This is a genomic window from Shewanella cutis, from assembly GCF_022410515.1.
GTDB lineage: Bacteria > Pseudomonadota > Gammaproteobacteria > Enterobacterales > Shewanellaceae > Shewanella > Shewanella cutis.
This window is the reverse complement of sequence record NZ_JACSDI010000016.1, coordinates 1-57,671: the sequence shown is the minus strand read 5'-3', so window position 1 is coordinate 57,671 and position 57,671 is coordinate 1. Positions and strand designations below refer to the sequence as shown.

48 protein-coding genes are annotated in these 57,671 nt (G+C 45.2%); 37 read left to right on the top strand and 11 right to left on the bottom strand.

All coding sequences use genetic code 11. The annotated features are described in order from the left end of the window. The first annotated feature begins 370 nt into the window (after window positions 1-370). The 4 genes from thrA (at window position 371) to H9J30_RS16890 (ending at window position 8,642) form a co-directional block, all read left to right on the top strand. On the top strand, window positions 371-2,839 hold the full coding sequence (gene thrA, locus H9J30_RS16905; protein ID WP_240132077.1) for a bifunctional aspartate kinase/homoserine dehydrogenase I: 2,469 nt from the start codon (window positions 371-373) through the stop codon (window positions 2,837-2,839). After that, the gene (gene thrB, locus H9J30_RS16900) at window positions 2,836-3,774 is read left to right on the top strand and encodes a homoserine kinase (RefSeq protein WP_240132076.1); all 939 of its coding nucleotides are present in this window, start codon (window positions 2,836-2,838) and stop codon (window positions 3,772-3,774) included. Before thrA ends, thrB begins: the two co-directional genes overlap by 4 nt. Window positions 3,775-3,840: 66 nt before the next feature. After that, window positions 3,841-5,124, top strand: coding sequence for a threonine synthase (gene thrC, locus H9J30_RS16895; protein ID WP_240132075.1), 1,284 nt, complete (start codon window positions 3,841-3,843; stop codon window positions 5,122-5,124). 233 nt (window positions 5,125-5,357) lie between these two features. Further along, window positions 5,358-8,642: a S41 family peptidase gene (locus H9J30_RS16890; protein ID WP_240132074.1), complete on the top strand. Its 3,285-nt coding sequence runs from the start codon at window positions 5,358-5,360 to the stop codon at window positions 8,640-8,642. 206 nt (window positions 8,643-8,848) lie between these two features. Here the strand turns inward: H9J30_RS16890 and H9J30_RS16885 are convergent, their stop codons facing one another. The 5 genes from H9J30_RS16885 to H9J30_RS16865 all read right to left on the bottom strand — a co-directional run bounded on the left by H9J30_RS16885 (window position 8,849) and on the right by H9J30_RS16865 (window position 12,268). Continuing rightward, the gene (locus tag H9J30_RS16885) at window positions 8,849-9,136 is read right to left on the bottom strand and encodes a hypothetical protein (RefSeq protein ID WP_240132073.1); all 288 of its coding nucleotides are present in this window, start codon (window positions 9,134-9,136) and stop codon (window positions 8,849-8,851) included. 178 nt (window positions 9,137-9,314) lie between these two features. Then, window positions 9,315-9,752: an OsmC family protein gene (locus tag H9J30_RS16880; RefSeq protein WP_240132072.1), complete on the bottom strand. Its 438-nt coding sequence runs from the start codon at window positions 9,750-9,752 to the stop codon at window positions 9,315-9,317. A gap of 113 nt (window positions 9,753-9,865) precedes the next feature. Beyond that, window positions 9,866-10,219 (bottom strand): DUF3325 domain-containing protein, encoded by a 354-nt coding sequence (locus H9J30_RS16875; protein WP_240132071.1) that lies wholly within the window; start codon window positions 10,217-10,219, stop codon window positions 9,866-9,868. Further along, window positions 10,216-11,898 carry a PepSY-associated TM helix domain-containing protein gene (locus H9J30_RS16870; RefSeq protein ID WP_240132070.1) on the bottom strand — a complete coding sequence of 561 codons (1,683 nt, stop codon included), beginning with the start codon at window positions 11,896-11,898 and terminating at the stop codon, window positions 10,216-10,218. Before H9J30_RS16870 ends, H9J30_RS16875 begins: the two co-directional genes overlap by 4 nt. A gap of 1 nt (window position 11,899) precedes the next feature. Beyond that, complete coding sequence (locus H9J30_RS16865; protein WP_240132069.1) at window positions 11,900-12,268, bottom strand: DUF3649 domain-containing protein; 369 nt, start codon at window positions 12,266-12,268, stop codon at window positions 11,900-11,902. 379 nt (window positions 12,269-12,647) lie between these two features. Between H9J30_RS16865 and H9J30_RS16860 the strand changes: the two genes are divergently transcribed. From H9J30_RS16860 to H9J30_RS16850, 3 genes are all read left to right on the top strand, one after another. Continuing rightward, the gene (locus H9J30_RS16860; protein ID WP_240132068.1) at window positions 12,648-14,216 is read left to right on the top strand and encodes a methyl-accepting chemotaxis protein; all 1,569 of its coding nucleotides are present in this window, start codon (window positions 12,648-12,650) and stop codon (window positions 14,214-14,216) included. A gap of 232 nt (window positions 14,217-14,448) precedes the next feature. Continuing rightward, entirely contained in the window at window positions 14,449-14,805 is a 357-nt protein-coding gene (gene hpf / locus H9J30_RS16855) for a ribosome hibernation-promoting factor, HPF/YfiA family (protein ID WP_011073262.1), read from the top strand. A gap of 85 nt (window positions 14,806-14,890) precedes the next feature. Next, window positions 14,891-15,085, top strand: a complete 195-nt coding sequence (locus H9J30_RS16850) for a cysteine hydrolase family protein (protein ID WP_240132067.1) — start codon at window positions 14,891-14,893, stop codon at window positions 15,083-15,085. A gap of 112 nt (window positions 15,086-15,197) precedes the next feature. Here the strand turns inward: H9J30_RS16850 and H9J30_RS16845 are convergent, their stop codons facing one another. Beyond that, window positions 15,198-15,920, bottom strand: coding sequence for a YebC/PmpR family DNA-binding transcriptional regulator (locus tag H9J30_RS16845; RefSeq protein WP_240132066.1), 723 nt, complete (start codon window positions 15,918-15,920; stop codon window positions 15,198-15,200). A 388-nt stretch (window positions 15,921-16,308) separates the two neighbouring features. Between H9J30_RS16845 and H9J30_RS16840 the strand changes: the two genes are divergently transcribed. The 5 genes from H9J30_RS16840 (at window position 16,309) to H9J30_RS16820 (ending at window position 25,682) form a co-directional block, all read left to right on the top strand. After that, on the top strand, window positions 16,309-17,877 hold the full coding sequence (locus tag H9J30_RS16840; protein ID WP_240132065.1) for a methyl-accepting chemotaxis protein: 1,569 nt from the start codon (window positions 16,309-16,311) through the stop codon (window positions 17,875-17,877). 452 nt (window positions 17,878-18,329) lie between these two features. Next, the gene (locus H9J30_RS16835; RefSeq protein ID WP_240132064.1) at window positions 18,330-19,901 is read left to right on the top strand and encodes an LVIVD repeat-containing protein; all 1,572 of its coding nucleotides are present in this window, start codon (window positions 18,330-18,332) and stop codon (window positions 19,899-19,901) included. Between the two features lie 344 nt (window positions 19,902-20,245). Then, on the top strand, window positions 20,246-21,484 hold the full coding sequence (gene kynU, locus H9J30_RS16830) for a kynureninase (RefSeq protein WP_240132063.1): 1,239 nt from the start codon (window positions 20,246-20,248) through the stop codon (window positions 21,482-21,484). A gap of 156 nt (window positions 21,485-21,640) precedes the next feature. Continuing rightward, window positions 21,641-23,071, top strand: coding sequence for a sodium-dependent transporter (locus H9J30_RS16825; protein ID WP_240132062.1), 1,431 nt, complete (start codon window positions 21,641-21,643; stop codon window positions 23,069-23,071). Window positions 23,072-23,327: 256 nt separating this feature from the next. Then, window positions 23,328-25,682 (top strand): TonB-dependent receptor, encoded by a 2,355-nt coding sequence (locus H9J30_RS16820; RefSeq protein ID WP_240132061.1) that lies wholly within the window; start codon window positions 23,328-23,330, stop codon window positions 25,680-25,682. Window positions 25,683-25,809: 127 nt separating this feature from the next. Here H9J30_RS16820 and H9J30_RS16815 read toward each other — a convergent pair whose 3' ends face one another. Then, a complete protein-coding gene (locus H9J30_RS16815) occupies window positions 25,810-26,772 on the bottom strand; it encodes a LysR family transcriptional regulator (RefSeq protein ID WP_240132060.1) in 963 nt (320 codons plus the stop codon). Between the two features lie 169 nt (window positions 26,773-26,941). Here H9J30_RS16815 and H9J30_RS16810 point away from each other — a divergent pair, with 169 nt between their 5' ends. The 10 genes from H9J30_RS16810 (at window position 26,942) to H9J30_RS16765 (ending at window position 37,427) form a co-directional block, all read left to right on the top strand. Next, window positions 26,942-28,402, top strand: coding sequence for an alginate export family protein (locus H9J30_RS16810; RefSeq protein WP_240132059.1), 1,461 nt, complete (start codon window positions 26,942-26,944; stop codon window positions 28,400-28,402). A 198-nt stretch (window positions 28,403-28,600) separates the two neighbouring features. Next, window positions 28,601-30,127, top strand: coding sequence for a 2-hydroxymuconic semialdehyde dehydrogenase (locus tag H9J30_RS16805; protein ID WP_240132058.1), 1,527 nt, complete (start codon window positions 28,601-28,603; stop codon window positions 30,125-30,127). 25 nt (window positions 30,128-30,152) lie between these two features. Further along, on the top strand, window positions 30,153-30,989 hold the full coding sequence (locus H9J30_RS16800; RefSeq protein WP_240132057.1) for a 2-keto-4-pentenoate hydratase: 837 nt from the start codon (window positions 30,153-30,155) through the stop codon (window positions 30,987-30,989). A gap of 34 nt (window positions 30,990-31,023) precedes the next feature. Further along, window positions 31,024-32,007, top strand: a complete 984-nt coding sequence (locus H9J30_RS16795) for an acetaldehyde dehydrogenase (acetylating) (RefSeq protein ID WP_240132099.1) — start codon at window positions 31,024-31,026, stop codon at window positions 32,005-32,007. Window positions 32,008-32,011: 4 nt separating this feature from the next. Then, on the top strand, window positions 32,012-33,043 hold the full coding sequence (dmpG, locus tag H9J30_RS16790) for a 4-hydroxy-2-oxovalerate aldolase (protein ID WP_427915923.1): 1,032 nt from the start codon (window positions 32,012-32,014) through the stop codon (window positions 33,041-33,043). Continuing rightward, on the top strand, window positions 33,043-33,855 hold the full coding sequence (locus H9J30_RS16785) for a 2-keto-4-pentenoate hydratase (protein ID WP_240132056.1): 813 nt from the start codon (window positions 33,043-33,045) through the stop codon (window positions 33,853-33,855). The genes dmpG and H9J30_RS16785 overlap by 1 nt, the downstream gene beginning before the upstream one ends. Beyond that, entirely contained in the window at window positions 33,852-34,340 is a 489-nt protein-coding gene (locus H9J30_RS16780) for a RidA family protein (protein ID WP_240132055.1), read from the top strand. The genes H9J30_RS16785 and H9J30_RS16780 overlap by 4 nt, the downstream gene beginning before the upstream one ends. Beyond that, complete coding sequence (locus H9J30_RS16775; RefSeq protein WP_240132054.1) at window positions 34,330-34,872, top strand: 3-hydroxyanthranilate 3,4-dioxygenase; 543 nt, start codon at window positions 34,330-34,332, stop codon at window positions 34,870-34,872. The genes H9J30_RS16780 and H9J30_RS16775 overlap by 11 nt, the downstream gene beginning before the upstream one ends. Before the next feature lie 25 nt (window positions 34,873-34,897). After that, window positions 34,898-35,887: an amidohydrolase family protein gene (locus H9J30_RS16770; protein WP_240132053.1), complete on the top strand. Its 990-nt coding sequence runs from the start codon at window positions 34,898-34,900 to the stop codon at window positions 35,885-35,887. Window positions 35,888-37,202: 1,315 nt separating this feature from the next. Beyond that, window positions 37,203-37,427 carry a TIGR02922 family protein gene (locus H9J30_RS16765; RefSeq protein ID WP_011073260.1) on the top strand — a complete coding sequence of 75 codons (225 nt, stop codon included), beginning with the start codon at window positions 37,203-37,205 and terminating at the stop codon, window positions 37,425-37,427. Between the two features lie 153 nt (window positions 37,428-37,580). On the opposite strand, the gene H9J30_RS16760 is transcribed toward H9J30_RS16765, so the two are convergent. Then, window positions 37,581-38,162, bottom strand: a complete 582-nt coding sequence (locus tag H9J30_RS16760) for a TetR/AcrR family transcriptional regulator (RefSeq protein WP_240132052.1) — start codon at window positions 38,160-38,162, stop codon at window positions 37,581-37,583. A gap of 129 nt (window positions 38,163-38,291) precedes the next feature. On the opposite strand from H9J30_RS16760, the gene H9J30_RS16755 reads away from it, so the two are divergent. After that, window positions 38,292-39,359 carry an alkene reductase gene (locus H9J30_RS16755; protein ID WP_240132051.1) on the top strand — a complete coding sequence of 356 codons (1,068 nt, stop codon included), beginning with the start codon at window positions 38,292-38,294 and terminating at the stop codon, window positions 39,357-39,359. Between the two features lie 75 nt (window positions 39,360-39,434). Here H9J30_RS16755 and H9J30_RS16750 read toward each other — a convergent pair whose 3' ends face one another. Further along, a complete protein-coding gene (locus tag H9J30_RS16750) occupies window positions 39,435-41,867 on the bottom strand; it encodes a Lon protease family protein (protein ID WP_240132050.1) in 2,433 nt (810 codons plus the stop codon). A 539-nt stretch (window positions 41,868-42,406) separates the two neighbouring features. On the opposite strand from H9J30_RS16750, the gene H9J30_RS16745 reads away from it, so the two are divergent. Both H9J30_RS16745 and H9J30_RS16740 read left to right on the top strand, forming a co-directional pair. After that, on the top strand, window positions 42,407-45,064 hold the full coding sequence (locus tag H9J30_RS16745; RefSeq protein ID WP_240132049.1) for a bifunctional diguanylate cyclase/phosphodiesterase: 2,658 nt from the start codon (window positions 42,407-42,409) through the stop codon (window positions 45,062-45,064). A 107-nt stretch (window positions 45,065-45,171) separates the two neighbouring features. Next, window positions 45,172-46,401, top strand: coding sequence for a DEAD/DEAH box helicase (locus tag H9J30_RS16740; RefSeq protein ID WP_240132048.1), 1,230 nt, complete (start codon window positions 45,172-45,174; stop codon window positions 46,399-46,401). A 132-nt stretch (window positions 46,402-46,533) separates the two neighbouring features. On the opposite strand, the gene H9J30_RS16735 is transcribed toward H9J30_RS16740, so the two are convergent. Then, window positions 46,534-47,043, bottom strand: coding sequence for a hypothetical protein (locus H9J30_RS16735; RefSeq protein ID WP_240132047.1), 510 nt, complete (start codon window positions 47,041-47,043; stop codon window positions 46,534-46,536). Between the two features lie 201 nt (window positions 47,044-47,244). Between H9J30_RS16735 and H9J30_RS16730 the strand changes: the two genes are divergently transcribed. From H9J30_RS16730 to H9J30_RS16675, 12 genes are all read left to right on the top strand, one after another. Continuing rightward, window positions 47,245-48,198 (top strand): YbgA family protein, encoded by a 954-nt coding sequence (locus tag H9J30_RS16730; protein ID WP_240132046.1) that lies wholly within the window; start codon window positions 47,245-47,247, stop codon window positions 48,196-48,198. A 120-nt stretch (window positions 48,199-48,318) separates the two neighbouring features. Next, complete coding sequence (locus tag H9J30_RS16725; protein WP_240132045.1) at window positions 48,319-49,356, top strand: MerR family transcriptional regulator; 1,038 nt, start codon at window positions 48,319-48,321, stop codon at window positions 49,354-49,356. Then, on the top strand, window positions 49,346-50,884 hold the full coding sequence (phrB, locus tag H9J30_RS16720; RefSeq protein ID WP_240132044.1) for a deoxyribodipyrimidine photo-lyase: 1,539 nt from the start codon (window positions 49,346-49,348) through the stop codon (window positions 50,882-50,884). Before H9J30_RS16725 ends, phrB begins: the two co-directional genes overlap by 11 nt. A gap of 38 nt (window positions 50,885-50,922) precedes the next feature. Continuing rightward, window positions 50,923-51,369 (top strand): nuclear transport factor 2 family protein, encoded by a 447-nt coding sequence (locus H9J30_RS16715; protein WP_240132043.1) that lies wholly within the window; start codon window positions 50,923-50,925, stop codon window positions 51,367-51,369. Further along, the gene (locus tag H9J30_RS16710; protein WP_240132042.1) at window positions 51,369-52,169 is read left to right on the top strand and encodes an SDR family NAD(P)-dependent oxidoreductase; all 801 of its coding nucleotides are present in this window, start codon (window positions 51,369-51,371) and stop codon (window positions 52,167-52,169) included. The genes H9J30_RS16715 and H9J30_RS16710 overlap by 1 nt, the downstream gene beginning before the upstream one ends. Continuing rightward, a complete protein-coding gene (locus H9J30_RS16705) occupies window positions 52,166-53,416 on the top strand; it encodes an NAD(P)/FAD-dependent oxidoreductase (RefSeq protein ID WP_240132041.1) in 1,251 nt (416 codons plus the stop codon). The genes H9J30_RS16710 and H9J30_RS16705 overlap by 4 nt, the downstream gene beginning before the upstream one ends. After that, the gene (locus H9J30_RS16700) at window positions 53,413-54,204 is read left to right on the top strand and encodes a DUF1365 domain-containing protein (RefSeq protein WP_240132040.1); all 792 of its coding nucleotides are present in this window, start codon (window positions 53,413-53,415) and stop codon (window positions 54,202-54,204) included. The genes H9J30_RS16705 and H9J30_RS16700 overlap by 4 nt, the downstream gene beginning before the upstream one ends. A 1-nt stretch (window position 54,205) precedes the next feature. Then, a complete protein-coding gene (locus H9J30_RS16695) occupies window positions 54,206-55,462 on the top strand; it encodes an SAM-dependent methyltransferase (RefSeq protein ID WP_240132039.1) in 1,257 nt (418 codons plus the stop codon). A gap of 12 nt (window positions 55,463-55,474) precedes the next feature. Beyond that, window positions 55,475-56,056 carry a DUF2878 domain-containing protein gene (locus H9J30_RS16690; protein ID WP_275679656.1) on the top strand — a complete coding sequence of 194 codons (582 nt, stop codon included), beginning with the start codon at window positions 55,475-55,477 and terminating at the stop codon, window positions 56,054-56,056. Between the two features lie 19 nt (window positions 56,057-56,075). Then, window positions 56,076-56,624 (top strand): chalcone isomerase family protein, encoded by a 549-nt coding sequence (locus tag H9J30_RS16685; RefSeq protein WP_240132037.1) that lies wholly within the window; start codon window positions 56,076-56,078, stop codon window positions 56,622-56,624. Further along, window positions 56,612-57,163, top strand: coding sequence for a DUF3833 domain-containing protein (locus H9J30_RS16680; protein ID WP_240132036.1), 552 nt, complete (start codon window positions 56,612-56,614; stop codon window positions 57,161-57,163). The genes H9J30_RS16685 and H9J30_RS16680 overlap by 13 nt, the downstream gene beginning before the upstream one ends. 91 nt (window positions 57,164-57,254) lie before the next feature. Continuing rightward, window positions 57,255-57,467, top strand: a complete 213-nt coding sequence (locus H9J30_RS16675; protein ID WP_345796193.1) for a hypothetical protein — start codon at window positions 57,255-57,257, stop codon at window positions 57,465-57,467. 58 nt (window positions 57,468-57,525) lie between these two features. Here the strand turns inward: H9J30_RS16675 and H9J30_RS16670 are convergent. After that, window positions 57,526-57,671, bottom strand: a 146-nt coding sequence (locus H9J30_RS16670) for a DUF3634 family protein (RefSeq protein ID WP_240132097.1), incomplete at its 5' end; no start/stop codon positions are given.

The window sequence follows — 57,671 nt, the reverse complement described above, 5'->3', positions numbered from 1 at the left end:
TTACGTTTACGTTAACAGTTTTCTATTGATGAAATCGCATTTTTACCCTAGGAAAACTTGATAATAATGAATGTTAAGGTGCCAATTTATGGCTGTGAAAGATTTGTTTATAAATAATCCAGTTTGGGGGTTGACAAGTCTGGGGGAAAAAAGCAATTCTGTTTTACATCACATTGACATGGATTAGCCCAAACGTATGCATAGCCTAGGTTTCGTAGTAATTACCATTATTACAACCACCACTACAACCAGAGTGGGGGCGGGCTGATACACCCTAAAGAATTTAACGACGAGCCCGCTTCCCACAAAGAAGCGGGCTTTTTTGTTTCTAGCTCTTATTTCTAAGTCGGGCGCGGTACAGGAGATCAAGATGAAAGTAATGAAATTTGGTGGTACCTCGCTGGCAAATTGGCAGCGATTTTCAATGGCGGCTGATATCGTCGCTAAAGCGGCAACAATGGAGCCGGTTGCAACTGTGCTCTCTGCGCCTGCAACAGTGACTAATGCCCTGCTAGAAATGGTGAGTTTGGCGGTAAAAGGCGAAGATTATTCGCCTGTCATTCAACATGTTGAGCGGGTGTTTACCTCTCTGTATCAAGATGCGGTGAGTTCAGGTCTATCGAGTGCTCAAAGTGAGCTGCTTTTTGCAGGTCTTGGCGCGCAGCTTGCTCGTTGGCAAGATAGATTACGCGGTATCACGTTGCTGCAAGAATGCCCTGACGGTATATGCGCCGAAATCGTGGTGGCGGGGGAGCGATTGTCTGCTGCCCTAATGGAACAAGTTATGCTGGCCAAAGGTATTGCCTCGGCGCAGCTTGACCCACGTAAACTGTTTTTAGGCCGTGGTCGTCCGCTCGAGTCAGTGGTGGATATTGCTGTCAGTAAGCCGCGATTTAAGAACCTTGCGCTCGATGAAAAGCGTGTTTGGGTGATGCCCGGCTTTACCGCCGCCGATGAAGACGGCAAGGTCGTGACCTTAGGCCGAAACGGCTCAGACTATTCTGCTGCTGTGCTGGCCGCTTGTTTAGATGCCTCAAGTTGTGAGATTTGGACGGATGTCGATGGAGTTTACAATACCGATCCTCGCGTCGTAGCCGACGCTAAGTTGTTGTCGCAGCTCAGTTATCAAGAGGCGATGGAACTATCGTATTTTGGTGCTAAGGTACTGCACCCTAAAACCATAGCACCGATTGCCCAGTTCCATATCCCCTGTTATATCAAAAACAGCTTTAACCCCGATGCGCCAGGGACTTTGGTCTCAAACCTTGCCGATACAAGTGGGTTGCAGGTTAAAGCCATTTCAAACCTCGATAATCAAACCATGTTTGATGTGTCAGGCCCGGGTATGAAGGGCATGGTCGGTATGGCGAGCCGTACACTGGCGGCGATTTCCCGTAGTGGCGTTTCTGTGTCTCTTATTACGCAAAGTTCTTGCGAATACAGCATCAGCTTTTGTGTGGCGACCTGTGATGCGGCCAAAGTGAAGTCGGCGCTAGAGCAGGAATTTGAGTTAGAAATCAAAAGTGAGCTACTCGAGCCAATCGAAATGCGCCATGACTTGGCAATCGTCTCATTGATCGGTGATGGAATGCGTACCCATAAAGGTGTGGCGGCGCGCTTCTTCCAAGCGTTAGCACAGGCGAGTGTGAATATTATCGCGATTGCCCAAGGCTCTTCTGAACGTTCTATTTCAACTGTGATTGAGCAGCGTAAGACCAAACATGCGATAGCTGCCTGTCACCAGGGATTTTTCGATGTGCAGCAGTATTTGGATGTGTTTTTAGTTGGTTGCGGCAATGTGGGTGCAGGCTTACTCGAGCAGATCAAGCAACAGGTGAGCGTGTTAAAAGAGCAGCATATTAGTATCCGTGTCTGCGGTATCGTGAATTCAAGCAAGATGTTACTCGATAGTGCGGGAATCGATTTGAATAATTGGCAAAACCTGCTTGCCGACAGTCAGCAGGCAAGCGATATACCTGCATTACTGGCGTGGGTGAAAGAGCAGCAATTGTTAAACCCTGTACTGGTGGATTGTACTTCAAGCGATCAAGTATCGAACCAGTATTTAGAGGTGATGAACGCGGGCATGCACGTGGTGACGCCGAATAAAAAGGCTAACACTCGCGATTACGCCTATTACCAAGCTCTGCGTCAAACAGCATTGAAACAGCGTCGTCAGTTCCTGTATGAGACCAACGTGGGCGCCGGATTACCCGTTATCGATAACTTGAAAAAACTGTTATTCGCCGGTGATAAATTGCACAAGTTTAATGGCATTTTGTCAGGCTCTTTATCTTTTATCTTTGGCAAGCTTGATGAGGGGATGTCACTTTCTGAGGCGACTAAACTGGCGCGGGAAAAATGCTTTACTGAGCCCGATCCCCGTGATGATTTAAGTGGCATGGATGTGGCACGTAAGGTGTTGATTTTAGCCCGTGAAGTAGGGTTGAAACTTGAGTTAAGTGATATTGTTGTCGACTCCGTGTTGCCTGAAGGTTTTGATGATTCTGGCGATGTGGAAAGTTTTATGGCGCACTTGCCTGAGGCGGACGCTGCGATTGCGGCGCGAGTGGCTGAGGCAAAAGCGCAGGGTAAAGTGCTGCGTTATGTGGGGCAGATTGAAGAAGGTGCGTGCCATGTGCGCATAGCCGAAGTCGATGCCACCGATCCACTTTATAGCGTAAAAGGCGGTGAGAACGCCTTGGCATTTTATAGCCGTTATTATCAGCCCATTCCCTTTGTGCTGCGTGGATATGGTGCGGGCACAGAAGTGACAGCGGCTGGTGCCTTTGCTGATGTATTAAGAACCTTAAATTGGACTCGTGAGGTGAGTGTATGAGTTTGACCGTTTACGCTCCCGCCTCTATGGGTAATGTGGGTGTGGGTTTTGATTTATTGGGCGCAGCATTGGCGCCCATCGATGGCAGTTTACTCGGCGATAGAGTGACCATTGCGGCGGCGGATGCGGGAGTGAGCCTTACTCAAGTGGGGGCTTGGGCGCATAAGTTACCCAACAATCCGGAGGAGAATATCGTTCATCAATGTGCGGTGTTTTTCTTAAAAGCCCTTGGGAAAGAAAACCAAGGTGTGGCATTAACCCTAGAGAAAAACTTGCCCGTTGGCAGTGGCTTAGGCTCGAGCGCCAGTTCTGTGGTTGCAGCCCTGTATGCGTTGAACGAATATTTTGGTCGCCCCTACGATAAGCAAGCACTGCTTGAGCTGATGGGGGAGTTTGAGGGCAAGATCAGCGGCAGTGTGCATTACGATAACGTTGCACCCTGTTATTTGGGTGGCATGCAGCTAATGCTCAATGTGCCCGGTGCTATCTGCGAGGCGATCCCCAGTTTTAAACAATGGTATTGGGTGGTGGCGTATCCTGGGATTTCACTCTCAACGGCCATGATGCGTAAACTCATGCCAGAACAATACGATAAGTCTGTGGTCATCGATTTTGGCCGTTATTTAAGTGCTTTTGTACATGCCTCTTATCAGCAAAATGCCCAGCTTGCGATTCAAGTATTAAAGGATGTGCTAGCCGAACCTTACCGCGCAGCGGCGATTCCGGGTTATGACAATGCCAGAGCAGCACTCGCCGAATTAGGCATGTTAACCACAGGTATTTCCGGTAGCGGGCCAACCCTGTTTTCGGTGACCGACGATCTCGCCACCGCCAATGCTGCCAAAGCATGGTTAGAGGCTCATTATCTGACCGAGGCGGGCGGCTTTGCCCATGTTTGCCGCCTCGATGAGCAAGGTACGCGCAGGGTTGATTAATTTTTCTTACTTTTAAAAGCATTAAGTCCAAGTCTAAAGGCTTGGTACTGATAAGGTCGAGTGAGCATGGAACTATATAATTTAAAACACCCTTCGCAGAAAGTGAGCTTTAAGGAAGCGGTGCAATTAGGACTCGGTAAAGACAGAGGGCTGTTTTTCCCAACTCAAATCCCGGTGTTGCATGATATTGAGGCGCTTTTAGCGATGCCTTTTGTCGAGCGTAGTAAAAAAGTACTCGGTGCTTGGCTTGCCTCAGAGCTTGGGCAAGACGTGGTAGATCAACTGGTTGAGCGTGCCTTTAACTTTGATTTACCCTTAGTGGCGGTTGATGAGCAGCGCTCGTGCCTTGAACTCTTCCATGGGCCCACCTTAGCATTTAAGGATTTTGGGGCGCGTTTTATGGCGCAATGCATCAATGTCTTTGCTCAAGACTCGCGCTTAACCATTTTAACGGCAACATCAGGGGATACTGGGGCTGCGGTGGCCGATGCCTTTTACGGCCTAGATAAAGTCAATGTTGTGGTGCTTTATCCTAAGGGCAAAATCAGTGAATTACAGGAAAAAATGTTCACTACTTTAGGCAAGAACATCCACACAGTCGCGGTGGCGTCAGACTTCGATGCATGCCAGCATTTGGTCAAACAGGCTTTTGAAGATAGCGATGTACGAGATGGTTTGCATTTAAACTCGGCAAACTCAATCAATATCAGCCGCTTACTTGCACAGATTTGTTATTACTTTGAAGCGGTTGCTCAGTCGAAACAGCGCCATGAAGCCGATCCTGTAATTGCGGTGCCCAGTGGTAATTTTGGTAATCTCACCGCAGGCTTGTTTGCCAAAGCCATGGGCTTACCGGTTAAACGTTTTATTGCTGCTACTAATGCGAATGACACTGTGCCACGCTATTTAGAGAGCGGTGATTGGCAACCTAATCCCACTCAAGCCACTATGTCCAATGCGATGGATGTCAGTGAGCCAAGTAACTGGCCGCGCGTCGAGGCCATTTGCGAGGAACTCGGTTGGCCATTGGCGGACCTAGTGGGGATTCGCCTATCGGAAGCGCAAACTTCGGAGGCGCTGGCAGATCTTTATGCTAAAGGTTATGTGTCTGAGCCCCATGCAGCAATTGCGGCTAAGTCGTTAACTCTGAATTTAGTGCCTGACGAAGTGGGGATCTTTTTAGGCACAGCCCATCCCGCTAAGTTTAAGGATGTGGTTGATAGGGAGCTTGCCCTTAACTTACCTCTGCCGTCAGAATTAAAAGCGGTAGCACATAAACCGATATTATCTGCAGAATTAACAGCCGACTTTGCCCAACTAAAAGCTCATTTATTTGCGGTGTTAACCTAAACTTGTTAACGCCTTAAAGATTATCTGGTTGTAATACTAAAGGAGTCGCTTGGCTCCTTTTGGCCAAATCGCAATGACACATTTGCTAAAACTTCTCTTATCTTAAGTTACTGCTCTCTCTATCAATTTCTGTTAGTTTGTTGAATTATTTTGTCAGACTTTGGGCTATTGTTGGTAAATTATGCCCACTTGAAAGTCCATTGCTAACAATAACAATAGGATAGAGACTACACATGAAACTTCGTCACTCAGTTGCCTGCTGCATGCTCGCCCTCGGCACTTTGTCTGCAGCTCAAGTGTTCGCAGCACAATCGACTAGCAATCAAGGTTATTACCGCGCTCCGGCTTTACATGACCAGACCTTAGTGTTTACGGCTGAAGGGGATCTTTGGACGCAAACCCTTGGCCAAAAGGCGGCAACGCGGTTGACCACTTTACCTGCTGAAGAACTCGGCGCGGCGATTTCTGCCGATGGCAAATGGGTGGCCTATGTGGCGAATTACGAAGGGGCGAGTGAGGTTTATGTTATTCCCGTGACTGGCGGTGTCGCAAAACGAGTGAGTTTTGAGAATAGCCGAGTGCGAGTGCAAGGGTGGACCTCTAAGGGAGAAGTGCTTTATTCCACCGACGCGGGTTTTGGTCCCGCGAATAATTGGATGTTGCGTCTTGTTAATCCCGAGAGTTTAACCACAACCGATCTGCCCTTGGCCGATGCGGTAGAAGGGGTGGTCGATGCTAATAATCAGTATGTCTATTTTACCCGTTTCGGCCTGCAGGTGACGGGCGATAATGCAAAGGTATATCGCGGCGGCGCTAAGGGTGAATTATGGCGCTTTAAACTGGGTGGTAAAGACGAGGCGCAGTTACTCAGTGGACAGCACCAAGGCTCGGTCCGCCAGCCGATGCTATGGCAGGACCGACTCTATTTTATTAGCGATAGCGATGGTAACGACAATCTCTGGTCAATGGCCCTAGATGGCAGTGATGCTCAACAGCTAACCCAATATAAAGAGTGGCAAATGCGCGGGGCGCGCATGGATCAAGGTAAAGTGGTCTTTCAACTCGGGGCGGATATTCATATTTTTGATATCGCCTCTGCTAAAGATTCTTTATTAAACATTGAATTAATTTCAGATTTTGCCCAGCGCCGCGAACATTGGGTAAAAGATCCTATGGATTATGCCACCTCCGCTAACCTTGCCCCCGCTGGCGATAAAGTCGTTATTACCGCCCGTAGCCATGTGGCGATTGCGGGGATTGATGGTTCACGTTTAGTGCAAGTGGCGCTTCCTGGTACTTACAGAGTACGAAATGCCATCCTGAGTCAGGATGGTAAATCGGTTTATGCCATCAGCGATATGACTGGCCAGCAGGAAGTTTGGCAATTTCCTGCTGATGGAACCAGTGGTGCTAAACAGTTGACCAAGGATGGCCACACCTTAAGAATGTCGCTGAGTTTATCCAACGATGGTCGCTATCTTGCCCACGATGATAACGACGGTAATGTGTGGCTGCTGGACTTAAAGAAAAATACTAACCAAAAAATCATTAGTCATGGTGAAGGCCTTGGCCCCTATGCCGATATCCGTTGGTCCGGCGACAGCCGTTTTATCGCACTCACTAAATCTGAAATCGGTAAGCAAAGGCCACAAGTCGTGCTTTATTCGGTGGATGAAAGTAAGGCACAAGCGCTCACCAGCGATAAATATGAATCCTATTCGCCGACCTTTAGCCGCGATGGCCAGTGGTTATATTTCCTTTCTAATCGCCAGTTTACCGCAACCCCAAGCTCGCCTTGGGGGGATCGCAATATGGGGCCCGTTTTTGATAAACGTAGCCAGATTTTTGCGATTTCTTTAGTGAAAAATGCCAAGTTCCCCTTCAGCAAACCAACGGAGTTGACGGCAAAAACGACTGCAAAAGCCGAAGCGAAGGATAAATCGACTCCCGTAAAAATTGATTGGGCGGGGATAAGTGAGCGTCTATGGCAAGTCCCGGTGGATTCGGGCAATTACAGCCAGTTATCTGTTATTGACGATCGTCTCTATGTGCTCGATCAAGCGATTGGTGATGAAAGTCAACCTAATCTGATGACGATTAAGTTTACCGAGCTGCGCCCTAAAGCTGAGGTGTTTGCTGAAGACGTGGCTAACTATGGAGTCTCTGCTGACGGTAAAAAGCTGTTATTGCGCAAAAAAAGCAATGAAAAGTCGCTGTTGATTGTCGATGCGGGCGACAAACTTGGCGATACCGACAATGCCAAGGTGCAGACTGACCAGTGGCAATTAGCGATTTCGCCAACCTTAGAGTGGCAACAAATGTTTGAAGATGCATGGTTAATGCATCGTGATTCCTTCTTTGACAAAAATATGCGCGGCCTCGATTGGCAGGCGACTAAGGCCAAGTATCAACCACTGCTCGATCGCTTAACTGACCGTAATGAATTAAATGACATCTTTATGCAGATGATGGGCGAGTTAGATTCACTGCACTCGCAAGTGCGTGGCGGTGATTTGCCTAAAGATCCTGATGCAGCGAAAGGGGCGAGTTTAGGCGCGCGGCTGCAACAAACCAGCGATGGGGTGAAAATTGCCCATATTTATCGTAATGATCCCGAACTGCCGAGCCAAGCTTCACCCCTTAGCCGTATCGAGGTCGATGCCAAAGAGGGCGATCTGTTGCTTGCCATTAATGGTACACCAGTGACCAATGTTGCTGACGTGACGCGTTTACTGCGTAATCAGCAAGATAAACAGGTGTTACTTGAGCTTGAACGCGATAGCAAAAGCCATAAAACCGTGGTGATGCCAGTCAGTACTATGGTCGATAGTCAATTACGTTATTTAGATTGGGTCAACCATAATGCTAGCGTTGTGACTGAGGCGAGTAAGGGTAAGATTGGTTACCTGCACTTATACGCCATGGGCGGCGGCGATATTGAGAGTTTTGCCCGTGAGTTTTACACCAACTATGATAAAGACGGTTTGATTATCGACGTGCGTCGTAACCGCGGCGGTAATATTGATAGCTGGATCATCGAAAAATTATTACGCCGAGCTTGGGCTTTCTGGCAGCCAACCCATGGCACGCCCAATACCAATATGCAGCAAACCTTCCGTGGACATTTAGTGGTGTTAACGGACGAGCTGACCTACTCTGATGGTGAAACTTTCTCTGCGGGGATCAAGGCACTAGGAATTGCACCGCTGATCGGTAAACAAACTGCCGGGGCGGGTGTATGGCTATCGGGTCGTAATACCTTAACCGATAAAGGGATGGCGCGAGTTGCTGAATATCCACAATATGCCATGGATGGACGCTGGATTCTTGAGGGACATGGTGTGACGCCGGATATTGAGGTTGATAACTTACCTTTTGCCACTTTTAATGGCCAAGATGCACAGCTTGAAACCGCCATTAGTTATCTGAAGGATGAGTTAATTAAGCAGCCGATTCCTGCATTGAAGGCGCAACCAATGCCAGCTAAAGGTATGGCAGAAGATATAAAAGCTAAGTAGCTAGCTTTACAATGAATTTAACTGAAATTTAAGTTAATTCAGATAAGCTGAACCTGTTCAATGTTTGGGCGTTGTCTGGTAGTTCCCAAGACAGCGCCCATTTTTATGCCCACTCATTAATACTCTCACTGGCATCAACATAAGCTTGCATGGTACTGACCTGTTGTTGGTTCGCCATTTGCGCCACTGTTGCTTCCCTTACTGAGTCACTGTGGCTCATCGTCGGTCGTAGGTGCAGAAATCCCCTCGTTGGTTCCCATAGCGATACTGGTCATATCCGAAGCAACCTGAGATTTCATCTTTGCGGCTTGGATATTGGTGTATTGCTCCACGCCAGCCTTTATATTACCAATTTCTGGCGTATTCGGTTGTGGAATAGGGGCAACCCGTGTCAGTTCTTTGGCCTCATAGGAAAGCGTCACTATGGTGGGCTTAGACGAAGCGGGATTAGTGACGTTTGGCGTCGATCCTGCGGGCATCGATATGCTTGTCATATGGCATCGAATTACTGCTATAGAATTGGATCTGCATGATTGACCTCACTCGTAATGGTGTTACTTAAGTTTGGCATACAGTAACGTAACTAGATTTAAGCTGAATGAGTGTGATGAAATGAAAGAGCGATACAGAGGGGCATCGGGCAAGTTCATCTGCATGAACTTGCCCAAAGGATTAAAACTTAATTTGAATATCTGTGGCTAAGGTATTGGCAATAAAACAGTTTGCATGAGCTTTTTCGTGAATTTTCTCAAGGGTTTCTTGTGTGACTTCTACACCATCTGCAAAGACTATCTTAGGATTTAAAATCATTTTCGTGATGGCGAGCTTACCCGCTTCATTTTTTCCTAGTTCAGCCGAGGCTTCATCGACATAGGATGCAACAGGAAGGCGCTTAAGGTGAGCAATTGCGAGAAAGGTTAGCATATGGCAGGACGAGAGGGCTGCGAGCAGGCTTTCTTCTGGGTTGACAAAGTGTTCATTACCCTTGTATTCAGGGGCTGAAGAGGCATGAATCGTTTGGCCGCTGCCAAAGGTAATGCTGTGATCGCGGCAAAATTCGCCTTCTTCGGCAGGCGAAGTTTGCCAATTTACCGTTAAATTAAAGCCCATAGTTTTCTCCTCATTGCAGGACATGAGGGCACTATAACTTAGCTAAAAAGACTTCTCCAGCATGGTGCGCACAGTTTAGTGCGCCCAGTTTGATAGATAATCTGTTTTAATACTTATTGTATTCCACCGCTTAGTAATAAGGTGCCAGTCAATACACTGCTGGTCACTATGCCGACGGGCAGATGACGAGGGCTATAACTCAAAGTCAAAATCACCAACATAGCCGCAAGGGAGATAATTCCCATAAACAGAATACTGCCATAGGTCCAGCCTTGCCCGTGGGCGCAGGTACTTAAACTTATGATCAGTAACAGCCAGGCAAATAGGGTCAGAAGACGACTTTGCCACTGTGAAGGCGGGCGTTTAAACACATCCTTAAAATGACCAAACTTTGCTAAAGCAAACAGTGCGAGGGAAAGATAGCTTAGCCCTAAAATACCAAGGACGGGGATAAATGCTGGCATCATGATTTTACTTCCTCCAAGGGAGATGATGTGGCAAGTTTGGTGGCGTAACGGGTATCTAGCGATTTTGGGATGACTTTTTTATCCGAAGCGACATTTTTTCGATTCGGTTTTTGAAGTGTTTTCACCATCACAGAGAGTTTGGTGCTCGCAAAAAGCATGGCGCCGCCAAATAAAGCCGCAAACACATCAAAACCAACCAAAGCCCATTGTTGAGACTGGATATTATCAATAAAGTGGCTTGGCGATGTGAAGGCATTGAGGATAGGCAGTGCACAATAGAGTGCGCCAATCAGCATGAGAGCGACTTGCCAATGGCGTCTGCTTCGTCCGATAAATGCCCATATACCCATGGCGCAAAGGGCGATAAAAAAGCTGTGCACTTCCCATGCTGAACGGGTTGCAAAATCGGCAGGCAAGAGACGATTTGCATAGCAAAATGCTACGGCGCCCAATGGCAAGCCCAAGATAAACATAAAGTTTAACCCTTCGACTAAGCGTAGACCTAGGCCGACTTTCTCTCCTTTTTCTATCGTTTTTTGCTGTTTTTGACGCAAACGAATCGCCCACATTAAGGTGCCGGTTGCTACCATGGCGCAGCCGAGTAAGCCACAGAAAAAGAATAAAATGCGCAGTAGCGGCGCGGCAAAACGTGCTGTATGTAGCGACATCATCGTATCGTAGGTGACAACGGCACCTGATACCTCATGGGGGCTGGCATATTTGAGTTCTCCCGTGACGCCGCTGAATACTAAGAGTGTCGATTCATCTGTCACGTCTTTGCCGGTGTTTTGGTAAAACGTGACTTGGCTATTTTGATCTTTGGGATTTGAAACCATCACCTGCTTAATCGGTGCATCACCCCATTGGACTTGAACTTGAGGTAATAATTGGCTTAGTCGAACTTGCTGCGCGCTGATACCAGAGGCTTTTTCAGTTTGTCTTGCCGGATTGAGTTCTTTTGAAAATGCTTGATTATCCTCGGGATAGGCTGTAGTTACCGTCCAGGGAATGTAGATCAGCATTAAGGTAATGAGGCCAGTATAGGTAATCATCAGATGATAGGGCAGAGCAATCACAGAGCTGACATTATGTGCATCTAGCCAAGAGCGGGCGCCCTTGTTTTGACGAAAACTAAACAGATCTTTAAAGATACGCTTATGGATAACGATACCGCTGATCAGGGCGATCAACATAAACATAGTACAAACACCCACAATATAGCGCGCAGTAATGGCTGGCATATAATGTAGGTCGAAATGTAAGCGATAGAAGAAGTCGCCGCCGCGGCTGTCACGCACATGGGTAATCATGTCGCTGCCATCCGCAAGCGCGGTATGTTGCTCGATTTTGCCACGTCGTTGGCCTTTTTCGGGGGGCAGTTGCCAAGCAAAATTGAGCATTGGGTTGCGCTGTGTCGGAAAGTTAATCAACCAGCGTTGTGCCTCTGCGGGAGAGTGGCTCTCGATATAATCTTGACCTTTATCAAGCTGGCTGACTACTTGGTTTGCTTGATAGTCTTGAAATGCGCCGCGGTGAAGTTCTGGCTCAGCCCATAGGCTGATTTCATGGCGGAAATAGCTCAAGCTGCCAGCAAAGAAGATCAGCAATAATACCCAGCAAACGAGCAAACCCGCCCAAGTATGGAGCCAAGATAAGGTTCTAAAAAAAGTTTCTTTCATCTTACTGTCCACACACCTTAAGCAGAGCAAAACACAGGAGGCTAAATAACGTCAAATCCCGCCACGCATGCCAGGTTTTACGAACACAAAAAGCATAAATAATGGCGATGGCATAAAATAAAAAAGCCAACATATTGGCTGTTAAAGTACTTTCAAAGCGCGGCATAGGTAGCACTTGGGTAAGCAAACAGGCCAGCGTTGCTGCAGCAACATAGCCCGCTAGCAAGGCGGCACTTGCACGCACAAACACCTGCAAACCAAACTGAGTTCGCTCTTGTTTTATCCAGCGAATGGCGGCTTGAACATAACCCGAAAGAGGTCGAACGGTTGTCGCTGATATGGGTGAATTTGATGTTGGGATTTGTGACATAAGTGCTATTTATTTCAGTCAATTAAATCTGTTAAGGCAAATACCAATCTTGCTATGGTTAAAGGCGATTAGCTTTTGTCATGAGGTATTTGGCGATTTTCCGAAGATTATAACGCATTTAATTTAAATGATAAACAATATCATTTGCATTTATTGACTCTGCGCACAAATGTAGCCAACACATTTTGATGACTTGCTCGCGTTATCATTAACCCTGTGCGATATGTCACAAATGTTTGGTTTTATTAATGAGATTGATATTACTTGTTTGGTATTTGGTTAAATTTTCTGCTTCCAGTGTGAACTTAATCAAAGTAGGTATTCTGTCGTTTTGGCAAAATCCTGTGCAACTTTCACTTGGAGTCAATTCGATATCCCTATGCAAACACATTCAAAAAAAGGTGAAAAACACCTATCTGAAAACGCGATACTTCTCTCTACGACCGATCTGAAAGGAAATATTAAGTACGTTAATCAAACCTTTTCGCAGATAAGTGAATATAGCGTTGCTGAGTTGCAAGGGAGTCCACACAATATGGTGCGCCATGAGGATATGCCTGCCGCTGCCTTTAAAATGCTTTGGGATAGAATTAAAACTGGCAAACCTTGGATGGGGATCGTCAAAAATAAGACCAAAAATGGCAATTATTATTGGGTAAATGCCTATGTCGCGCCTGTGTATGAAGATGGTAAAGTCCATGAATATCAATCGGTTCGTCGTCAGGCTACTCCAGAGCAAATCAGGGCAGCAGAAGAGGTTTATCAGGCAATCAATCAAGGTAAACAAGCTAAGACATTAAAAAAAGACCGATTAGGATTTAGGGGGAAAATCCTCACCGCTATGTTTGTTGCTATTGCTGCAACGGCATCTCTGGCGTGTTATTCCCCCCTTTTAGCGGCTCTTGTGGGTGGTTTAATAGCTTGGTTTTTGTGGTACAAGCTGATGCAGCCTTTGCAGGCATTGGTTAGCGTTGCCACTAATATTATTGATGATCCTGTGGCTATGGGAATTTATACCGGTAGACAGGATGAAATCGGTAAAATTGATCTTGCTCTACGATTTTTAATCTCTGAAATCGGTGGTGTCGTGGGCCGTATGGCAGATTCAGCCAGTGAAATTCAAGAGCAGAGTGTCAATCTTAAACAAACCATCACCAATACCTGGGAACATGCCGATAGTCAGAGCGCACAAACCACACAGGCGGCGACGGCGATGGAGCAAATGAGCGCCAGTTTTGCTGAGGTGACGGATAATATCCACCGCACTGCATCTGAAATGGTCTCCAGCCATGAAGCAGCGCAGCGCGGCCATTCACGGCTCGAAACTGTCATTGAGGCGATTCACCAACTGAGTGTACAGGTGAGCCATTTTTCCGATGTGGTGCAAACGATAGAGCAAGATAGCCAAGCAATTCATCAAGTATTAGAGGTTATCCGCGCTATTGCTGACCAGACTAACCTGTTGGCGCTCAATGCGGCGATTGAAGCGGCGCGGGCAGGGGAAAGCGGCCGGGGTTTTGCGGTGGTTGCCGACGAGGTGAGACAATTATCGAGCCGCACCAGCCAATCGACATCGCAAATTGAGCTGATTGTGAGTCGCTTTAAAGACAGTACCCAAAGAGCGACCTTAACGATGACGGCTGGGCAAGAACAGGTTAAACGCTCCGTTTCCTTAGCGCAGGATGCCAGCGTTGCTTTTGGTGAGCTATTGTCCTCTATCTCCCGAATCAATTCCTTAAGTGATGATAATGCGGCGGCCATGACCCAACAGACAACCGTGGCGGCAGAGATTAGCCGTGCAATCCATGTGATCAGCGATTTAGCTCAACAGAGTCTACAGCAGACTCAAGATGCCGCGGCAAGGGGGGAGCAGGTATCACGTTTGTCTACCAAAACTCATCACCTCTCGCAGCAATTCTGGCAGCAGAGCGTACAGCGTAAGTATTAAATTATTTGAATCGAGCTGGTTGATTGGATTATGCCTGCTGTTTACAAATCAACCAGTTACTCATTTTTATAGTTCCCTTACAGTGTTGTTTCTTTGATAGGGCTCACATTTAGCGACTGCTAATAACTGTTTCACTCGAAATATTTGCCTTGGGGGCTTGTGTTTTATTTGCCATGCCCCAAGCTCTAACTGTGAAGCGAAAAAAAAGTAAAGACTCTAAAAGGGACAACCTATGAAAATTAATCTTTCTGGTCACCATGTCGATGTTACTGATTCTGTAAAAGAACACGTTAACGAAAAGTTTTCTAAAATCGCCACTCATTTCCCCACTCTCATCGGGCTCGATATCATTATTGCTAAGGAGCATGGCGAGTTTCAGGTTGAAATTAGAACAAATTACGAAGGCAGTCGCATCTCCGCCTCTGGTACGGATGAAGTCATGTATCCCGCGATTGCAAATGCCGCCAAAAAACTTGATGCGGCACTTAAACATCGCAAAGGTCAGCTAAAGGCGGATTTACATGAAAAACCGACTTGTACTACGCCACCTATTGCCCATGAAATCATCCAAGAGATGGATTTGCGCTAGTTTCTGCAGTACTGAGCAGATTGAAAAGGGCCTTTAAGGCCCTTTTTCGTTGGTGTTGTTTATTACATTAACCTGAGCTCGATGTATGGACTCCATCAACAATCCTAAAGTGGATAATATCTTTGATAAAACTAAGCCTAGTTGTTTTTCTCAAACGGGGTTTGCCGAGGCGTTAGCCCATCAGGGGATTACTGACTTAGTGATAGTAGGAATGAAGACTCAATATTGTATCGATACCAATTGTCGGATTGCAGCTGAACTTGGTTGGAGAGTGGTATGAGTCGCAGATGCTCATACTTGTATGGATACGGCGTAACTCTCGGCGTAGGCAATTAATGCCTGCAAATAAAAACGCAGCTCAATGGCTGCGTTTTTATTTAGTAAGATTTTAATTAATCTTGAATTTCAGCATTGTGATACACGTTTTGCACATCGTCACAATCTTCTAAAGCGGCGATAAATTTGTCGAATACCGCCACATCTTCACCAGACACTGGGGTCATGGTTTGGGGCACGAAAGTGATGTTCTCTACTTCGAAGTTGATATCTGGTATCGCATCTGTCAGCGCAGTTTTTACTTTGAAAAACTCGGTGTGCGGTGCGATAACGCTGATCATGCCATCTTCTACTTCGACATCGTTCACATCGACATCGGCCATCATTAGAATTTCGAGGATGGCATCTTCATCTTCACCGGGGAAAACGAACACGGCAGATTGGTCAAACATATGGCCTACGGTACCGGGTGTGCCGAGTTTGGCATCGTTTTTCACAAAGGCTTGACGCACTTCGGTGAAGGTACGTTTCACGTTATCGGTTAAGCAGTCCACAATAACCATGCAGTTACCTGGGCCGAAACCTTCATAACGGGCTGTATCATAATCTTCACCGCCACCACCTTTGGCTTTATCGATAGCACGCTCGATAACGTGGGCTGGTACTTGATCTTTCTTCGCGCGCTCAATTAAGCGACGCAGTGATAAGTTACCATCTGGCTCGACACCACCTTGCTTGGCGACTACGTAAATTTCCTTACCGTAGCGCGAGTAGAGGCGGGTTTTCTGGCCAGCTGTTTTCGCCATAGATTCTTTACGGTTTTGATATGCTCTGCCCATCTTGATCTCGTTAGCTCAAAAAAATTGCGCCGATATTAGCAGTTTTCTGGCGGTATGTGCAGTCACTCTGCTCGGAATTATTGCCAATAAAGCGATGAATACCACATTTTGTCAGCTAAAAATGACGGGCATTTTTGGGGCTATTTATTGAATAATTCTGCCAAATCTATACTAAGGTCTAATGCCATAAGCGCGATAGAGCACTGAAGATAGGCTATCGCTCTAAAATAATGCATGAGTGAATAGTTCAATTTAGTCAGAGAGATACAATCACTTACGTCGCTTTCAAATTTGTCTATTTACTTGCTGTAGTGGCTCAAATAGCAATGGATGGCAAGTGAATATTTGTATCTCATTTTGCTTGTACCTTTTCTCGGTGAGAAACAATATGGAATTACAGCATAAAATCATCATCGCACTGAGTTTGGTCTTGGTCGTATTTTGTAGCCTTTTACTCAACACCATCTCCCTCTCTGGTTTGACACATGCCTTGGTTTTAGGGGGGATCGTTTGTGTTTGGGTGTTATGGATTGTGAAGCGTGTTTTGAGTCACAAGGCGCAAACACTAGAGAAAGATATTATTAAACTCAATAGGTTAAGCTCCGCTGAACATGACATTAGTGTCCAAACCAGTAAGATTGCAATTGGTTCTGCTGAGGTCTCACATTTTATTGATTTATTGAATAAATCCATTGAGTCTAATGGCGAACATGCGAGTGCTATCGCGGTAGCGGCTGCGCAATTGAGTAATACGACTGCCTTGCTTGGTGATAATGCGAGTAGCATTTTAGTCCAAACTCAGGAGGCAGAGCGCTTGAGTGTGCAAGGCCGAACTCAAGCACAAAAGGGCGTGTCTGCTATCGAATCATTAAATACGGATATCAACACAGCCGCTTCGCAAGTGCTGGCCTTAAAGTCAAAAGCTGAACAAATTCAAAAAATCACCGAAGTCATAAATGCGGTGGCTGAACAAACCAACTTACTGGCGTTGAATGCGGCCATTGAAGCGGCGAGGGCGGGAGAGCAAGGTCGTGGTTTTGCGGTAGTGGCAGATGAGGTGCGAAGCCTTGCCGGAAAAACGGCAGGTGCAACTCAGGATATCGGTAAGATGTTGCTCGAAATTCGTGCCCAAACAGATAAAAGTTCGGCCTTAATGGAGCGAGTAGTGTTACAAACTGCTGATGTGGTTAGGGCGATGGCGGCGTTAGATAGCCATTTTACTGATATCTCAACCTCTGTGACTCACTCGGCGCATGCCCTCGGGGATATGGAAGGCTCGCTTAAACAATATAATCACACCACCAATGAGATTAGTACCTCGGTAGCACAGATCCGAGACTCATTGACAGTGACGGCTAGACAAAGCATGGTGGTTTCTGAGCAGGCGTTTACTCTCACATTAACAACGGAAGGTATATTTAAAGCGCTGTCGCACTGGGACACTCAAACCTTTGATCAACAAGTGCTATTACTCGCTAACGAAGCGGCAAAAGCTTGCGGCGAGAAACTTGCTCAGGGATTAGCTAACGCGAGTTTTACTGAGGCGGAACTCTTTAATCCTAAATATCAGCCTATTGCGAATACCCAGCCACAAAAATATACCACTGCATTTGACCGCTTCACCGATCAATATTTTCCCGCCATTCAAGAACCGATTCTTGCTAAACATAGTGAGATTATTTATGCCGGAGCCGTTGATAAAAAAGGTTATTTCCCAACCCATAATAAGCGCTTTAGCCAAACATTAACCGGTAAAGTTGAGGTTGATATGACGCAAAATCGCACAAAACGCTTATTTAACGATCCTACCGGTATCCGCTGCGGGACCCATACAGATCCCGTATTACTACAAACCTATAAACGAGATACTGGTGAAGTTATGCATGATTTATCAGTACCTATTTATGTGAATGGCAAACATTGGGGCGGATTTAGAGTCGGGTTTAAAGCGAAGTAGAGGAGCCTTAATCGTTTTTTTACGCTGTCTATGATATTGAGTTACTAGTTTATAACCCTGAAAGGTAGGGTGCTTACCCACAATATTCATTAACGCAGATGATTAGAATCAATGCCTCGGTTATAACAAAAAAGTGATGACATATATCTATAAAGTTATTTGTTTGTTAGGGCCGTTCTTTTTAGTATTGATTTTGCACGAAAAATTCCTCGCTTGAAGTTAGGGTGTATTTTGCACTGTTCCATTCGGAAAGGTTAGTTAAGTATATGAAAAAAAATAAGTTGAATATATTCACTAGGCTATCGTTGTTAAGTGTAACTATTGCACTATCAGTCTCCACGCAGGCAGAAGACAAAAGCGGGGCGATAGACATACAAGACAAGTGGGTTAAGCGTGTGACGGAACTTGTTGGGGACAAATCTCCAAAAGAACCTTCAAAAAACTCATACGGAATGGACCCTAAAACGGGTCTATTTATTCATCCTAAAGCGACGGTACATACTTATGAAAGCCGGCCCTTTAAGGGACAGCTCGATTATTGGGATAAAGAACAATATATTAAAAATATGAAGGTTGAGGCTTATTACCCAATAACCGTCGAACCTTTTCATACTTGGCAGAATATTGTTGATTTCGATGGTCGCCGTTATCTGTATCAATATGTGCGTCGCGATTTAAAAATTTTCGATATTACTGAGCCGAAAAACGTCAAATTATTATTAACTCGTGGCCATACCTGGGGAGCAAATGGTCCAGATGAAGCTGAGCAAAATCCTTACCCTGAAGCGGATATGTTTGGCGCGGCGTCCATTCAATGGAATGACAAACTAGGCAAAATGATCATGGTGCAATCATTTGAAATTCGCCGTTTTGGCTTATTGCACGATAAATTAAGGGAACCCGATAAGGTTGATGCCATTCGTCATGCTCCCCATTTGAAGGGATTTAAAGTGTATGAAATGAATGGTCCCTTGCCTGCAGACTGGAAATTACTTGCCGAGCGCACCACGGATGTCGGTCATCCCGATGCACCTATTGGTAAGCAGCAAGGCTCTGGCGTAAGAGATATTCCTGCGTATTTTGGCGGTGATGTTATGTATGTGTCGGCGGCGCCGGATTCAAGCTATGCCTTAACTGAATATGGCAACGACTTGTATTCAGCAGGATATCAATCTTGGGATATGTCTGATCCATCGAACCCTAGATTTTTAAATCAATTGACTGTACCGGGGCAAATTGCTTTTGATCCTGTCCATGAGGCGGCTTACAAAGACAATCCTCGTGCGGGAAACCGTACCTCTTGGATGGGTTCTCGAATGCCACTGTTTATCCCTAAATCGGCCGAAAAGGGGGGGAAATATGCTTATGCTGCGATGGGGGGATTGGGATTTTATGTTGTGGATATCTCAGATCCTAAACAGATGAAAGTGGTCAGTCACTTGAACTTTACCCCAAGCGTGGCGGGCACTGAAGGGGATTTTATCGATGTGTCACAGGTTGAAAAAACGGGGATTGTTTATTTTAGTGGCTATCCGCTTAATGAAGACTGTTTTGAGCCCTATAAAGATGTGCACATGATTGATGTGAGCGATCCTGTTAATCCTAAAGCTATCGGCGTATTGCCTAGGCCTACGCCGCCCAAAGAAGCTAAATTTACCGATTTTTGCCAACGTCGTGGCAGTTTTGGACCAAAGAGAACTGGTTATTACACTCAACCGGGGACGCCGCGTGATGGCATTTTACCTTTTAACTTCTACAATGCTGGCCTACAGGTATTTGATGTAAGCGATATCAGCAAACCAACCATTACAGCTTATTTTGTTCCGCCATTTAATGAAGATAGGGTGGCCGAATATGCGCGGGGGAATTTATCCCACAGCGTGTATGTTGAATACGATCGCAATTTGTTCTGGCTATTTACTAACCACGGTTTTTATGCGTTATCAAGCCCAGTGCTGGGTGAGCCAAATTTAGGTGCGCCTAAAACGCCTTGGCCTGTGCGGCCTTCTCATAAAAAAAACTAACTGACTGAAATCATTCAATCAACCTTGGTTTTTCGTTGCAATTAAGGTTGTAAATGTTTAAGTCTGTTCATTAAGCCTACCGATGGAGGTGGGCTTTTTTTTATGGCCTTTGTTGAAAAATTGGCGGTAATGCTGTTGCCATTGAGGATATTAAGACCCGTGACAGTCTGTTTTTTGTTTTCTGACTTATTCATTTCGGTTCGAATTTTACGTTTATTATATGTTAAATGTTATAGCTTGCGGTGTTAAATTTATTGTTAACTTTGGGGCGGGACGCTTAGTATAAATAGCGTTAATAAATAGAGGGAGGCAATGAAGCCGCCCCAGCCGTGGAGTAAAACAACGTGGAAAAACTCACTCGAGAAGATTGTTTGCGATTCGACTTAGATGATCCCTTAGCGCATTTTAAAAACGAATTTAGCTTACCTGAGCAAATGATTTACATGAGCGGTAATTCGCTAGGTGCCATGCCCGTCAGGGCAATTGCAAAAGCACACCAAACAGTTGCAGAAGAGTGGGGGAGAGGGCTCGTAAAAAGTTGGAATCAGCATGACTGGTTTCACATGACGACTCGATTAGGTGCGTTGATTGCACCGACTATCGGTGCGGATGATGATGAAGTAGTGATGACAGATTCAACTGGCATAAATGTGTTTAAGGTCTTATCCGCCGCCTTGACCCTTCGTCCAGAGCGTTGTCGAATTTTGATGGAAGGCAGTAATTTTCCAACCGATAACTATACCGCTCAGGGGTTGGTTAAATTGCTTGGCGCTGACCACGAAATTGTCTATGCCGAAGGCGATGAAATTGCAGAAAAAATTGACGACAGCATCGCTGTTGTTTGCCTAACTCAGGTGCATTATAAAACTGGGCGAGTACTCAATATGCATGATCTGACAGCTAAAGCACATGCTGTTGGTGCAGTTACAATATGGGATTTATGCCATAGTGCGGGTGCAATGGTGGTGGATCTTAACGGCTGTAATGTCGATTTTGCTGTGGGTTGTACTTATAAATATTACAACGGCGGCCCTGGGAGCCCAGCGTTTATTTTTGCTGCTCGCCGTCACCATGGTAAAGCGTTGCAACCGTTAACGGGTTGGTACGGTCATAAATCTCCCTTTGCGTTTGAACGAGATTACACGCCTGCAGCTGATATTGTGCAGATGCTCAGTGGCACTCAGCCAATTTTAAGTATGTCGGTGGCTGAGGTTGGGCTTGAGATCATGTCGCGAGTGAATATGGCACAGATCCGTGCTAAGTCCTTAAGATTAGGCGATGTATTTATTCAACTGCTGCAACAAGAGTGCCCTGATGCGGGATTTGAGTTGGTTTCGCCTAGTGATGATAGTCGCGGCAGCCAAATTGCACTGAGTCACCCACAGGGTTACGCCATAGTACAAGCATTAATTTCTTGTGGTGTGGTTGGTGATTTTCGAGCGCCTAATATTTTGCGTTTTGGCTTAACCCCCTTGTATTTACGTTATGTGGATATTTGGGATGCCATAGCTCATATCAAAGACATAATGGGGACCGGCCGTTGGCAAGAGCCGCGTTTTAATCAACGTCATGCGGTGACTTAAGATTTAATCACTCATAAAGAGGCGCTATAGCGCCTCTTTATGAGGCAAGTATCGTGATAGCTTTCCTTTGTCTCGTTAGCCATCAGTCGTCGATATCCAAGCACGCACATACTGTATAACCACAGATAATATAAAAATAATAAGCGAGGATAAGTGATGCAAACATCGATTTCTCAAGGCGTTGTGCCTTCGTCTAGTCATTCTAGCACCTTAGGCTCAACAGCCTCAGAGCATGAACAATGGTCATCAAAAGCGGGATTTTTATTAGCCGCTATTGGTTCTGCGGTAGGATTGGCCAACATTTGGCGTTTTCCCTATGCCGCGGGTGAAAACGGCGGCGGGGCGTTTGTGCTGGTGTATATCTTGTCTGTGGTGTTGGTGGTGTTACCTATTTTAATGGCTGAATTACTCATCGGTCGACGTGGGCAATTGAGTCCACCCAATTCGATTGCTAAGGTTTGCCGTGAAGCCAACCGCAGCCAAGCCTGGCGCTGGATGGGATTTGTTGGCGTGGTTGCCGCTATCATTATTTTCTCCTTTTATATTGTCGTCGGTGGCTGGACCCTTGCTTATGTGGCTAAATCGGCCACGGGAGAGCTAGCTGGACTGGATAAAACCGCGATTCAAGCTTCCTTTGATGGCTTAAATGCCAATGCCTTTGAATTGTTCTGCTGGGCGAGTGCATTTTTGATCTTAACCGTTATCGTATCGGCTCGTGGAGTGAAAGCGGGCATCGAAAGTGCGTCGAAGATATTGATGCCTATGCTATTTGTTATTTTATTACTTTTGGTGATATATGCAGCAGTAACTGGGGATTTTATACGAGGAGTACGGTTTCTACTGGTTCCTGACTTTTCAAAAATCACCACGGATGTAGTGCTTGATGCCATTGGGCAAGCGTTCTTTTCAATCGGAGTTGGGATAACTAACTTAATTGCCTACGGGGCATACTTAGACCGGAAAACTTCTATCCCTAATGCTTCTGTCACTATTATAGGTGCCGATACCTTGGTTGCTCTATTAGCTGGATTGGTTATCTTCCCGATCATTTTTGCTAATAATATGGATCCCAGTGGTGGGCCTGGGTTGGTATTTATGGCATTGCCCTATGCATTTGGGCAAATGCCAGGAGGTACCATTATTGGACCATTGTTTTTTCTTCTCTTATTTTTTGCTGCATTAACTTCCGCTATTTCAATGATGGAATGTACAGTGGCTTGGCTGAAAGAGAAATTGCACTGGTCTAGGCTAAAGTCTGCCCTTGTGTGTGGGGCATTAAGTTGGGCGTTGGGTTGCCTTTCTGTATTGAGTTTTAATCATTTGAGTGGTGTGTATCCACTGGATTTTATCGGTGCTTTTGAGCATAAAACCTTCTTTGACTTGTTCGATTACTTAACTACGACTGTAGTAATGCCTTTATGTGCCATTTTTGTCGCCATTTTTGTCGGGTGGGTATTACCTACTGCCATTACTGCTGATGAATTGGAGGGAAGCGAGCATCCGTGGCGTTATCGTCTTTGGCATTTTCTCGTGCGCTTTGTTGCTCCGCTTGGATTAAGTGCGGTGTTTATTTCCTTAGTCAGTTGAGCCTAGCGAGAATAAGCTTTCAGACTGAAAAGACCAGCCAAATTTGGACTGGTCTTTTTCGTTTAAACACCTTGTCATTGCATAGCTAGCAGAACATTTTGCTATAACAATTTTGATATGAAAGATGGATAACAAATTATTTCTAAGATATGGCTAACTCCCGTAGCTTGAGATTTAGTGAGCGAATATTGAGCGGTGTCAAATAATAGACTCACACACGAGATAATAATGATAACCCGTCACGGGAGAGTAAAAGATGAGCAAGACGCCACAAGTACCGTTTAAAACATTAACCCCCATAGCCCTTGGAGTCGCACTGGCATTGGCTACTATCCCCGTTGTTTGGGCTGCCGATACAGAAATGCAAGGTGCAACCGAAAATATCAGTAATGCGGATGATGCCCAAGCCAATCCACCAACGGAAAAAAACTCAGGTATAGAGGTTATCCAAGTATCTGCCCGCCATAAAGTCGAAAGTTTACAATCTACGCCTATTGCAATTACTGCCTTTGGCGAAGCGGAAATGAAAGAAGCCAAAATAGAAGGGTTGGATGATATCGCTGGCCGTACGCCTGGATTTCAAATGAATGCTTACAGTTCCAGCGAGCCAGAGTTATTTATGCGTGGGATTGGTAGTGACATTGAAAGTGCCGGTGCTGCGGCGGCAATCGGGATGTATGTGGATGGCGTGTATATTTCCCGTGGTACAGCTGCTGCAATGGACCTGTATGATCTACAAAGCGTTGAAGTGCTACGTGGACCGCAAGGCACCCTTTATGGCAAAAACGTCGTAGGTGGCGCGATTAACTTTATCACTAAGCGCCCTGTCTTTGGTGCGCCAGAGGGCAGTGTCGAAATGACCATAGGCAACTATGGCCATTTTGAAGGCAAAGGCTACGTCACTGGGTCAATCAATGATAGCGTTGCCGCAAAACTTGCCATCAGCGGTGTGACCCGTGACGGTTATGGTAAAAATACCTATACAGGTAACGATGCAGATGATTTAACACGTTATTCGGCGAGGGCGCAGTTTTTATTCGATCCCGGCACAGATTTTCAAGCTTTATTAACCCTTGGCGCATCAAAAAGTGATGCCACCCCGAGAGTGAAACATATAGGTTATAGCGACGGGCGCAACGCGCCATTTATCAGTGCCGATCCTCGTAGTGATCTTAACAGTGTTGATGGTTATGAAGAAGCTGATAGTGGTAATTTGAGCCTTAAAATGGATTGGACCACTGATCTTGGTGATATAACTTCTATCACTGCGTATCGTGATAATAGCTATGATTTTTATGAAAATGCTGCCACAGGACTGGTTGATAGAACACAGGTTTTTGATCCATGGGGCGATCCTGCCAATAACACTGTCTCAAGCCATGATGAACTTGCGGCATTGCAGGTGGATGATGAGTGGTTATCACGCAAAGGGGAAGATGCGAGTCAATTTTCCCAAGAAGTGCGTCTCTCTGGTGGCAATGGTGACTGGGGTTGGCTTGGCGGCCTGTTCTACATGAGGGAAGATATCGACCGTGCTGAGGATGTTGATTATTGGTTCGATACCCAGTGGGGCACTACTGCCGGCAATGTGGCTAATACGACCAATAATATAACCGACAGTTACGCAGTGTTTGGTCAGCTGAGTTATGAGTTCACTCAAGACTTAACCGCGACGGTAGGCCTGCGTTGGAGCCGTGATGAGAAAACATTCGGTGGCAGTGCATGGGGGCGCAGATTTGATAATTTTGATAATTTGCATGAGGATATTAATGGTAATAGGGTTGAACGCTATGACTTTGAAACCAGTGACAGTTGGGCCGAGTGGACACCAAGCTTTAATCTTGAATATCAAGCGTTAACAGATCTGTTTTTATACTACTCACTTGCTAAGGGCTTTAAATCGGGTGGTTATAACGGCGAAGGGATGGAAAAGGCAGTTGAAGCTGTTTTACCTTTTAAACCTGAAATTGCGTGGAATAATGAAGTCGGTTTTAAACTGCAAGCCTTTGAAGATAATATGCGCCTAAACGGTGCAATTTTTCACACTGATTACCAAGATATTCAGAGCCAAGTATGGGTAGAAACGGGTCCTAATACCCCAGACAATCTGCAAGTGATGAACGGCAGCGGTATTGCTAAGGGATTTGAATTAGAGTTGACCGCACTATTGACCGATAACCTAACGCTGAATCTCAGTTATGGTTACCTCGATGCTGAATTCACCGAAGATTTATTGGTCGATGATACCAATCTTAATGGCAATAAAATGCGCCGAACTCCCGAAAACTCTCTTAATACCTATTTGAATTATCAATGGGCTATGGCCGAGTTAGGTGATGCGAGCTTTAGGGTGAATTATCAATATCAAGATAGTTACTTCTTTGATAACTCGAACGATCCATTGACTGAAGTGCCATCGGAATACACGATCGATGCGGTGATGACCCTAACCAGTTTTGATGAGGTTTGGAGTGTGCAATTATGGGGCAAAAACTTAACTGATGAGTTAAATATCGGTTCTACAACCTTATATGCCGCATGGGATAATACCGTCTTTAATGCCTATAAACCGCCACGCACTTATGGCGTTACCTTGGGATATCGCTTCTAGTCGCGATGACTCTGGTACCGAGATTATTGACAGTGATTTTACTGGTCATTCTGCTTTAGGTGATTTGTAAACTACAGCGTTGATGAGGCGCTGTAGTTTTTTATTAGCCCTAGCGAATACGTTTGGTTTAGGGCTGTATTTTATTACGCTGGCGGATGATTGCGGCTTCATCACGTAATGCATGGAGTAGGTATTCGCTCACCGGCGGTAATGCACGGTCAGCGCGCACTGTAATGCCTATGGGACCAGGCTCATCCCCTAAATCCACATTGAGGCGTTTTAATAGGCCTATTTCTTCGTAGGTGCGAATCACTTCGTTGGGTAAGGTTGAAATCATATCGGTTTCTTTCAATAAGGTTCGATTGGCTAAAATTGATACTGATTCAGTAGCATTTGCGGGTATGTTTAAACCCTGTTTATGGAAAATCGCATCTATCTCTTGGCGTAACAGGGTTTCCCGTGGCGGTAAGATCCATTCTTGATCGAGCAAGTCTGCTAAGGTGAGGTTTTGCCTTTGTTGTAATGGGTGATGGGTGCGAGTTACAAGCGAGATGGGTTCGTAAAAGAGCACTTCGTTACTGAGTCCTTCTTCCTCTTGTACTTCTGGAATTCTGCCGACAATTAAGTCTAAATCATCCAGTTTGAGCGCAGCGACCAATTTATCTAATGTCCCTTCAACAACAATGACTGACACATTAGGGCGTTCTTTTTTCAATCGAATGATGGCGTGTGGCAATAACGTTGCACTGGCTGCAAGTAAGGTTCCAACCGTCACTCGTCCTGACAAGCCTCCTTGTATTGTCGATAATTCTTCACTGGCATGACGTACTTGTGACAATACTAGCTTGGCATGTTTTATCAAAATTTCGCCGTAAAGTGTTGGTACTACACCACGTGATGAACGCTCAAATAGGCTTAAATTTAACGCGATTTCGATATCGCGGATAATTTTAGTGGCCGCAGGCTGTGCCATATTTAGAATTTGTGCTGCGCGGAAGATATTTTGCTGCTCACCAACGGTCACTAATAGTTTTAAATATTTAAATTTTAAGCGTGAAGTTAAGTGTCGTTCTAATGTGTTGGGATCCATATTCGCTACCTTCCTGTTATGACAAGTTGATCACTATCCAAACCTAACCTATAGCAAAAGATGTATATTAAAAAGTCTAAATGTTATTTTTTTGTATTAACTAACTTAGGTAGGGTCGAGGCGCAGCGATGCTTATTGGGAGCATTCAGTCGTTAGGAGTGATTTTAAAGTGATCCTTTGCCTTAATTTTCCGTTATCTCAGGTATTTTATAAATTCGTTCTCTGTTCAGCTGCGGTGCTTTTTGCCATCGCGGCAATGGGGATTGGTTTTAGTAGTGACGCCGCACAGACTGTACCGCCTCCTCAAACCGAATCTCTTATAAATGAGAGCAAGCAAATGCCTTTTCATGCGCGTAACTTGTTGACTCCTTATTTGAGTTGGGGTGGTGAAACTGTCATTCAATTGGGAAGTCAAGGAGATATGAGTTTTCAAGGCGGGAAGAATATTGATTTTAACGCGAATGAGTTGAAGTTTGGCATCCACTATCGCCCAGTTAAACGTTTCTCTGCATACAGTACGTTAATGTGGCAAAAGGTATATCGCCTAGATAGCACCAATAGTGATGATTTTGTCGGTTTTGAATCTGCTTATTTGGCTTGGAATGATGAGCAGGGAGAGCCAAGTTTGTTTATCGGGAGGCAATATTATGAAGATAGTCGCGGATTTTTATTCCACCAGAGCCTAGATGGTCTTCACGGTGATTGGCAATGGCAGCAAGCAGATCAACATTGGCGGCTTAACCTTGCCTTCGCCCGTCAAGGTGTATGGGACAGGGATTTACGTCAACCAGATAAATCAGTGCAAGATGTACAGCTCTTATGGCTTACATTCACTCGGCTCGGATGGCAAATCGCTGCTTATAGCTTAGCGACCCAAACTCACTATGACCCAATGAGCCCCGATTTTGCCGTTACTGCTGATGACATCCCCGCGAGTGGACAAAGCAAACCAATCACATTTGGATTGCGAGGGCTGGGAGACACAGCTGCTATGTTGGGCATCGATAAAATATGGCCCTTAAATAACATGACGCATTGGTTCGAATTAGCCTATGTCGCCGGTGAAGAATATCAACGCAAGCTATCGGGGACGGGTGTGGATCTAGGCTTATTGATACCACTGAGTGACTCTAAGTTAACACTGATTTTGGGTTATGCATTCGGCAGTGGAGATGAAGCCAATTTAGCTGAAATCACTAACAACAAGCCTGTGGATAAACGTTTTCGTCAGAGTGGATTTCAACTTAATAACGGTTGGTTGGGTGAGGGCGGCGCAAAGTTTAAATACTATGGCGAGTTAGTCAAACCGGAACTGAGCAACATTGCTATTAGTACTTTGGGGTTGAGGTTGAAGCCGAATGAGACTAGCTCAATTGAACTTGTTTATCACGACTATCAACAAGACCAAGCTTCGAGTCAATTTTACGGACAGGGGATTAAAGTTACACCAAACGGCATTAACCCTGAGTTGGGCGAAGCGGTTGATCTTATCTTGAGTTATCGCGCGATCAAAGGTCTTAAATTAGAACTTGATATATCTTGGTTTTCACCCCGTCAAGCATTTCAATCTGCTAGTCATAACGCCAAAGATGTTTGGCAAGTGTATACCGAACTGAGGTATCACTTTTAGGTGTTGCTTGCCTCAATACATTCACTCACTCCCCGATAATTGCACGAATAGCTATCTAAAAAAAAATATATCAAATGTTAAATTTGTTATTTTTATATTATGTCTTGGCCGCGTAGATTAACTCCATCACTTATTCAGTCTCGCAAGCGTTTTGGCGCAGTTAATCCGCAGGCTGAGCGAGAATACTAAGGGGAAGTTATGCATCAACAAGATTTGCCAGATCAAGCTAAAGAACCATTTACAATGCCAGTTGCGGGTATTCCGTATTTTGGCGGTGTGTTGCGCAATTATGTGGCGGGCGAATTTAGGGACAGTGACGCGCATTTTGACAATATCAACCCCGTTGATGGCAGTGTGATTAATCGTGTGGCAGAAGCTGATGCTCAATTAGTTGATGAAGCCGTGCATGCCGCCCATCAAGCGCTTGCTGGGGAATGGGGGGCGTTATCAATAGCTGACCGCTGCGCGTTAATGCACAAAATCGCCAATGGTATTGAAGCGCGTTTTGAGGAGTTTGTCGCGGCTGAAATGGCTGATACTGGTAAATCTGCATTTCAGGCACGTACCATTGATATTCCCCGTGCAGCCGCCAATTTTCGCGCTTTTGCTGATCTTGCAAAAAACCGAGGCAGTGAATGTTTCCACACCGATACGCCCGATGGCAAGGGTGCACTTAACTATTCTGTTAATAAACCCTTGGGCGTTGTTGCGGTTATTGCTCCTTGGAATTTACCCCTATTGTTACTGACGTGGAAACTTGCTCCGGCTTTAGCGTCGGGTAATACGGTTATAGCAAAACCTTCAGAGGAAACGCCATCAACAGCCACCCTACTGGCTGAAGTGATCCATCAAGTTGGTGTGCCTGCGGGAGTATTTAATTTGGTTCACGGATTTGGTTCCCATTCGGCGGGCGAGTTTTTAACTCAGCATAAGCTTGTTAACGCCATCACGTTTACCGGTGAGTCAAGTACAGGCTCTGCCATCATGCGCGCTGCGGCTGCAGGTGTTAAGCCGTTATCTTTCGAACTGGGCGGTAAAAACGCGGCGATTATTTTCGATGATTGCGACTTTGATGAAGCGGTCGCTGGGACTGCACGTTCTGTGTTTACCAATGGTGGCCAAGTGTGTCTGTGCACTGAACGGGTATATGTACAGCGCACTATTTTTGACAAGTTTGTTAAAGCCTTAAAACTGAAAGCTCAGGCCTTAAAAGTAGGTTGGCCTACGGACCCAAATACAGACATGGGGCCGCTGATTTCCCATAAACACAAAGACAAAGTCTTGTCGTATTTTTCCAAAGCGATCAGCGATGGCGCTAAAGTGATTTGTGGCGGTGGTGCGCCACAATTTAATGACGTGCGTGATCAGGGCGCTTTTGTTGAGCCGACTATTTTTACCGGGCTTGGGGAAGACCATCCCTTAGTGCGTGAAGAGGTCTTTGGGCCTGTGTGTCATATCGCCCCCTTTGACACTGAAGCTGAAGTTATCGCTCTGGCAAATAACACCAATTATGGTCTTGCTGCGACAGTGTGGACAACACAACTACAACGGGCGCACCGCGTCGCAAAACAAATGGATGTGGGCATTGTATGGGTAAATGCATGGTATTTACGTGACCTGCGTACGCCCTTTGGTGGCGTTAAGCTCTCAGGCATAGGACGTGAAGGCGGTATGCATTCGCTTAATTTCTATGCTGAACCAATGAACATCTGTATCAAGCTTTAGTCGCTTGAACTAAGAGGATTACAAGATGGCTTTTGATACTCATATCAAGCAGTCCACGAGCAGTCAGCAGCTTATTGTTCAGGCCGCGAATTCGCTTCAGACTGCGCAACAAACGGGTCAGCCTTGCGCGCCTATCCGACATTTATTGCAAGATCGGGCTGTGAACGAAAGTAGTTTGGCCGATGCATATGCGATTTCACAGTACAACCATCAGCGCTGGCAAGATGAAGGTCGCCGTCCTGTAGGCTGTAAAATTGGTTTGACATCAAAATCAGTACAAACCCAGCTAGGGGTAGACCAGCCCGATTTTGGCTTGTTATATGCCGATATGTTTGTTGCCGATGGCGATGACATTCCTTGGGGAAAGGTATTACAACCTAAGGTGGAAGCTGAAGTGGCGTTGGTACTTGAACACGATTTGACCATGGAATTGCCTACAGTCGCTGATTTAATTCGTGCAACCGCCTATGCACTGCCAGCGATTGAAATTGTCGGCAGCCGAATTGGAAACTGGGATATCAATATCTTGGACACCATCGCTGATAACGCATCCTCAGGCATGTTTGCCCTTGGTAATACGCCGACTCTGTTAAAGCAACTCGATCTAAGGCTGTGCGGCATGGTGATGGAGCGATTTGGCGAACAAGTGTCGGTGGGAGCTGGGCAAGCATGTTTGGGGCATCCGTTAAATGCTGCGCTTTGGGTTGCTCGCACATTTGCCCAGCTCGGTCAGCCATTACGTGCGGGTGACATTATTTTAACTGGCGCCCTTGGTCCTATGGTGACAGCTAAACCCAATGACAGATTTGAAGCACGCATCGCTGGTTTGGGGTCTGTACGAGTCGGATTTTTAGGGGAGTAAGCAGATGCCGTTAACAAAACAAGAGGTAACGCCAATGGCTGTTGAGCAAGTGACCCAACCTAATGAAGCCAAAATTAATGTTGCCATCATTGGTTCAGGCAATATTGGCACTGATTTAATGATTAAAATTTTGCGCACTTCATCGGTGCTAAACATGGCGGTTATGGTGGGTATAGATCCTGAATCCGATGGACTTGCCCGTGCACAACGCTTAGGCGTGGCAACATGTGCTAACGGCATAGATGGATTGGTTAACATGCCACAATTTAGCGACATTCAAATTGTGTTTGACGCCACTTCAGCTTATTCCCATCAAATTCATCATCAAGCATTGAGCCAATATGGAAAGCAAATTATTGATTTAACACCTGCAGCTATTGGGCCTTATGTGGTGCCTGTTGTTAACTTAGACGCTCATTTACAGAGTAATAATGTCAACATGGTGACCTGTGGTGGGCAAGCGACCATTCCTATTGTGGCGGCGGTGAGTCAAGTGGAGAAAGTCCATTATGCTGAGATTATTGCGTCTGTATCGTCGCGCTCAGCAGGCCCAGGCACGCGCGCCAATATTGATGAATTTACCCAAACGACCGCCAGAGCCATAGAGCAAGTGGGCGGTGCCGCTAAAGGTAAAGCCATTATTATTTTAAATCCTGCCGAACCACCGATGATGATGCGTGACACCGTCTTTGTGCTTAGTAGTGCCAGTGATGTTGTTGGTGAAACTGAGCAGCGAATTCGGGAGTCTGTCGCTGCAATGGTGGATAAAGTTCGTCAATATGTGCCTGGATATCGCCTTAAACAGCAAGTGCAGTTTGAGCGTTATTCTGCTGATAACCCTCTGAAAATACCCGGCTACGGTGAGTTTTGCGGCCTTAAATCATCCATTTTTTTAGAGGTAGAAGGTGCTGCGCATTATCTACCAGCGTATGCGGGCAATCTCGATATTATGACTTCGGCAGCGCTGGGTACGGCAGAGCAAATTGCCCGTCAAAAATTTTCTCATTTAATGGCGTGAGGCGATGATGAATAAACTTTATATCCAAGATGTTACGTTGCGAGATGGTATGCATGCCATACGCCACAGTTACAGTATTGATGATGTGCAGCGTATCGCCCAGGCGCTTGATTTTGCACGGGTAGATGCTATCGAAGTCGCCCACGGTGATGGCTTAGGCGGTTCGAGTTTTAATTATGGTTTTGGTAAGCATACCGATAGAGAGTGGATTGAGGCTGTGGCGGATGTGGTAACCCATGCCAAATTAACCACGCTGATTTTGCCAGGTATTGCTGTGAAACAAGATCTGAAATGGGCCTGGGATGTGGGTGTTCGCTCTGTGCGAGTGGCGACTCATTGCACCGAAGCAGATATTTCTCGCCAACATATCGAGTATGCCCGAGAGCTTGGGATGGATACTGTGGGTTTTTTGATGATGTCCCATATGAATAGTCCTGAGAGGTTAGCCGAGCAAGCCAAGTTAATGGAAAGCTATGGTGCCCAAACGGTCTATGTAGTGGATTCGGGCGGAGCCATGAATATGCAAGATGTGTCATTGCGGGTAAAAGCCTTGCGTCATGCGCTCAATAGCGAAACTCAAATTGGTATTCACGCACACCATAATTTATCACTCGGAGTAGCAAATTCTATCGCTGCAGTAGAGTGTGGCGTCAGCCGTGTCGATGCCTCACTAGCAGGTATGGGCGCGGGGGCGGGGAATGCGCCGCTTGAGGTGTTTATCGCTGCTGCAGAACGTTTGGGGTGGCACCACGGGACGGATTTATTCACCTTAATGGATGCTGCTGACGACATAGTGCGTCCATTACAAGATAGGCCCGTACAAGTCGACCGTGAAACCTTGTCTCTTGGTTACGCTGGGGTATATTCCAGTTTTTTACGTCATGCCGAAAAAGCGGCTGCTACCTATCAACTTGATACTAGAGATATTTTAGTTGAGTTGGGTGCTCGTAAAATGGTTGGTGGACAAGAAGATATGATAGTCGATGTCGCCTTAGATATTTTGGCTCGACAGTCGGTCGCTAAAGGAGCCATGTGATGACTGAACTATTAGGGCAATTGGCTAAACGAGTTGATAGTGCTGCACAAAATGCCACGGCAATTGCTCAGCTTTCGAATGAAGTTAGTTTAAGTATTGCAGATGCTTATCAGGTGCAAAACTTATCAATTTTGCAGCGTATTCGCCGTGATGAGCGAGTCATGGGCGTTAAAATGGGGTTTACCAGTCGCGCTAAAATGCAGCAAATGGGTGTCGATGATCTGATTTTTGGACAGTTAACTGATGCTATGTTAATTGATGACGGCAGTAAATTGGATTTAGGTCGCTTTATTCACCCAAGAGTCGAGCCTGAAATAGCTTTCTTGTTAAATAAGCCGCTTTCAGGAAAGGTGAGCATTGCAGAGGCCATGGCATCGGTAGCGGCTGTAGCGCCTGCACTTGAAGTGATTGATTCCCGTTATGATAACTTCAAATTTTCACTCGTGGACGTGATTGCAGATAACTGCTCATCGGCGGGGTTTTGTGTGGGCACTTGGCATAGTGTTAATCAAGGTGGCACGTTAGATATCAGTAATCTTGGTATGGTGATGGAGTTTGATGGCCGTGCAGTACAAATTGGTTCGAGTGCGGCGATATTAGGTAATCCGTGGCGTTCGTTGGTCGAAGCCTCTCGTCTTGCCGCCGCTGCGGGGAGTTTTTTGCCCGCAGGTTGCATAGTGCTGGCTGGAGCAGCCACTGCGGCTGAAGCTTTGGTTATCAAAGCTCGAGATACATGCCATGTGCGATTACTGACGCAAGCTCTTGGGGCTGTGGAGTTTAGCGCCCATTTGCTGCAGGAGAACCCAGTATGATTACAGTAATGTCTGCGGATACGCCTGTATCATCCACTGAATGCACCCGACCAAGCAGTCAAGTGATTGCGACAAAGGCAAAACCTAGAGGGCGATTTCCACATTACAAGCGGGCAGGGGATTTTATCTTTGTTTCTGGAACAAGTTCTCGTTTGCCTGATAACAGTTTTGTCGGTGTGAAGGTTGATGAATTTGGTACCACACAGCTTGATATTGCAGCACAAACTCGAGCGGTAATAGACAATATTGCTGATATCTTGGCGGCTGCAGGAGCCTCACTTACCGATGTGGTTGAAATATCGACATTTCTGGTCAATATGAATGATTTTGGCGGTTATAACGCTGTTTACAGTGAGTACTTTGATGAACAAGGGCCGACGCGTACTACCGTTGCTGTGCACCAATTGCCTCACCCGCATCTATTGATAGAAATTAAAGCTGTTGCTTATAAACCTTTAACACAAGGAACAAGTGATGAGTCATAACGTACTTCCTAAAATCAGTAAGTTATCAGCATTTAATTTTCAAGCTTGGATCGATGAACATCAGCATTTATTAAAGCCGCCCGTCAACAATAAATTGATATGGGAAAATGCCGATTTAATGGTCACTGTTGTTGGTGGGCCAAATGAGCGTTATGACTACCATGATGACCCCGTCGAAGAGTTTTTCTACCAAATGAAAGGTAATGCATTTCTAAGGATTATGACGGATAGCGGCCCAGAAGAACTGCATTTAAAAGAAGGAGATATCTTTTTATTACCGCCTCATGTTCGCCATTCACCCCAGCGACCTGAAGCGGGCAGTGTGTGTTTGGTGATAGAGCCTAAACGCCCTCCTGGCGAGAAAGATGCTTTCGAATGGTATTGCCAAAACTGTCATCAGTTGGTGCACCGAGTTGAAGTGCAATTGCAGCATATTGCGCGAGATCTTCCACCAGTGTTTGCTGCTTTCGCTAGTGATGAAGTCAAGCGTACTTGTCGCCATTGTGGTGAGATACATCCGGTTAAGCGTTGATCCATTTAGGACATAAGGTTACGTCATGATTATTGATATGCACACCCATTTTGTGCCTAAAGCTTGGCCGGATTTGGCCGCGCGTTTTGGGACCCCAAACTGGCCTTGGCTGAAACACACCAGCGATGGCAAGGGAATGATTATGCTCGGGGATAAAGAGTTTAGACCAGTATATGAAGCTCTGTGGGATCCTCGCGTTCGCCTTGCAGAAATGGACCGTGACGGTGTAGATATTCAAGTTTTGTCCGCTACGCCAGTACTGTTTGCCTACGATAGACCTTGGCAGCAAGCTGCCGAGTGCAGTGAGATCTTTAACGATTTAGCTCTGGAACTTTGTCATTATAATCCTCAGCGTTTAAAAGCCATGGCTCAGGTGCCGTTACAACATATTGATGCTGCGTGCCGTGAGGTGACTCGAGCCAAAAGAAACGGCCATATCGGTGTACAAATTGGCAATCATGTTGGCGAGAAAGATTTAGATAACGAGGGATTAGTCTGTTTTTTGCAGCATTGCGCTAATGAGAATATGCCTGTTTTAGTGCATCCATGGGATATGCTCGGGCGAGAGCGTATGGGCAAATACATGTTGCAATGGCTGGTGGCTATGCCTGCTGAAACGCATTTATCAATTTTGTCACTCATTTTATCAGGTGCGTTTGAGCGGCTCCCCAAGACGTTAAAAATCTGTTTTGCCCATGGTGGTGGTAATTTTGCCTTCCAACTTGGACGGGTGGATAACGCATGGCGTCACAGGGATATTGTGCGTCAAGATTGCCCTAATTTGCCTTCATCTTACTGTGACCGATTCTATGTGGATTCAGCGGTGTTTAGCCAAGATGCATTATCTTTGCTTACTAAGACGATGGGAAATGAGCGGGTCATGCTTGGCTCAGACTCCCCTTTTCCACTGGGTGAACAACGGGTAGGAACTTTGGTGCGCGAGCATGGCGAACTATCTGATCAAGTAAAATCGAAAATTCTAGGTGAAAACGCTAGCTATTTTTTTAACATCTGAATGTTGTTAAGAGGATGAATGACGTTCTAACATCTCATTTTGTGATTGATTTTTAGCGATATTTTTCAACTATACTTCAATTTTTTGCCATCAAACGAAAGATGACGATTTAGTCATCTTTCGTTTTCAGAAGTCTTCGTTATCTTAAATAGCAGTCTTGCCTTTTAGTTCCCTTTATTGAAGGTGTTAAATTACTGTTAGGCACTTACTTGGTTGTCTGAAGTAATTAGGGAAGTCAATGGAGTGTCAGCGACCTAAGATGTTACTAGGGCGTGTTGACGTTTCAGGGTTATTTTTGCAGCCAAATGCTGCCCGAAGGGTTCGTCTGGCAAGCCCTTGCTCTTATACCAATCACATTAAATATCTAATCAGTTCAGAGCCTCACATGCATTTCAATCCAAGGCGCATTGACGCAGAAATGGTCATTCCCTTTTAAGTCAATGCAACACCGGAGTGAGATGTCTGTGTGGCTCCCAAAGGGCGGCTGATGTTCACTGTATGGCAACGCGCTTTATACTGCGTTTAAGGCTTTCGACAGAGCACCACTATGCCTTCAAGCCTTCGCCTTGTCTAAAGCGCGTTGAATTCCCGCTGAATGAACAGATATTTAATACGATTGGTATTACTTTTTGTCATAAGAGCCGCTCGTCATTTGAGTAGAATAACGACACATCATTCCTCGTTTCGCGAGCACCGTGCTTGCCAGAACGAACAAAATCTAATCTCGAAACGTCAACACGCCCTAATGATTTGCTAGAGTGCAGAGCACGCATGGAGTGCTCACGTATTAGGGGCATTCTTGCCAAAAGGATGGCGATAGAGTCAAAATTACTCACGAGGCGTGTAATGATAATTTTCTAAACCAGATTAATCTACTAGCTAACGTTTTATCGGATACAGAAGTAGAAATCACACATCATCAAAAAATTGTAATAGAGTTTGAAAGCACCCGTAGTGCAGTTTTTGGGTCGGGTTTAAAGCGAAGTTGCTTCAGTAATATAAAAAGTTAGTGTTTTTATTCTATTTTATGAATAACTACGCATTACTTATTGTTGATTTGATGTGATCGGTTGCGCGAATTTGATTAACAAAATAGAAATAGATTGGCATCTATTTGCTGAAGTGCTTAAATAGCTAAGCATTCATGGCGCGATGATATTTTTATCAGTTGTATAAGTTTATGTCGCTTTGGATTTTTAGTTGATTGATTTTAAATGGTAAAAAATCTTTGAGTTTTGTTGTTATAAGAGATGAAGGGAGACTCTTGCCACTTTGATCGATTGCAGTAGATTCTGCTTAATGTGAGTTAAAGGTTATGCAAGCAACACAAGCGACAGTTACCGTTTTGTATTATGACGCACCAGTCGGGCTAATTATGCACAACGCGGTGTTACAAGATTTACCCGTAAGTGAGTCTGGCCGTGTAATGATCCCTACCAGTTTTCGAAAAGGAAAATCCATCATTGCCGTGTTAGAAGGTGAATGCAAGATATTGAACTCACTGGGTGAGCGGGTTTTTGCGCAGGCAAATATCGGTTAATTAAAACAAGAATTGTACATGCAAAATACCTACATAAAGGACGATAAAGCTGATTTATCGTCCTTTTGCTTTATGTGGACTCAGCGCGTAAATTTGATGGAAATGGCGGCCTAACAAGTGAAAAATTTTAGTCTTTATTTATAAAACAAGCGGTTATCTGCAAACGTCATCAAACAGTTTATTGGCTAATTGTTGCAATATCTCTGCCTGCGGATGGGTGTGAGCAAAGGTTCGTAAGCCATAAATGCCCATCATTAGGTATTGCGCTCTTTGCTCGCTATTGAGTTCTCCCTGCAATATCCCCTGAGATGTTGCCAGTTCAAATTGTGCGGTGAGTGCGTTCTGCCATAGCTGTAAATTCTGACTGATAATATGTTGAATCTCATCATCTTGTTCTGCGATTTCATTTAATGCCTTGGTGAGTAAACAGGCTTGCTGGCTATCACAGCTTACACATTCGACGACCACATTATCTAAGTAGTTTTTTAAATTATTAAGCACTGGTCGAGTGTTGGAGAAGATAAGTTTAAACTGCTCGTTTCTATCCTGTTGATATTGATCGATTGCAGCAATGAGCAACCCGCGTTTATTGCTAAAGGCGCAGTAGATGGAGCCTGGGTGTAATCCGGTGGCTTGGGTGAGATCCTGCATGCTGGTTTTGGTATATCCTTTACGCATAAAGGCGGCCATTGCCCCTCTGAGCACTTGTGCCCTATCAAACTCTGCATTTCGCATTGCATTCTTACCCCTAACCGATACTTGCTGGAGATTCTACCCAATATTGAACAAACATTCAAAAATGTTCTTGAATGATCATTCAAATAGTAATATCTTGAATGTACATTCAAGAATGGGGTTAAACCAATGACGATAGAAAATACAGTTAACTCAGTAGAAAATTTATTCGACACCTACAAGCTTAATGACACCATTACCTTAAAAAACCGTATCTTAATGGCGCCATTAACGCGCTGTATGGCCGATGCCGACTTGGTTCCTACCGATGATATGGTGGCTTACTATGCACGCCGTGCTGAGGCGGGATTGATTATCTCCGAGGCCACGATTATTCGCCCTGATGGGCAAGGCTACCCAAATACGCCTGGTATTTTTACCTCTGCGCAAATTGCAGGCTGGCGTAAAGTCACTGATGCAGTGCATGCCAATGGCGGTAAGATTTTTGTGCAGTTATGGCATACGGGCCGTGTTGCTCATCCACACTTTTTCGGTGGTGGTGATGTGTTGGCTCCTTCTGCTCAGAAGATTGAAGGCAGTGTGCCAAGAATGCGTGAACTCACCTATGTGACGCCAAAAGCCGTAACAGTTGAAGATATTCAGGGGCTGGTGCGTGATTATGCCAAGGCGGCTGAGAATGCGATTGAAGCGGGGTTCGATGGTGTTGAGATCCACGGTGCGAATGGCTATTTGATTGATCAATTCTTACATCACGACAGTAACCGTCGCACCGATGAATATGGCGGCACACCTGTAAATATGTCGCGGTTTGCCTTAGAAGTGGTCGATGCAATCGCCGCGCGTATTGGTAACAACAGAACCGGTTTACGTATTTCCCCTAGCGCCTATTTTAATATGGCAAGTGATAGCCGTGACCGTGCTGTTTTTGATTATTTACTGCCTGAGTTAGAAAAACGCGATCTGGCCTTTGTGCATATCGGTATTTTCGATGACAGTATCGAATTTGATTACTTAGGCGGCACAGCATCAAGTTATGTTCGTGCACACTATGGCAAAACGCTAGTAGGTGTGGGTGGGTATAGTGCAGAGACTGCAAGCAAGGCAATTGCAGAGGATAAGTTTGACTTAATTGCAATTGGTCGTCCCTTTATCGCTAACCCTGATTATGTTGCTAAAGTGCGAAAGGGAGAGGAGCTTGTCGCTTATAGTGATGAGATGTTAGCAAGCTTAATTTAAGGTTTACATCGTAACGCTGATAAAAGGGTTAGCTAAGCTAACCCTTTTTGTTTTGTATTTTTTGCTCAATTGAAACTATGAATGAGTTTTGCTGAGTGCTCTTAAGGCATTAAGTTTTTGCTGGGCAATGCCAAAAATACAATCCGGAGCATAGTGCTCTATGTGTTTACTTTCATCGGTTTGCGCTTTGGTTTTCACTATCGCTGCGGTTTTACCTAATAGCAAGGTCATCGCTTGAGTGACATGGTTAATCGCCCAAATATGGAATTCACCACGTTCAACTGCTTCAACAATATCTTGGCGTAACATTAAGTTAGCGATATTCGACTCGGGAATAATCACCCCTTGATTCGAGGTTCTGCCCTTGATTTGACACACATCGAAAAAGCCTTCAATTTTCTCATTAACGCCGCCGATAGGCTGGGCTTCACCAAACTGATTCATTGAGCCAGTAATGGCAATATCTTGTCTTAAGGGCAATTCACTAATAGCCGAGATAATGGCACAGCATTCAGCCATAGAGGCGCTATCACCATCGACACCGCTGTAGGATTGCTCGAAGGTGAGGTAAGTGGTGAGGGGAATTTGCGCGGTTTTACCTAACACCGAGGCTAAATAGGCGGTGAGGATCAGTACGCCCTTAGAATGAATACGCCCACCAAGTTTGACCCTGTGTTCGATATCCAGTACTTCCCCTTTGCCATACGCGGTCGTGGCGGTGATTCGATTAGGCAGACCAAATTGGTGATCTGAAGTGGAAACAACAGATAATGCATTGATTTGACCAACGACTTTATCGTGAGTATTGATTAGCGTCGTGCCATTAACAAAGCTTTCCATAATGTTGTCATGCAGACGGGAGACGCGCTTTTCTTGATTTTTCAACGCTTGTTCAACATGTTGCTTTTCAATTCGCTTACTTGCTGCGGCTTTTGCGCAAAAGTTCGATTCCCGTAATAGGTTGGCAATATTGGCAGAGTGCAGCGAGAGCTTTTGTTGATCCTGCGCCTCACGAGAGCTGTATTCAATAATGCGTGCAATGGCGCTGCGGTCGCAGTGCAACATGTTGTTATCGTGGACGATACTGGAAATAAATCGGGCGTAGTGGGCTTCGGAGGCGTCAGTTCTGTCCATGACATCCTCAAAGTCGGCAGTTACCCTAAATAGTTCACTGAAATCAGCATCATAATGCTGTAATAGTTGATAGGTTTCATGGTCACCAAATAGGATGATTTTTACATCCAACGGGATCGGTTCCGGTGCCAATGAAATGGTGCCCGACAGTGATACTTCCCGCTCTAATGAACTCAGGTCCAACTTGCGAGAACGTAATGCTCGCTTTAAACCATCCCAAACATAGGGGCGTTCAAGCACTTTTATGGCGTCCATTAACAGTACGCCACCGTTTGCCTTGTGTAAGCTACCAGGGCGGATCAATGAGAAGTCTGTAAACACTGTGCCTCTGAAGGTGGCGTTTTCAACATAACCAAACAGGCTGTGGTAGCTAGGGCTTTCTTCAACGACGATGGGGTATTTCTGCCCGCCTTGGCTCACAAGTACATTGACCTGATAACGGCGGGGCATTTTCTTTTCAAGTGAGGCGTACGCAAGGGCGAGTTGTTCTTCACTTTCTTCAAGAAAGATATCTAAATTACTTAAGATATCTGCCTGCATACCTGTCAAAAATGCTCTGACATCGGGTTGGTGTTTGTATTTATCCTTCAAAGGTTTAAAAAAGTGGATCAGCACATCCTTAGCAACTTGTTCGTCGTGTTCCTGCTGGGTATCGCTAAACTCTTCTTCCCATTCGGTATTTTGGCGGATAATGCTTCTTAGTTTTACTTCTAGCCCATTGATATTACTTTCAAATTGACTACGTTCGGCTTCAGTAAGCTCGTTGAAGGAGGTTTCATCATGGGGCTCGTCACCGTTGAGGGCGATCATTTGATAATCCCCCTGCATGGTTAAACTCAGACTAATGTTTTTTTGTTTTGCTTCTTCACTTAGCTCTGTGAGTACGGCTTCTTGTTTTTGTGTCAGTTGGCTTTTGAGTTTTTCTGCTCGGGCGTAATACATTTCGTTATCAAAGGCTAAGGGTAATGCCCTCACCAATTTGAGCATAAGTTTTTCGATGGATTTCTTAAATTCTAGCCCCGTACCTGCGGTGAGTTTTAAAACTTTGGGGCTACGGGTATCGTCAAAGTTCACCACATAGCACCAGTCAAATAACGCGGGTTCAATAGGATCATGGCGATTGAGATAGCGCAACATCATAGTGCGTTTACCGAGACCATTTTGACCGATAGCGTAAATGTTATAGCCCTTTTCTTTTATCCCCATGGCAAATTCCACCGCCTGCTGGGCGCGTTCTTGACCGACAATATCATCAAGTGGCGTGAGCTGGGCAGTAGAGTGGCATTCAGCACTAAGCTGTTTAAGTTCGGACCTTCGATAAATTTGCTGACTCGTTAATGGGATGGCGGCGACGACTGTAGGCACGGTAGGCATAAAAATCCTTGTTTTTCTTCCTGATTATTTCCATTGTAGACAATAGGATAATGTTATTGTCAATGAAAGGCGGTAATTTCTGTTTAAACAATCCTTGTGTGAGTGTGTTAATGCTTAGGATTTTGCCTTGTTTAGTTATGGTAAATTTTTGCTCGCTAAATCAAGACGAGCATGAATGCGTTTTATGTTACTGAGCAGTAGCAAAGTAATCCATGGCTTATTCGTTTGTGAGTATTGTATGAGCTTAACGTTAATCGACAATGGGTCTGTTTGTTACGATTGGTGTCAGTGGCATTTTTTGAAACAAAGTAATCGGCTAATAAGTCAAATATTTATGCATAAGAGAATGACGATGATTGAGTGTCTGCGGTAGTATCTGTCAAGCCTATACGCGATTGCCCTACATTTAACTGTTTAGCCTAAGTTCAGATCTTATCAAAATGCTGGGGGATATGGTGTGTGGAGGAGTGGTGTTTTTTTAGGAGGGCATTTTTGCCCTTAGTAAACATGAAATTGTAGAGGTTATAGTTAGAAAGCTTATGATTGATATTGCAATTTCACAAAAGCAGTTAACAGATTGGACAAACGATTTAGAGTTAGTTTCCCATATCACTCAGTCACATGCGGTGATTTTAAAAACGAACGTTATGGGGGAATATCGTCAGTTAGTCCAGTCTGAACTGTGCCAAGAGGCTGATATTGAAGCACTAATACGGCATTTTAATCATAAGGCATATTTAAACCTTCACCAACACGTTACACCTCACGTTAACACTTCATCTACCTGCGCAGCTCCTGACAATCCTTTCAATGAATCAAGCACCTTTAACCAGTACCAAGTCAATCTTCATGTGGATGTACGTCATGCGGCGGCATATTTGCAAGCCTTAATCCCAGATGTAAAAGCAACGCCTCAATGGCGTGATACAGGGCTTGGAAGTTTGATTTATCTGCCCATTATCTGGAGTTCTGGCGCGCATTTTGGCGTATTTTGTTTATATCATAAGGCAGCTTTGCAGCTCGATGATAAGGCGCTACAACTCGCTTCCCTTACCGTTAATAGTTTGCAGTTTAATTTAAGTGAGTTACATAGAGCGCAACGACAACAAATGACCGCTTTGCGTGGTGATGCCAAATCGATAGATATTATTGACTTGCAGACCTTTATCGATAGTTTTGAAGAGCATATTTGGGTCAAAAACACCGAAGGTGTTTATACCATTTGCAACCAAAGCGTTGAAAAAGCTTGGGATTTACCTCGCAGTGACATTATCGGCAAGACGGACGAAGATTTATTTGGCAAAGCGATTGCGGATATTTTTCTCAATGGTGACAGGCTCGCCATTGAGGCTGGGGCGCCGATTATAGTTGCTGAATGTTTGGATGGTGAAAATAAAAACAACCACCTATGGCTAGAAACCCTCAAAATCCCCGCTTTAACGCCCGATGGAGAATTGGCGGGGGTGATAGGCATGACCCGTAATATCTCTAAACACAAAGAAGTGGAAGAGCAGCTCACCCTCGCCACGAATGTGTTTAAACACTCCCTTGAAGGTGTCGTGGTGACCGATAGACACGGTAACATTACCGATGTTAATGGTGCTTTTTATGAGATCACTGGGTACTCGCGGGAAGAGTTACTTGGGCAAAATCCACGCTTATTTAATTCCGGCCGCCACGAGAAAGCCTTTTTTGAAACCATGTGGAATAGCTTACTCGGCGTAGGTAAGTGGAATGGTGAAATTTGGAATCGGCGCAAAGACGGCACTATTTTTCCGCAAAATATCACGATCAGTGCCATTTATGATGAGGTGGGGGAGATCCGCTATTTTGTCGCAGTATTTGCCGATATCTCTGCTCAAAAACAGAGTGAAGCGCAGCTTGCCCATTTAGCCTATTTTGATCCACTTACCCATTTACCAAATCGCATGAAGCTGATGATGCAGCTTAAGCAAGAAATTATGCATGCGAAAAGGCTTAATTCACAATTGGCGACAGTCTTTATTGATGTCGATTTGTTTAAACACATTAATGACAGTTTCGGCCATAGCATTGGTGATGAAATGCTGGTGGAACTTGCAAAGCGTCTTCGTAGCCAACTGCAAGAGCAAGATGTGTTGTCACGTATTGGCGGCGATGAGTTTGTGGCGCTGATTTCGGGTATTGAACGCCATGAGGATGCGACGGCGGCGATTAACCAATTACGACAAGTGTTTGAGCAGCCCTTTGTGGTAAGCACAGGCGATCATTTACGTTTAACCGCCACCATGGGGGTATCCCTCTATCCAAGTGATGGCAGTAACGCCGATACGTTACTTCGTAATGCGGATGCCGCAATGTATCGCGCGAAGAGTGAGGGACGAAATAACTATGCCTTTTACACTGAATCGTTAACTCACGAATCGTTCGAGCATTTAAAATTACAGAGCGCGCTTTATGGTGCGCTTGAACAAAATACGCTGTATTTGATGTATCAACCCAAAGTGGATTTAGTGACCCGTAAAACCGTCGGAGTCGAGGCGCTATTACGTTGGAACGATCCTATTTTAGGGCAAATTTCTCCGGGAGTGTTTATTCCCGTCGCCGAGAAAAGTGGCTTAATTTACGATATTGGTTTGTGGGTGCTTGAAACGGCTTGCCAACAAGGTGTGCGTTGGTTGGCCGCGGGTAAACAGTTTGGTCGGATTGCGGTCAACGTCGCAGGGCAGCAGTTGCAACGCAGCTCCTTTGTGGAGGATGTAAAACGTATCCTAACGCAAACAGGTTTACCTGCCACTTGTCTGGAGCTTGAAGTGACTGAAAGCGTGATGATGAACAATCCAGATGTTGCGATACGTGATTTAAAATTGTTAGGCGATCTGGGCATAGCGCTTTCAGTGGATGATTTTGGTACAGGTTATTCATCACTTAATTATTTGAAAAAGCTTCCCATTCATAAGTTGAAAATCGATCAGTCCTTCGTTCGTGATATTCCCTTCGATACCAACAATACCGCCATTGCTAAAGCGGTGATTGTACTTGGCCATGCCTTAAAGTTAGACATCGTGGCTGAAGGCGTCGAAACCGCTGAGCAAGCTGAGTTTTTAACTCAAAACCTTTGCGATCAAGCACAGGGATATCTCTTTAGTCGCCCACAATTACCGGCGGATGTTGAGGCCTTTTTTACCGAAGCGGAATGGTTTACCAAACCTAAGTAGTGGTGTGCCTGTGACCGAGAAGCATGATCTTAAAGGCGCGATCCTAAACTGGTCGCTGTCAGTCCGGTCTGCTAACATTGCGACATGATTGTTTTTGGTGATGTTTCATGTCTTTTAGCGCGCTTTCTTTAAATACCCGATTAGTGAACACCTTAGCTGAACTGGGCTATCAGCAGCCAACGCCTATTCAAGTCGAGGCTATTCCCGCGATCTTAACAAAACAAGATGTCATGGCGGGGGCTCAAACAGGAACGGGGAAAACCGCAGCCTTTGCCTTACCTATTCTGCAACTGTTAATGGCTGATAACCAAAGCGATAACGCGGCAAAAGCAATCCGCGCTTTAGTGTTAGTACCGACGAGGGAGTTGGCGGTACAAGTTCAGCAAAGCTTTGTAAAATATGCGAAAGGAACAGATATTCGTGTAGGGATTGCCTACGGTGGCGTCAGTATTGAGGCGCAGCAAGCGGTGTTTAACGCCGGGATTGATGTGTTGATCGCAACCCCAGGCCGCTTGCTTGATCATATGCGTCAAGGTGCACTCAATCTTAAGCAATTGAACACTCTGGTATTTGATGAAGCCGACCGTATGCTTGATATGGGGTTTATGGATGAAATCCAAGCCGTGCTAAAGCAAGTTCCCGCCCAAAGACAAACCTTGCTGTTTTCCGCCACTTTAGATGATTCGATTTTTAGTTTTAGTAAAAACCTCCTGCGTGACCCCAAACGGATTGAAGTGGCTAAACCTAATACGACCGCAGCCCAGATAGAACAACGGGTCTATGCCATTGATAGCGATCGTAAAACTGAATTTGTCAGCCATCTAGTCCGCAGCAAAAACTGGCAGCAAGTGTTGATATTTAGTCGCACTAAACAAGGTGTCGATAAGCTAACCGCTCAACTTAATAAACTTGGGGTGGCGACGCAAGCTTTCCACGGTGATTTGTCCCAAGGGGCGCGAGAAAAGGTATTGCAGGATTTTAAACAAGGGCTTGTGCAAGTCTTAGTCGCCACCGATGTGGCAGCCAGAGGGCTTGATATTGCCGAGCTACAGTATGTGATTAATTTCGAATTGCCGTTTATTGCTGAAGATTATATTCACCGTATCGGCCGTACTGGCCGCGCTGGTAGCGCTGGTTTGGCGATTACGCTTTTTAGCCAAGAAGATGCGCTACTGTTAGAAGAGGTTGAGACACTGCTCGATAAACGTCTGCCACAACAATGGTATCCTGGCTTTGAACCCGATTTTAACAAAATGGTCTCCGAGCCAAGACGCAATAGCAAAGCTGCTCAAAAACAACGGGCTAAAAAACGCGCGTTAGGTGGTAAAAAGCGCTAATTAAGGCGACAAGGTTGTTTAAGCTTTTATTCTGATAGCGAGCCGCCCTTTGATAGGGCGGCCGATCATTTCGCTAATGGTTTTACGTGATGATTCAATTGGCTTGTTGTTCTTGCCATACCGCTCGCGTTATTAACTAAAATACACTTCAGCCTGGTTATTGCGTTGTCGTTCTTCATTTTTCTCAGTAGCTTCTTTAATTAGCTCCACTTTTTGAGCTTGGAGTAATTCAATTTTTTTTGCTTTTTCCTCTTCGGATAAGCTGTCATCACCTGCTATTTTTGCTATCTCCGCATCTAGCTGTTTAAGCTTATCCCTATCAATGCCTGTGCGTTTATCGAGAATCGCCTGCATTGCGTCTTCTAATCTATTATGCGGCTTTTCAGTCTCTGCCGTACCGGCAATATGTTGCACATTGGCGGTGTAATGTTGTTTGGCATTAGGCGCAAGCTGACCATAGGTATCACTGCTTTCAGCATATCGAGTCACGCCGCCAGATAGGGTGACTGTATCTTGCGGGGCTGTCATTTGAGCTCTCGGATTCTCCGCAGGGCTTGATACACCTTGCGTTTGCTGAGTTGGCAACGATTTTACTTGGTTCAACGCGATGGCCGCATAGCTATTGGGATTGATGACAGTCATTTCCTTATTTTTCCTCGTTGATTTTCACTTTCAGATGCCGCGCCAATGGGGCAAATAAATTAAGCAATATCAAGGCCAAACTCTGGCGACTTTCGTTGGATTTTTAGTAGAAAAATATTTTTATAAAAAATTGTACAAAAACTTGATCCTTGTACAAGAGTGGTCCGTAATAATATCTAAATTGATACAAGGAATCTCATTATGTACAAGTTTAATCCGCAACGTATTCAAATAGGGATCAGTGCCTGCTTATTGGGGGAAAAGGTGCGTTTTGACGGTGGTCATAAAAATTCCTCCTATTGTAATCAAGAAATTGCCCCATTTTTTGATTATGTTCCTATCTGCCCAGAAATGGCGATTGGCCTAGGCGCACCCCGTAAAAGCATTCGCTTAGTGCGCGATGGTGAGCAAATTCGGGTACAGAGTGGGGATGGTAGCTTGGATGTCACCGAAAAACTCAATGATTTTAGTGAGCGCAAAGTAGAAGAGTTAGATTTTTTAGGGGGTTACCTGCTGTGTGCTAAATCCCCAACTTGCGGAATGGAGCGCGTGACTGAGTACAAAATCGGCACCAATAATGGCACTAAATCAGGGATCGGGGTGTTTGCCAGAAAATTGATGGAGCGTTATCCCCATTTACCGGTCGAGGAAGAAGGGCGTTTGCACGACATGGTGCTGCGGGAAAACTTTTTTACTCGGGTCTACGCCTATCACGATTGGCACAAGATGCGTCACGAGGGGCTGACTAAGCATAAGTTAGTGAAATTTCACTCCCGTTATAAGTACTTATTAATGGCCCATAGTCCCAAATGGTATCGCGAGCTTGGGCCAATTGTGGCCACTATTGAGGATATTGAAGCGACCGCTGACCGCTATTTTACCGGCTTTATGACCGCCTTAAAAATCAATGCGACCCGTAGAAATCATACCAGCACCTTGCAGCATATTCAGGGCTATTTTAAAAAGCACTTAACTAAGGAGCAAAAACAAGAACTGTCTGAAATGATTATGAAATATCGTCAAGGACTCTTGCCTCTGTTAGTGCCTATCACCTTGATTAACCATTACTTAAGACAATTCCCAACGCCATATATTGAAGATCAAGTGTACTTAAATCCCCATCCGGAGGAGTTAAAACTGCGTTATGCCTACTAGGTTTTTGCTGATAGGTGCGTTTGATAAAAATGGCTTAGCAGATACAAACCACGATTGGCGAAATGGTTTAGCACAACATGCTTGGGCCAACCAATCAGATTCATGAGTTAAGAGACAAAAATGGAAGATCATAATTTAGAGCTTGCAGCTGATAATCCCAGCAGTAGCGAATTACTGCCGATCGGTGAGGTGTCGCGGCTTACTGGCGTTAATGCGGTGACATTAAGGGCATGGCAGCGGCGTTTTGGGCTTGTTATCCCTGAGCGTACTCCCAAAGGGCACAGGCTGTATACTGCCGAAAATATCCAACAAATCCATGAGATTAATGCATGGTTAGCAAAAGGCGTTGCCATCAGTAAGGTAAAGCCATTATTGATGAGTTCGGCTAAAGCGATAGATGTCGCGAGTGTGCAATCTCAATCGTCTGATTTTTGGCATGAGCAGATTTTGGCGTTAAATACTGCATTTTTTGAGTTAGATCAGCTCACGTTTCACCAAATCTTAGATGAAGCCTTGGGCTTATATCCATTTCAATTGGTTAAACAAAAACTGCTACAAGCTTGGTTTGCACAATTAATGCCTTTATTGGAGCCGCGTTTAGATGTGGAGCTGCTACTTGCTTGGTTAGACAGTGAGTTAGCTAGCCGTATCGGTGGGCGTTTAAGCGTAGCGGGGCTAGCAAGCTCGCCCCAGATTGCGTTAGTGCGTTTGCCTTATGTTACATCGCAAAAAAATACAGAGCCTACGCTTGCTCCCTATTCAAGCCTTACTAACCGCTTATATAGCCTCGTAATATTATTGGAGCTAGCCGATTTAAGAGTCTCAGTGGTCAACTTAGGCGTGCAACATATCAGCAGTCTTGGGCTCATCAACAACAGGCTTAAGGTTGATGCTTTAGTGTTATTACCAGAGGCAAATCATTCGCTATCAAAGCAAACTGAGTTACAAACCTTGCTCGAAACAATCCCGCAGGCTTGCTACCTCATAGGTCCATTCGCGCCCACATTAACTGCATTATCAGGTTTTATTGCCCCGAATATAGCTGACTTGATTGGACAAATCGCCACCGCGAAACAGCACCACAAAAAGCAGCACCGCAGACAGAAAATCATGGCTAACGCCGCACAAATTCAAGGAGGGACTGTCGATGAGCATTAATCAAAACAGTTTGGGAAAACATGCTTTAATGTGGTTTCGCCAAGATCTGCGCCTTACCGATAACCAAGCACTTACGGCCGCCTGTGACTGGGTGAGGCAACATCATGCCGCCAAGCTTAAAGCGATTTACATCACCACACCAAATCAATGGCATCAGCATGATATCGCGCCAATTCAACTCGACTTTATTCAGCGGCATGTGAGTCTACTTGCCCAAGGATTGGCTAGCCTAGGGGTTGAATTTGAACTCATTCAACTTGATAGCTTTAAAGATATTCCCGCATTTTTAACGGGTTATTGTGAGGAGCATGCAATTGGGCGGGTGTTTGCAGGACAAGAACCTGAGATCAATGAGCGAAAGCGCGATCAAGCTTGTATTGAGGCGGGGATTCCTTTGTCACTTAGTGATGAACATTGCTTATTACCACCGGGAACTGTGCTTAATTTAAGTGGTGACATGTATCGGGTGTTCACACCTTTTAGTCGCAAGTGGCGAGAGGTTGCCGCAAAGCAGCCGATTGTGCCGCTCGGCGTGCCAGCACCGCTTGGTCCTATCTTGCCAGAGCCTAAACCATTATTTTTTAAAAATATCGGCTTTGCTGATTCTCCCGCTAACAAGGGCACTGCGCCATCAGAAACAGGTTTAAATCAAACCATATCAACCCCGCTTATCTCGAGTGAACAGTGGGCGGCAGGTGAAGGGCAAGCCAAGCGGCTGCTTAATCAATTTATTCAGCAAAAAGTGCAAGACTATAAGCAAGATAGAGATTTTCCCGCCATTGATGGCACCAGTGTTATCTCCCCTTATTTGGCGATTGGCGTACTCAGCCCAAGGCAATGTGTCGCGGCGCTATTACAACGTTTCCCTGAAGTCATTGTTGATGACACAAGCCCTGGGCGAACATGGCTAAATGAGTTGATTTGGCGGGAATTCTACCGCCATTTGCTGGTGGCTTTTCCTGATTTATCCAAAGGACAAAACTTTAATCGCCAAGCCGAACATGTGCAGTGGCGCAATAATCGCGATGAGTTTTTAGCTTGGTGTGAGGGCAAAACTGGCTATCCGCTAGTGGATGCGGCCATGCGCCAACTTAATCAAACGGGTTGGATGCATAATCGTCTGCGTATGGTGGTGGCGAGCTTTTTAACCAAACATTTGCTTATTGATTGGCGTTGGGGGGAGCGGTATTTCCGCCAGCACCTTATCGACGGCGATCTGGCGGCTAACAACGGTGGCTGGCAGTGGTCGGCAGGATGCGGTTGTGATGCGCAGCCGTACTTTCGGATTTTTAATCCTATGAGTCAGAGCGAAAAGTTTGATCCAGATGGCCGTTTTATTCGTAAGTACTTACCAGAACTCGCATCTTGGGGCGTGACGCGATTGCACCAACCCAATCAGCAAAAAATGCCTTCGTTGTTTGAAGCGCCGTTATTAGCATCGCAAGCGGATTATCCCTATGCGATTGTTGAGCACAATGCAGCAAGGGCAAGGGCGCTGACGGTACTTGGGGTGCTGAAAAAGGCTTAGGCCACATGCTTAATACTTATCCCTTAGGGAGTGTCTGGATGATAAACCAAGCGAAGATTGAACATAGCGGATTAGTCGATAATTTTATCGGCCTCTATCAAGCGTTAAATAAGGACAACCTGCATCTACTTGCAGAGCTCTATGATGACAATATTTGTTTTATCGATCCTATGCATCAAGTGAATGGCCTAAACGCGCTGACACAGTATTTTGCCAAGCTTTATCAAAATATCGGCTATATTCATTTTGAAATCAAAGAAGTATTACAGGATGACACCCAAGCCTCGCTGTTTTGGCAAATGCAATATCGTCATCCTAAGCTCAATAAAGGAGAGCTAGTTCGGGTTGATGGGATGAGCCAGCTTAAGTTTCATCAGCGGATTTACTTTCATCGGGATTATTTCGACCTTGGGCAAATGCTGTATGAGCATTTGCCTTGTATGGGCGGGCTTATCCGTCTGCTTAAAGACCGAGCGGCAAAGTAATGGCCTCTTTACTCACCAAAAAAATCAACACAGTACTGGTAACAGGGGCAAGCTCCGGTATCGGTTTGCAGTTAGCGAAGGATTATTTGGCCTTAGGTTGGCATGTGATTGCCTGTGGCCGTGACGCCACAAAGCTTGATTCGCTGGCGCAGACGGAATTGATAGGCGCTACTTGCTTGAGTTTTGATATTAGCGATCGTGTTCAAGTCCAGCAGGCGGCCACTGAGCTAGGCGATATGCTCTCAAGCAGTGAATGTCAATTGGATATCGTGATCCTCAACGCCGGTAGCTGTGAATATATCGACGATGCAAAACATTTCGACGATCAGCTCTTTGAGCGAGTCATTCACACTAACTTGATTGCGATGGGTTACTGTTTAGGAGCGTTTTTACCTTTAATGCCAAAGGGGGCGCAACTAGCCTTGATGAGTTCAAGCGCGATTTATTTACCTTTCCCCCGTGCTGAGGCTTATGGTGCATCTAAAGCGGGCGTTAACTACTTGGCTGCGAGTCTCTCACTCGATCTTGCGCAAGATAATATTGGTGTCAGCGTGATTTGCCCAGGATTTGTGGCAACCCCATTAACCGCCAAAAATGACTTTGCCATGCCAATGCAAATTGATGTGCATGAGGCTTCGCTGGCGATTCGTGTTGGGATAGAGCGCGGTGATGCAGAGATCCATTTTCCAAAACGATTTACTTATTTGTTGAAATTGATGTCATTTTTACCTGCATTTGTATGGCAAAAAATGATCCAAAGAGATAGCCAAGCACAAGCGCTAAAGGGCACCCAAAGATGAAAAATATTGCCATTGTAGGTACAGGGATTTCAGGTTTGACCTGCGCCCACTTGTTGAGCCAGGCCAACAAGGTAACGGTTTTTGAAGCTAATGATTATATCGGTGGCCACACTGCCACTGTGGATGTGGATTATCAAGGTAAAACCTATGCGATAGATACCGGATTTATCGTATTTAACGATAGAACTTATCCCCTTTTCGAGCGTTTGTTGGCGCGTCTTAATGTCAGTATTTTGCCAACTGAAATGAGTTTTAGTGTGCACAATGCGCTCACGGGGCTTGAATACAATGGGCATCACTTTGCGAGTTTGTTTGCCCAAAAGCGTAACCTTCTGAATCCGCGCTTTTGGGCTTTTTTAAATGAAATTGTTCGGTTTAATAAAAGCTGCAAGGCTATTTATCAGCAGGATCAATATCCTGATGCCAACCTAGGTAATTTCCTCGACAGAGAAGGCTTTTCAGCTTTTTTTGCTGAGCATTACATTCTGCCAATGGGCGCGGCGATTTGGTCATCGAGCATTGAAGATATGCGTGCCTTTTCGTTGCGCTTTTTTATTCGTTTCTTCGAGCATCATGGGCTGTTAAATGTGACTGATAGACCACAATGGTATGTGCTGAAGGGCGGCTCTCGCAGTTATATTCCTGATTTAATTGCACCATTTAAAGATAACCTCCATTTAAACAGTCCAGTCAGTGCCATCGAACGCCATCAGGATTGCGTCAAGCTGCAGGTTAATGGCCAGTGGCATGTGTTCGATGAAGTGATTCTCGCTTGCCATAGCGATCAAGCGCTTGGGATGCTAACCGATGCTACCTCCGCTGAAAAAGCTATTTTGGGCGACTTGCAGTATCAGAATAATGAAGTGGTATTGCATACGGACACCCGCATTTTACCTAAGCGTAAAGCGGCTTGGGCAAGTTGGAATTATCGCTTAGATGGCGATAAAAAACGCCCCGCATCAGTGACATATAATATGAATATCCTGCAGCGTTTGCCCGCTGATGCGCCAACGTTTTGTGTGACGCTCAATCAGAGCGAGCTCATTGATGAATCGAAAATTCTGCGTCGTTTCAACTATGCTCATCCTGTCTTTAACGAACGTAGTTTACTGGCACAGGCAAGGCGGGAAGAGATTTCTGGCCAAAACCGTACCCATTTTGCGGGTGCCTATTGGCACAATGGTTTCCATGAGGATGGTGTGCGCAGTGCAGTAGACGTTTGTAACCATTTTGGGGTCAGTCTATGAGTCAGCTCAAGAGTGGTATTTACTATGGCACGGTGACGCATAGCCGTTTTATGCCTATAAAACATCACTTTAGCTACCAAATGGCTTTGATGGCAATTGATTTGGATGAGGTTGATTCTATCAGTCGTATGGGGCGGATATTTGCCAGCCAGCGCCGCGCCTTGCTGAGATTTAATCCTGCGGACTATCTCACTACCTTTACCTCAAAGGACAATCTTAACCGCAAACTCGACGTAGCGGAGCCGAGTGCTTCGGCCCTTAAGGCCAGAGTACTTCAGCAAGTGGCAGAATTGGGTGGAGAAGAGCGATGTAATCGAGTGCTATTTGTTGGGCAAATTCGGCATTTTGGTGTGTATTTTAGTCCGGTAAATTTTTACTTTTGTTATCAAAACCAAATACCTTTATACATGCTTGCTGAGGTGAGCAATACACCTTGGGATCAAAGGCACTGTTATTTAGTGGATTTATCTATCCCGAACACCACAGATAAAGTGTTTCATGTTTCCCCCTTTATGGACCTCGAAATGCGCTACAAGTGGCATGTTGAGCCCCCCTCTGAACGCTTAAATATTGGAATTGAAAATCTGCCGAATCATTCAGGCAAGCGTTTATTTAATGCAACGCTTTCAATGAGTCGCCAAGACATTAATGCCGCATCACTTCGCACACTGTTGTTTCGCTTCCCTCTTATGACGCTGAAAATTTTCGGTGGGATTTACTGGCAGGCGTTAAAACTGTTCTACAAACGAGTGCCTTTTGTGCCACATCCTGCTCAAATGGAGAAATAATATGGAAAACACTGCATCGCAATCTTCTGTTGTGACGGCAAAGTTGCCTGACAGTCTTGCCCGTAAGCTATTGCTAAAAGCATTAGAAAATCTTCCAAACGGTTGTTTAACCATAGTCGAGGGTGATAAAAGCTATCGTTTTGGTGAGCATCACAGTGACCTACATGCAACGCTAGTGGTGAAGCATCCGAGCTTTTATCGCCAAGTCATGTTTTCAGGCTCCATCGGTGCAGGTGAGGGGTATATTCAAGGCCATTGGACCAGCCCTGACTTAACCAAAGTCGTGCAACTTTTTGCCCGAAATCTGCCGTTACTTGACCAGATTGAAGCTAAATTTAGTTGGCTTACTGGCTCGATTAATCGCTTTAAGCACTTATTGAATCGTAATTCGCAACAGGGCTCGAAACGCAATATTCTTGCCCATTACGATTTGGGCAATGCGTTGTACGAGCAGTTTTTAGACCGTGAAATGTTGTACTCCAGTGCCTTGTATCCCCATAGCGAGGCAAGTCTTGCCGAAGCACAGTTACACAAGCTCAAAACCATTTGCGAGCGGCTCGATTTAAAGCCGGGGCAAACCCTATTAGAAATTGGTACTGGTTGGGGCGCTTTGGCGATTTACGCCGCCAAACATTATGGCGTGCACGTTACGACCACCACCATCTCCGATGCCCAATATGCCTATGCTAAAGCACGGGTTGAACGTGAAGGGCTAAGCGATAGTGTGACCTTACTGACCGAGGATTATCGAAACCTTAGCGGCCAATACGATAGATTGGTGTCTATTGAGATGATTGAAGCCGTAGGCCATGAGTATCTACCAGGGTTCTTTAAAAAGCTGGAATCATTACTCAAACCCGAAGGGCGGATGTTATTACAGGCGATCACTATTTCTGATCAACGTTACGACAGTTATCGTAAAAGCGTTGATTTTATTCAGCGATATATTTTCCCTGGCGGCTGCTTGCCTTCGGTTCAGCAAATGGTTGGCCATTTAGCGAAGCGCACCGATATGCAGGTCTGGTCAATCGATGATATGGGCTTAGATTACGCCAAAACCTTAAAGGATTGGCACGACAACTTTGACCGTTCCGTTGCCCAAATCCAAGCCCTTGGTTATGGCGAAGATTTTATTCGCATGTGGAAGTTTTACCTCAGTTACTGCGAAGGCGGATTTTTAGAGCGTACCACAAGTACTGTGCATTTAGTGGCTGTGCGCCCTGGGTATCGTTTACCAAATACGGTTAACCGTTGCTAACGTCGCGCTGAGATGCTCTCTATGGTCAGATACATTCAAAATATGTCAAAGCTTCAAGGATTTATTATCTATAACGCCTTGAGCTTTCAGTGTGTTTGGTGGAGTAGCATCTTATGGGGAAATGGGGTGTTGCTTCTCAATATCCCTTTGTTATTGATTCATTTTATGCTGTTGGCTTTAGTTGAAAACCGACAAGCTGTGATTCGGGACTTCAGTACCATGGTTAAGGTCGGGCTGTTGGGTATCGTTATTGATGCCTTGCTTACCTTGTTAGGGGTATTTGAGTTTACCGCTTTACCTTGGTGGCTCGCTTGTCTATGGCTGCATTTTGCCCTGAGCCTGCACCATAGCCTTATTTTTATGCGTGCTTTACCCATTATTTTGCAAGTTATATTGGGTGGTGTATTTGGCAGTCTTAGCTACATTGCGGGCGCACAATTTAATGCGGTGATTCTACCATTTGGTGAAACTGTTTCCGTGCTTATCCTTGCTGTTGTTTGGGCTATCTTATTGCCGCTATTTATCAAAATATCCCGTAGTGATAGGCAGATAAGGCGTTATGGGCTAGAAACTCATCACCTGTGCGATCGTTAATTTCAAGTGGAGAAGTCAGATGTCTATGCTATCGACTAAAGCGTATCTTAGCGTCATCTTTGGGTTGTTCTTACCCTTTTGTGGATATGCAAATTCAACGTCTGCGGTCGATAATTCGATGACCAAGGATCTTGTTGAGGTTGGGCGCGGCGAAATGGATTGGCTGTGGTTCAATTTATATAAAGCCAGGCTCATGACACCAACCGGTCAGTATCAGCACGGGCTGTATCCGCAACTGTTAGATATTGAATATTATCGTGATATTGACGCTGCAGATTTACTGGAAGCCACCGCCGAACAATGGCGACATTTAGGCTACGCCGATAGTGATATTGGTAAGTGGCTTAATTTACTTAAGGGCATTTGGCCCAATGTTGCGCCAGGTGATCATTTAAGTTTTAAGCTTATAGACTCAAATCAGAGCCAGTTTTATTTTAACCAACAACCCCTCAGGCTCATCCAAGATCCACAATTTGCACAGGCCTTTTTAGCGATTTGGTTATCGACTAAAACCAGTCGTCCAAGTTTACGAGCGCAATTATTAGGAGAAAAATCATGCGATTGTTAAAGCTGAATTGGGGCAAAAATGTCATCTTAAGTTTATTGATGCTCAGCCTATTATCGAGTTGTTCCTCGGTTGAAGTGAGTGATTATCAAGGTACAAATCCTCCATTAAAATTGGAAAACTTCTTTAATGGGCCGCTTAAGGCATCGGGGATCGTGGAGGATTTTAGTGGCAAAGTGATCCGCAAATTCAATGTCACTATGGAGGCTAGCTGGCAAGGGAACGAAGGTGTTATCGATGAATGGTTTGTCTATGATGACGGTGAAACCCAAACCCGTATCTGGCGCATAACCTCCCTAGGCGATGGAAATTATACCGGAACTGCTGGCGATATTATTGGTACTGCAGTCGGTGAGGCGAGGGGAAGCGCGCTGCGCTGGCGCTACGATATGTTATTGCCCGTGGATGGCGATGAATACCAAGTGCATTTTGACGATTGGATGTTTTTGGTTAATGACAATACCATCATAAATAAAAGCGACATTATTAAGTGGGGTGTTACTGTTGCTAAAGTGACCTTAGTGATCCAAAAACTCGATTAACTGGCTTGATCTCAATGTTAACGGTATGGCTTGGCTAATAATCTTTCTTTGACGGCACTAGACTGGCATAAAGCCATTTATCGTGGATCATATAATAACAAAGCATTGGATGTTACTGGCTGTGTTAGCGAGCATTTCTTTAACAGCTTGTTCTAACATTGATTTTCGTTTCGAAGACACTTCAGAGAAACAAGCAGATCCTGCACAATCAACTAGCGATCCTATGGTGCAAGATAATGAGCGCAGCGTCCGCGATGCCCGTGAAGATGGCAAAATGGCACCAAAGGACCCAGTTAAATTCTAACTAGAATTTGAGAGGTTTAGCCCCTACTCATAAAGTAAGGGCTGACAAACTAGAGTGCTTAACCCGCTTGGCGACTATTATCGATAGTTTTTTTATCGTAATACTCAAAGGGAAATAGATTACGGATCCTTTGTTGTAGATTGTCATTCACGTTGGCAGAGATATGCAAACGGACGTCGGTAATTTTCTCAGCTCTGATTGTGC

Bases quoted from the DNA above. Each gene is read 5' to 3' on its own strand.
- thrA (WP_240132077.1), top strand. From the start codon at position 371: ATGAAAGTAATGAAATTTGGTGGTACCTCGCTGGCAAATTGGCAGCGA.
- thrB (WP_240132076.1), top strand. From the start codon at position 2,836: ATGAGTTTGACCGTTTACGCTCCCGCCTCTATGGGTAATGTGGGTGTG.
- thrC (WP_240132075.1), top strand. From the start codon at position 3,841: ATGGAACTATATAATTTAAAACACCCTTCGCAGAAAGTGAGCTTTAAG.
- H9J30_RS16890 (WP_240132074.1), top strand. From the start codon at position 5,358: ATGAAACTTCGTCACTCAGTTGCCTGCTGCATGCTCGCCCTCGGCACT.
- H9J30_RS16885 (WP_240132073.1), bottom strand. From the start codon at position 9,136: ATGACAAGCATATCGATGCCCGCAGGATCGACGCCAAACGTCACTAAT.
- H9J30_RS16880 (WP_240132072.1), bottom strand. From the start codon at position 9,752: ATGGGCTTTAATTTAACGGTAAATTGGCAAACTTCGCCTGCCGAAGAA.
- H9J30_RS16875 (WP_240132071.1), bottom strand. From the start codon at position 10,219: ATGATGCCAGCATTTATCCCCGTCCTTGGTATTTTAGGGCTAAGCTAT.
- H9J30_RS16870 (WP_240132070.1), bottom strand. From the start codon at position 11,898: ATGAAAGAAACTTTTTTTAGAACCTTATCTTGGCTCCATACTTGGGCG.
- H9J30_RS16865 (WP_240132069.1), bottom strand. From the start codon at position 12,268: ATGTCACAAATCCCAACATCAAATTCACCCATATCAGCGACAACCGTT.
- H9J30_RS16860 (WP_240132068.1), top strand. From the start codon at position 12,648: ATGCAAACACATTCAAAAAAAGGTGAAAAACACCTATCTGAAAACGCG.
- hpf (WP_011073262.1), top strand. From the start codon at position 14,449: ATGAAAATTAATCTTTCTGGTCACCATGTCGATGTTACTGATTCTGTA.
- H9J30_RS16850 (WP_240132067.1), top strand. From the start codon at position 14,891: ATGGACTCCATCAACAATCCTAAAGTGGATAATATCTTTGATAAAACT.
- H9J30_RS16845 (WP_240132066.1), bottom strand. From the start codon at position 15,920: ATGGGCAGAGCATATCAAAACCGTAAAGAATCTATGGCGAAAACAGCT.
- H9J30_RS16840 (WP_240132065.1), top strand. From the start codon at position 16,309: ATGGAATTACAGCATAAAATCATCATCGCACTGAGTTTGGTCTTGGTC.
- H9J30_RS16835 (WP_240132064.1), top strand. From the start codon at position 18,330: ATGGACCCTAAAACGGGTCTATTTATTCATCCTAAAGCGACGGTACAT.
- H9J30_RS16825 (WP_240132062.1), top strand. From the start codon at position 21,641: ATGCAAACATCGATTTCTCAAGGCGTTGTGCCTTCGTCTAGTCATTCT.
- H9J30_RS16820 (WP_240132061.1), top strand. From the start codon at position 23,328: ATGAGCAAGACGCCACAAGTACCGTTTAAAACATTAACCCCCATAGCC.
- H9J30_RS16815 (WP_240132060.1), bottom strand. From the start codon at position 26,772: ATGGATCCCAACACATTAGAACGACACTTAACTTCACGCTTAAAATTT.
- H9J30_RS16805 (WP_240132058.1), top strand. From the start codon at position 28,601: ATGCATCAACAAGATTTGCCAGATCAAGCTAAAGAACCATTTACAATG.
- H9J30_RS16800 (WP_240132057.1), top strand. From the start codon at position 30,153: ATGGCTTTTGATACTCATATCAAGCAGTCCACGAGCAGTCAGCAGCTT.
- H9J30_RS16795 (WP_240132099.1), top strand. From the start codon at position 31,024: ATGGCTGTTGAGCAAGTGACCCAACCTAATGAAGCCAAAATTAATGTT.
- dmpG (WP_427915923.1), top strand. From the start codon at position 32,012: ATGATGAATAAACTTTATATCCAAGATGTTACGTTGCGAGATGGTATG.
- H9J30_RS16785 (WP_240132056.1), top strand. From the start codon at position 33,043: ATGACTGAACTATTAGGGCAATTGGCTAAACGAGTTGATAGTGCTGCA.
- H9J30_RS16780 (WP_240132055.1), top strand. From the start codon at position 33,852: ATGATTACAGTAATGTCTGCGGATACGCCTGTATCATCCACTGAATGC.
- H9J30_RS16775 (WP_240132054.1), top strand. From the start codon at position 34,330: ATGAGTCATAACGTACTTCCTAAAATCAGTAAGTTATCAGCATTTAAT.
- H9J30_RS16770 (WP_240132053.1), top strand. From the start codon at position 34,898: ATGATTATTGATATGCACACCCATTTTGTGCCTAAAGCTTGGCCGGAT.
- H9J30_RS16765 (WP_011073260.1), top strand. From the start codon at position 37,203: ATGCAAGCAACACAAGCGACAGTTACCGTTTTGTATTATGACGCACCA.
- H9J30_RS16760 (WP_240132052.1), bottom strand. From the start codon at position 38,162: ATGCGAAATGCAGAGTTTGATAGGGCACAAGTGCTCAGAGGGGCAATG.
- H9J30_RS16755 (WP_240132051.1), top strand. From the start codon at position 38,292: ATGACGATAGAAAATACAGTTAACTCAGTAGAAAATTTATTCGACACC.
- H9J30_RS16750 (WP_240132050.1), bottom strand. From the start codon at position 41,867: ATGCCTACCGTGCCTACAGTCGTCGCCGCCATCCCATTAACGAGTCAG.
- H9J30_RS16745 (WP_240132049.1), top strand. From the start codon at position 42,407: ATGATTGATATTGCAATTTCACAAAAGCAGTTAACAGATTGGACAAAC.
- H9J30_RS16740 (WP_240132048.1), top strand. From the start codon at position 45,172: ATGTCTTTTAGCGCGCTTTCTTTAAATACCCGATTAGTGAACACCTTA.
- H9J30_RS16735 (WP_240132047.1), bottom strand. From the start codon at position 47,043: ATGACTGTCATCAATCCCAATAGCTATGCGGCCATCGCGTTGAACCAA.
- H9J30_RS16730 (WP_240132046.1), top strand. From the start codon at position 47,245: ATGTACAAGTTTAATCCGCAACGTATTCAAATAGGGATCAGTGCCTGC.
- H9J30_RS16725 (WP_240132045.1), top strand. From the start codon at position 48,319: ATGGAAGATCATAATTTAGAGCTTGCAGCTGATAATCCCAGCAGTAGC.
- phrB (WP_240132044.1), top strand. From the start codon at position 49,346: ATGAGCATTAATCAAAACAGTTTGGGAAAACATGCTTTAATGTGGTTT.
- H9J30_RS16715 (WP_240132043.1), top strand. From the start codon at position 50,923: ATGATAAACCAAGCGAAGATTGAACATAGCGGATTAGTCGATAATTTT.
- H9J30_RS16710 (WP_240132042.1), top strand. From the start codon at position 51,369: ATGGCCTCTTTACTCACCAAAAAAATCAACACAGTACTGGTAACAGGG.
- H9J30_RS16705 (WP_240132041.1), top strand. From the start codon at position 52,166: ATGAAAAATATTGCCATTGTAGGTACAGGGATTTCAGGTTTGACCTGC.
- H9J30_RS16700 (WP_240132040.1), top strand. From the start codon at position 53,413: ATGAGTCAGCTCAAGAGTGGTATTTACTATGGCACGGTGACGCATAGC.
- H9J30_RS16695 (WP_240132039.1), top strand. From the start codon at position 54,206: ATGGAAAACACTGCATCGCAATCTTCTGTTGTGACGGCAAAGTTGCCT.
- H9J30_RS16690 (WP_275679656.1), top strand. From the start codon at position 55,475: ATGCTCTCTATGGTCAGATACATTCAAAATATGTCAAAGCTTCAAGGA.
- H9J30_RS16685 (WP_240132037.1), top strand. From the start codon at position 56,076: ATGTCTATGCTATCGACTAAAGCGTATCTTAGCGTCATCTTTGGGTTG.
- H9J30_RS16680 (WP_240132036.1), top strand. From the start codon at position 56,612: ATGCGATTGTTAAAGCTGAATTGGGGCAAAAATGTCATCTTAAGTTTA.